53 protein-coding genes and 1 pseudogene (2 of these 54 only partly in view) are annotated in these 56,958 nt (G+C 67.3%); 32 read left to right on the top strand and 22 right to left on the bottom strand.

Going from position 1 to position 56,958, the window contains the following annotated elements; all coding sequences use genetic code 11:
- Positions 1-336: the beginning of a hypothetical protein gene (locus tag AB0H21_RS32040; protein WP_358524172.1), read on the bottom strand. It extends 393 nt beyond the left edge of the window; only the first 336 of its 729 coding nucleotides appear in the window; it begins with the start codon at positions 334-336; its stop codon lies beyond the left edge, outside the window.
- 491 nt (positions 337-827) lie between these two features.
- Here AB0H21_RS32040 and AB0H21_RS32035 point away from each other — a divergent pair, with 491 nt between their 5' ends.
- From AB0H21_RS32035 to AB0H21_RS32015, 5 genes are all read left to right on the top strand, one after another.
- Entirely contained in the window at positions 828-1,790 is a 963-nt protein-coding gene (locus tag AB0H21_RS32035; protein WP_358524170.1) for an NAD-dependent epimerase/dehydratase family protein, read from the top strand.
- A 684-nt stretch (positions 1,791-2,474) separates the two neighbouring features.
- The gene (gene trpS, locus AB0H21_RS32030; protein ID WP_358524168.1) at positions 2,475-3,587 is read left to right on the top strand and encodes a tryptophan--tRNA ligase; all 1,113 of its coding nucleotides are present in this window, start codon (positions 2,475-2,477) and stop codon (positions 3,585-3,587) included.
- 27 nt (positions 3,588-3,614) lie between these two features.
- On the top strand, positions 3,615-3,818 hold the full coding sequence (locus AB0H21_RS32025; protein ID WP_358524166.1) for a hypothetical protein: 204 nt from the start codon (positions 3,615-3,617) through the stop codon (positions 3,816-3,818).
- A gap of 416 nt (positions 3,819-4,234) precedes the next feature.
- Positions 4,235-4,720, top strand: a complete 486-nt coding sequence (locus tag AB0H21_RS32020) for a hypothetical protein (RefSeq protein ID WP_358524163.1) — start codon at positions 4,235-4,237, stop codon at positions 4,718-4,720.
- Positions 4,717-7,713, top strand: coding sequence for a DUF6493 family protein (locus AB0H21_RS32015; protein WP_358524160.1), 2,997 nt, complete (start codon positions 4,717-4,719; stop codon positions 7,711-7,713). Before AB0H21_RS32020 ends, AB0H21_RS32015 begins: the two co-directional genes overlap by 4 nt.
- A 196-nt stretch (positions 7,714-7,909) precedes the next feature.
- Here AB0H21_RS32015 and AB0H21_RS32010 read toward each other — a convergent pair whose 3' ends face one another.
- From AB0H21_RS32010 to AB0H21_RS32000, 3 genes are all read right to left on the bottom strand, one after another.
- A complete protein-coding gene (locus tag AB0H21_RS32010) occupies positions 7,910-9,091 on the bottom strand; it encodes a hypothetical protein (RefSeq protein ID WP_358524158.1) in 1,182 nt (393 codons plus the stop codon).
- A 3-nt stretch (positions 9,092-9,094) separates the two neighbouring features.
- Positions 9,095-9,406: a calcium-binding protein gene (locus tag AB0H21_RS32005; RefSeq protein WP_358524156.1), complete on the bottom strand. Its 312-nt coding sequence runs from the start codon at positions 9,404-9,406 to the stop codon at positions 9,095-9,097.
- Positions 9,407-9,693: 287 nt separating this feature from the next.
- Positions 9,694-9,816, bottom strand: a complete 123-nt coding sequence (locus tag AB0H21_RS32000) for a hypothetical protein (protein ID WP_358524154.1) — start codon at positions 9,814-9,816, stop codon at positions 9,694-9,696.
- Between the two features lie 254 nt (positions 9,817-10,070).
- On the opposite strand from AB0H21_RS32000, the gene AB0H21_RS31995 reads away from it, so the two are divergent.
- Positions 10,071-10,403 carry an SbcC/MukB-like Walker B domain-containing protein gene (locus tag AB0H21_RS31995; protein WP_358524151.1) on the top strand — a complete coding sequence of 111 codons (333 nt, stop codon included), beginning with the start codon at positions 10,071-10,073 and terminating at the stop codon, positions 10,401-10,403.
- Here the strand turns inward: AB0H21_RS31995 and AB0H21_RS31990 are convergent.
- A complete protein-coding gene (locus tag AB0H21_RS31990) occupies positions 10,378-11,052 on the bottom strand; it encodes a response regulator transcription factor (protein ID WP_358524149.1) in 675 nt (224 codons plus the stop codon). The two genes, AB0H21_RS31995 and AB0H21_RS31990, sit on opposite strands and share 26 nt — an antisense overlap.
- Positions 11,049-12,392 carry a HAMP domain-containing sensor histidine kinase gene (locus AB0H21_RS31985; protein WP_358524146.1) on the bottom strand — a complete coding sequence of 448 codons (1,344 nt, stop codon included), beginning with the start codon at positions 12,390-12,392 and terminating at the stop codon, positions 11,049-11,051. The genes AB0H21_RS31990 and AB0H21_RS31985 overlap by 4 nt, the downstream gene beginning before the upstream one ends.
- A 284-nt stretch (positions 12,393-12,676) precedes the next feature.
- On the opposite strand from AB0H21_RS31985, the gene AB0H21_RS31980 reads away from it, so the two are divergent.
- The 6 genes from AB0H21_RS31980 to AB0H21_RS31955 all read left to right on the top strand — a co-directional run bounded on the left by AB0H21_RS31980 (position 12,677) and on the right by AB0H21_RS31955 (position 23,049).
- Complete coding sequence (locus AB0H21_RS31980) at positions 12,677-14,185, top strand: DUF1349 domain-containing protein (protein WP_358524143.1); 1,509 nt, start codon at positions 12,677-12,679, stop codon at positions 14,183-14,185.
- A gap of 430 nt (positions 14,186-14,615) precedes the next feature.
- The gene (locus AB0H21_RS31975; RefSeq protein ID WP_358524140.1) at positions 14,616-16,148 is read left to right on the top strand and encodes a TIGR02677 family protein; all 1,533 of its coding nucleotides are present in this window, start codon (positions 14,616-14,618) and stop codon (positions 16,146-16,148) included.
- Positions 16,145-17,296 (top strand): TIGR02678 family protein, encoded by a 1,152-nt coding sequence (locus AB0H21_RS31970; protein WP_358524138.1) that lies wholly within the window; start codon positions 16,145-16,147, stop codon positions 17,294-17,296. The genes AB0H21_RS31975 and AB0H21_RS31970 overlap by 4 nt, the downstream gene beginning before the upstream one ends.
- The gene (locus AB0H21_RS31965; RefSeq protein ID WP_358524136.1) at positions 17,297-21,391 is read left to right on the top strand and encodes a TIGR02680 family protein; all 4,095 of its coding nucleotides are present in this window, start codon (positions 17,297-17,299) and stop codon (positions 21,389-21,391) included. It begins immediately after the preceding gene.
- A 91-nt stretch (positions 21,392-21,482) separates the two neighbouring features.
- Entirely contained in the window at positions 21,483-21,689 is a 207-nt protein-coding gene (locus tag AB0H21_RS31960) for a hypothetical protein (RefSeq protein ID WP_358524134.1), read from the top strand.
- 121 nt (positions 21,690-21,810) lie between these two features.
- Positions 21,811-23,049 carry a TIGR02679 family protein gene (locus tag AB0H21_RS31955; protein ID WP_358524132.1) on the top strand — a complete coding sequence of 413 codons (1,239 nt, stop codon included), beginning with the start codon at positions 21,811-21,813 and terminating at the stop codon, positions 23,047-23,049.
- A gap of 84 nt (positions 23,050-23,133) precedes the next feature.
- Here the strand turns inward: AB0H21_RS31955 and AB0H21_RS31950 are convergent, their stop codons facing one another.
- The 3 genes and pseudogenes from AB0H21_RS31950 to AB0H21_RS31940 form a co-directional block, all read right to left on the bottom strand.
- The gene (locus tag AB0H21_RS31950) at positions 23,134-23,640 is read right to left on the bottom strand and encodes an NUDIX hydrolase (RefSeq protein WP_358524130.1); all 507 of its coding nucleotides are present in this window, start codon (positions 23,638-23,640) and stop codon (positions 23,134-23,136) included.
- An 84-nt stretch (positions 23,641-23,724) separates the two neighbouring features.
- Positions 23,725-24,222: pseudogene (locus AB0H21_RS31945) on the bottom strand (hypothetical protein); the annotation flags it as partial.
- 12 nt (positions 24,223-24,234) lie between these two features.
- Positions 24,235-24,456, bottom strand: coding sequence for a hypothetical protein (locus tag AB0H21_RS31940; protein ID WP_358524127.1), 222 nt, complete (start codon positions 24,454-24,456; stop codon positions 24,235-24,237).
- An 826-nt stretch (positions 24,457-25,282) separates the two neighbouring features.
- On the opposite strand from AB0H21_RS31940, the gene AB0H21_RS31935 reads away from it, so the two are divergent.
- The 3 genes from AB0H21_RS31935 (at position 25,283) to AB0H21_RS31925 (ending at position 27,131) form a co-directional block, all read left to right on the top strand.
- The gene (locus AB0H21_RS31935) at positions 25,283-25,798 is read left to right on the top strand and encodes a DUF6879 family protein (RefSeq protein WP_358524124.1); all 516 of its coding nucleotides are present in this window, start codon (positions 25,283-25,285) and stop codon (positions 25,796-25,798) included.
- 76 nt (positions 25,799-25,874) lie between these two features.
- Positions 25,875-26,726: a helix-turn-helix transcriptional regulator gene (locus tag AB0H21_RS31930; protein ID WP_358524121.1), complete on the top strand. Its 852-nt coding sequence runs from the start codon at positions 25,875-25,877 to the stop codon at positions 26,724-26,726.
- A gap of 9 nt (positions 26,727-26,735) precedes the next feature.
- A complete protein-coding gene (locus tag AB0H21_RS31925) occupies positions 26,736-27,131 on the top strand; it encodes a hypothetical protein (protein WP_358524118.1) in 396 nt (131 codons plus the stop codon).
- Here AB0H21_RS31925 and AB0H21_RS31920 read toward each other — a convergent pair.
- A complete protein-coding gene (locus AB0H21_RS31920; RefSeq protein WP_358524115.1) occupies positions 27,128-28,654 on the bottom strand; it encodes a hypothetical protein in 1,527 nt (508 codons plus the stop codon). The two genes, AB0H21_RS31925 and AB0H21_RS31920, sit on opposite strands and share 4 nt — an antisense overlap.
- 363 nt (positions 28,655-29,017) lie before the next feature.
- Positions 29,018-30,265 (bottom strand): helix-turn-helix transcriptional regulator, encoded by a 1,248-nt coding sequence (locus AB0H21_RS31915; RefSeq protein ID WP_358524112.1) that lies wholly within the window; start codon positions 30,263-30,265, stop codon positions 29,018-29,020.
- Positions 30,266-30,589: 324 nt separating this feature from the next.
- Here AB0H21_RS31915 and AB0H21_RS31910 point away from each other — a divergent pair, with 324 nt between their 5' ends.
- Entirely contained in the window at positions 30,590-31,069 is a 480-nt protein-coding gene (locus tag AB0H21_RS31910) for an ATP-binding protein (protein ID WP_358524109.1), read from the top strand.
- A gap of 253 nt (positions 31,070-31,322) precedes the next feature.
- Complete coding sequence (locus AB0H21_RS31905) at positions 31,323-31,739, top strand: hypothetical protein (RefSeq protein ID WP_358524106.1); 417 nt, start codon at positions 31,323-31,325, stop codon at positions 31,737-31,739.
- A 327-nt stretch (positions 31,740-32,066) separates the two neighbouring features.
- Here the strand turns inward: AB0H21_RS31905 and AB0H21_RS31900 are convergent, their stop codons facing one another.
- The 9 genes from AB0H21_RS31900 to ubiA all read right to left on the bottom strand — a co-directional run bounded on the left by AB0H21_RS31900 (position 32,067) and on the right by ubiA (position 44,566).
- Complete coding sequence (locus AB0H21_RS31900; protein WP_358524104.1) at positions 32,067-32,366, bottom strand: nucleoside triphosphate pyrophosphohydrolase; 300 nt, start codon at positions 32,364-32,366, stop codon at positions 32,067-32,069.
- 321 nt (positions 32,367-32,687) lie between these two features.
- Positions 32,688-33,992, bottom strand: coding sequence for a DNA sulfur modification protein DndB (locus AB0H21_RS31895; protein WP_358524102.1), 1,305 nt, complete (start codon positions 33,990-33,992; stop codon positions 32,688-32,690).
- 32 nt (positions 33,993-34,024) lie between these two features.
- Positions 34,025-34,627, bottom strand: a complete 603-nt coding sequence (locus AB0H21_RS31890; protein ID WP_358524099.1) for a hypothetical protein — start codon at positions 34,625-34,627, stop codon at positions 34,025-34,027.
- A 154-nt stretch (positions 34,628-34,781) separates the two neighbouring features.
- Positions 34,782-35,624, bottom strand: a complete 843-nt coding sequence (locus AB0H21_RS31885; protein ID WP_358524096.1) for a phosphoadenosine phosphosulfate reductase family protein — start codon at positions 35,622-35,624, stop codon at positions 34,782-34,784.
- A 31-nt stretch (positions 35,625-35,655) separates the two neighbouring features.
- Positions 35,656-39,192, bottom strand: coding sequence for an ATP-binding protein (locus AB0H21_RS31880; protein WP_358524093.1), 3,537 nt, complete (start codon positions 39,190-39,192; stop codon positions 35,656-35,658).
- Positions 39,189-40,262, bottom strand: coding sequence for a DUF4007 family protein (locus tag AB0H21_RS31875; RefSeq protein ID WP_358524090.1), 1,074 nt, complete (start codon positions 40,260-40,262; stop codon positions 39,189-39,191). The genes AB0H21_RS31880 and AB0H21_RS31875 overlap by 4 nt, the downstream gene beginning before the upstream one ends.
- Before the next feature lie 55 nt (positions 40,263-40,317).
- A complete protein-coding gene (locus tag AB0H21_RS31870) occupies positions 40,318-41,502 on the bottom strand; it encodes a cysteine desulfurase family protein (protein ID WP_358524088.1) in 1,185 nt (394 codons plus the stop codon).
- A 774-nt stretch (positions 41,503-42,276) separates the two neighbouring features.
- Positions 42,277-43,323: an ISAs1 family transposase gene (locus AB0H21_RS31865; RefSeq protein WP_358524085.1), complete on the bottom strand. Its 1,047-nt coding sequence runs from the start codon at positions 43,321-43,323 to the stop codon at positions 42,277-42,279.
- Between the two features lie 370 nt (positions 43,324-43,693).
- On the bottom strand, positions 43,694-44,566 hold the full coding sequence (gene ubiA / locus AB0H21_RS31860) for a 4-hydroxybenzoate octaprenyltransferase (protein WP_358524231.1): 873 nt from the start codon (positions 44,564-44,566) through the stop codon (positions 43,694-43,696).
- 61 nt (positions 44,567-44,627) lie between these two features.
- On the opposite strand from ubiA, the gene AB0H21_RS31855 reads away from it, so the two are divergent.
- The 7 genes from AB0H21_RS31855 (at position 44,628) to AB0H21_RS31825 (ending at position 50,360) form a co-directional block, all read left to right on the top strand.
- A complete protein-coding gene (locus AB0H21_RS31855; RefSeq protein WP_358524083.1) occupies positions 44,628-45,476 on the top strand; it encodes an oxygenase MpaB family protein in 849 nt (282 codons plus the stop codon).
- Positions 45,477-46,269: 793 nt separating this feature from the next.
- On the top strand, positions 46,270-46,776 hold the full coding sequence (locus AB0H21_RS31850; RefSeq protein WP_358524081.1) for a hypothetical protein: 507 nt from the start codon (positions 46,270-46,272) through the stop codon (positions 46,774-46,776).
- Positions 46,776-47,714 carry a DUF4097 family beta strand repeat-containing protein gene (locus AB0H21_RS31845; RefSeq protein ID WP_358524078.1) on the top strand — a complete coding sequence of 313 codons (939 nt, stop codon included), beginning with the start codon at positions 46,776-46,778 and terminating at the stop codon, positions 47,712-47,714. Before AB0H21_RS31850 ends, AB0H21_RS31845 begins: the two co-directional genes overlap by 1 nt.
- Positions 47,715-47,732: 18 nt before the next feature.
- Positions 47,733-48,698: an ATP-binding cassette domain-containing protein gene (locus tag AB0H21_RS31840; RefSeq protein ID WP_358524076.1), complete on the top strand. Its 966-nt coding sequence runs from the start codon at positions 47,733-47,735 to the stop codon at positions 48,696-48,698.
- Positions 48,695-49,498 (top strand): ABC transporter permease, encoded by an 804-nt coding sequence (locus AB0H21_RS31835; protein WP_358524073.1) that lies wholly within the window; start codon positions 48,695-48,697, stop codon positions 49,496-49,498. The genes AB0H21_RS31840 and AB0H21_RS31835 overlap by 4 nt, the downstream gene beginning before the upstream one ends.
- The gene (locus AB0H21_RS31830) at positions 49,495-50,007 is read left to right on the top strand and encodes a DUF1707 domain-containing protein (RefSeq protein WP_358524071.1); all 513 of its coding nucleotides are present in this window, start codon (positions 49,495-49,497) and stop codon (positions 50,005-50,007) included. The genes AB0H21_RS31835 and AB0H21_RS31830 overlap by 4 nt, the downstream gene beginning before the upstream one ends.
- Positions 50,008-50,234: 227 nt before the next feature.
- The gene (locus AB0H21_RS31825; RefSeq protein ID WP_358524070.1) at positions 50,235-50,360 is read left to right on the top strand and encodes a hypothetical protein; all 126 of its coding nucleotides are present in this window, start codon (positions 50,235-50,237) and stop codon (positions 50,358-50,360) included.
- Positions 50,361-50,566: 206 nt separating this feature from the next.
- On the opposite strand, the gene AB0H21_RS31820 is transcribed toward AB0H21_RS31825, so the two are convergent.
- A complete protein-coding gene (locus AB0H21_RS31820; RefSeq protein WP_358524067.1) occupies positions 50,567-51,190 on the bottom strand; it encodes a TetR family transcriptional regulator in 624 nt (207 codons plus the stop codon).
- A 102-nt stretch (positions 51,191-51,292) separates the two neighbouring features.
- Here AB0H21_RS31820 and AB0H21_RS31815 point away from each other — a divergent pair, with 102 nt between their 5' ends.
- From AB0H21_RS31815 to AB0H21_RS31800, 4 genes are all read left to right on the top strand, one after another.
- Positions 51,293-52,102 (top strand): nuclear transport factor 2 family protein, encoded by an 810-nt coding sequence (locus tag AB0H21_RS31815; RefSeq protein ID WP_358524065.1) that lies wholly within the window; start codon positions 51,293-51,295, stop codon positions 52,100-52,102.
- Positions 52,103-52,180: 78 nt separating this feature from the next.
- The gene (locus AB0H21_RS31810) at positions 52,181-52,660 is read left to right on the top strand and encodes a DUF5990 family protein (protein ID WP_358524062.1); all 480 of its coding nucleotides are present in this window, start codon (positions 52,181-52,183) and stop codon (positions 52,658-52,660) included.
- A gap of 70 nt (positions 52,661-52,730) precedes the next feature.
- Positions 52,731-53,111: a hypothetical protein gene (locus tag AB0H21_RS31805; RefSeq protein ID WP_358524060.1), complete on the top strand. Its 381-nt coding sequence runs from the start codon at positions 52,731-52,733 to the stop codon at positions 53,109-53,111.
- A gap of 132 nt (positions 53,112-53,243) precedes the next feature.
- Positions 53,244-53,786, top strand: coding sequence for a GNAT family N-acetyltransferase (locus AB0H21_RS31800; protein ID WP_358524057.1), 543 nt, complete (start codon positions 53,244-53,246; stop codon positions 53,784-53,786).
- A 101-nt stretch (positions 53,787-53,887) separates the two neighbouring features.
- Here the strand turns inward: AB0H21_RS31800 and AB0H21_RS31795 are convergent, their stop codons facing one another.
- Complete coding sequence (locus AB0H21_RS31795; RefSeq protein WP_358524054.1) at positions 53,888-55,243, bottom strand: macro domain-containing protein; 1,356 nt, start codon at positions 55,241-55,243, stop codon at positions 53,888-53,890.
- A gap of 110 nt (positions 55,244-55,353) precedes the next feature.
- On the opposite strand from AB0H21_RS31795, the gene AB0H21_RS31790 reads away from it, so the two are divergent.
- From AB0H21_RS31790 to AB0H21_RS31775, 4 genes are all read left to right on the top strand, one after another.
- Positions 55,354-55,722: a hypothetical protein gene (locus AB0H21_RS31790; protein WP_358524051.1), complete on the top strand. Its 369-nt coding sequence runs from the start codon at positions 55,354-55,356 to the stop codon at positions 55,720-55,722.
- A gap of 16 nt (positions 55,723-55,738) precedes the next feature.
- Entirely contained in the window at positions 55,739-56,038 is a 300-nt protein-coding gene (locus AB0H21_RS31785) for a hypothetical protein (RefSeq protein WP_358524050.1), read from the top strand.
- Between the two features lie 12 nt (positions 56,039-56,050).
- Complete coding sequence (locus AB0H21_RS31780) at positions 56,051-56,434, top strand: hypothetical protein (RefSeq protein WP_358524048.1); 384 nt, start codon at positions 56,051-56,053, stop codon at positions 56,432-56,434.
- 100 nt (positions 56,435-56,534) lie between these two features.
- A protein-coding gene (locus AB0H21_RS31775; RefSeq protein WP_358524046.1) for an ATP-binding protein crosses the window boundary here: on the top strand, positions 56,535-56,958 show its 5' end (the start). The gene runs 554 nt beyond the window's last position; 424 of the gene's 978 nt are visible here — the first part of the coding sequence; its start codon is at positions 56,535-56,537; its stop codon lies beyond the right edge, outside the window.

The following is a 56,958-nucleotide window of genomic DNA, read 5'->3' as shown; positions in this document are numbered from 1 at the left end:
CGCGTGCGCCTGCCCGTCGCATCCCCCGGGCGGGATCGTTCTGCCCGACTCCGTACGCTCGGCGGAGCCGCTGAACGCCCCCCTCTCGTCCGCCGTGGCTGCACGGTCAGGGGCCGTGCGAATCCTCGCCATCGGATCCGGGTCGGATTTCCGCCGCGGGTATCCCTCGGCCCTGACCTTCTCCGGGTCCAGATATTCGTAGAAGTCAAACTCCAGAAACGAGTGCTCGTCCCAGTTACGGACCGTGCCGTCCTTCCACCGCGTGAATCCGAGCGCGCGCATGCACGCGCCCGCCTGGGCCAGTTGCGCGAGACCGAGCGTCTTCAACTCGTCCATCGAGTTCATGTAGGGATCCAGCGGTAGCGGGATCCGATCCTCGCTCGTGATCTGGAGAACGGGCCCGATGGCCGGCTCGGGCGGCTGTGGTACGGGCGTGCCCGACACCAAGGGGGTCGGCTCCGGGACGGTGGTGAGCAGCGGGTTCGACGGCAGCGGACCGCTCTGCGGTGGCGGACCGCTCTCCAGTGGCGCGCCGCTCTCCAGTGGCGCGCCGCCCGGCAGGGACGGCTGCCGCGTGGGCTGCCAGGGCGTGGCGTCGACCTGCGCCGACGTTTCGCCCACCTTCTGCTCACCGCACCCGGCGACGAGCACACCGATCAGGAGCGCTCCCGCGGACAGCGCTCCGAATAACCGCGGTTTACTTCTGGCCATCATCGCCTCCACGCCGTCGTCAACGAATATTTGGACGCCCCCGCGCCCGGCTTCGTTCAGCGGTCGCAGGTCTCCGATCTAAAGTCTGGTGTGCCGTCTCCAGATGGGTGTGACAAATGCGTGTGCTCGTTACCGGTGCGTCCGGATTCCTCGGAATCGCCGTCGTCGCCGTCCTGGCGGAGCACGGCCACCACGTCACCGCTCTCACCCGTACTGATCTCACCCGTACCGGCAGGCCGGTCCCCGGCAGCCACCGGACGCTCACCGGCGACGTGCTCGACCTCGCGAGCCTGGACGCCGCCGTGGCCGACGTCGATGGCGTGTGCCATCTGGCCGCACTCGTCCGGGCCCGCGAGTCCCTTGAGGAGCCCGCCCGTTACTGGCGCACGAACGTGGGCGGCACCGTGAACCTTCTCCACGCGCTGGCCAGGACGGCGACCCGCGCGCGTCCCAAGAAGATCGTGCTCGCCTCGACGGCCGCCGTGTACGGGCACTCCGGCAGGCAGCCGGTGGACGAGGAGGCGCCGCTGCGGCCCGGCAGCCCGTACGGCACGAGCAAGCTGGCCGCCGACCAGGCCGCCGCCGATGTCGCCGCCACCGGGCTCGTCGGGGCCGTGAGCCTGCGCGCGTTCAACATCGCGGGCGGCATGCCCGGTCACCACGACCGCGACACGACCCGTCTCATCCCGAAGATCCTCGCCGTCCAGGCCGGTCATGCCAGCGAGCTGGTCGTCAACGGCGACGGCTCGGCCGTCCGCGACTTCGTGCACGTCCTGGACATGGCGGACGCCTTCGCCCGCGCGCTGGACGCCTGCGAGCCGGGGGAGTGGCGCCCGTACAACGTGGGCAGCGGCCGCATGACCTCGATCCGCGACGTACTGGTGGCGGCCGAGCAGGTCACCGGCCGCCCGGTCCCCGTACGCCACGGCCCCGCCGCCCCCGAGCCGCCCGTGTCCCTCGCCGACCCGTCCCGCATCCAGAACGACCTCGACTGGCGACCCAAAAGATCAGACCTCCCCCAGATCCTCACAGACGCCTGGTCGGCCCTCCCGGCGCGCCCGCCGGACGGTCAACGCTGATCTTTGGACGAGATGGTCCTGGCCAGCTCGAGGCGGTTCCTGACGCCGAGTTTTCTGTAGGCGTTGCTCGTGGGGATTGGGGAAGACACCGAGAAACCAGTCCATGATCTGCGCCGCCTGCTCCAGGTGCCCCTGCTCGACATAGATGTCGACGAGGAAGGCGTTGTACGGCCGGATGAGGTGGATGTGCGCCCCTTCCAGGAGCGACCTGGCCTGGAGGGCGTCCTCATGGGCTTCCCGCAGGGCGCCTCGCCACAGCCAGTCCATCGCGCGGACCTCCGACCTCTTCCAGCGCTCCCAGGAGCTCCAGGGGGCGTTGGCGGGCTGACCGAGGCGCTGGCGGGAGTCCGGACCGTCGGCGAGCGAAGCTCTCGCCGACCTCGTCGGTCACTGGGAATGACCCCGGTACCCGCATGTAGCGGTCACCACCCCGCTCCACCCGGCAGCGGTACCGTCATCGAACATCGAGGGTCTCCTGGGGGGCCGAGCCGCGGCCATGGAGGATCCGCCGACGTAGACTTGAGACCATGCATCGTCTTTCGTGTCCGAGCTGGTGGCGCTCCTCGTAGGAGCGGCCACCTCAAGCACACGACCGGGCCGTTCGGATGGACGGCCCTTTTGCGTTCTCCCTGCCCATGGGGGCGCCGTCCGATCGACGGCCGACCTACCGATCAGGAGAACCAGATGATCCCCACGCTCGATACCGCCTCCCCGGCCGACACCTCCGCGTCCTCGGACGCGGGACTCGGAATATCGGCCGCCCGGCACCGCAGCGCCGAGCTGGAAACGACGATCCGACAGCATCCGGAGCGGTTCCGCGTCCTGACCGGGGACCGCCCGACCGGCCGGCTGCACCTGGGCCACTACTTCGGCACCCTCCACAACCGCGTTCGCCTCCAGAACCTGGGGGTGGAACTGCTGGTGGTCATCGCGGACTACCAGGTCCTGACCGATCGCGACGTCGCCGACCGCCTCCCCGAGCACGTGGAGGAATTGGTGCTCGACTACCTGGCCGTGGGCATAGACCCCGGGCGCGCCACGATCTTCACCCACAGCGCGATCCCGGCGCTCAACCAGTTGCTCCTGCCGTTCCTCAGCCTCATCTCGGTCGCGGAGCTCGGCCGCAATCCCACCGTCAAGGACGAGATCGCCCAGTCCGCCCAAGCGTCCGTCAGTGGGCTGATGTTCACCTACCCGGCGCACCAGGCGGCCGACATCCTGTTCTGCAAGGCCAACCTCGTCCCCGTGGGGCAGGACCAGCTCCCACACCTGGAGGCGACACGTACGATCGCCCGCCGCTTCAACAACCGCTACGCGAACGGCGGGGTCCCCGTCTTCCCTGAGCCGGACGCCCTGCTGTCGGCGGCACCCCTGCTGCTGGGCACCGACGGCACGAAGATGAGCAAGAGCCGGGGCAACGCCATCGCCCTGGCCGCGACCGCCGATGAGACCGCCAGGCTGATCCGCGGCGCCAAGACCGACGCGATCCGTCACATCACCTACGAGCCCGCCACCCGCCCCGAGATCGCGAGCCTCCTGCTGCTGACGGCGCTGTGCCTGGACCGCGACCCCCGCGCCGTGGCCGAGGACATCGGCCCCCGAGGCGCCGCGACCCTGAAGGCCGTCGCCACTGAAGCCGTCAACGAACACCTGAAACCCATCCGAGCCCGCCGCGCCCTGTACGCCAAGGACCGCCACCGTGTGCACGAAATCCTTCAGGCCGGCAACGGCCACGCCACCGCCCTGGCCGACTCCACCCTGCGAGAGGTCCGGATCGCGATGAACAGCCTCCTCTGAAGCCCGCTCGGTGGCACACTGCGTCACGTGATCCGACTGATCGCCGCCGACGAAACCGCCGTGCTGACCGAGCGGCAGATACAAAGGCTCCAGTTCTGGATCCTCGAAATTCTGCCTGCCCGGAAGTGCGAGATACGTCCCGGCCCCGGCACCCAGAACATCGTCCCCGAGCATCTCGGTGATCGCGGACGAGAGCGGGTGGCTGATGCACGCCTCAGTCCGGTGAGCTGAGCGTCTGACCTTGGAAGACGAGCGGGACCCCGGACATTTCAGCCCGTAGTCCCGCTCGGTACCGGTCCGGCGCTATGGCAGCCACGCGTCGAGCAAGCCGGGCATGGTGACCGTGGCGTCGGCCGTCCGGTGCTTTTCTGATCAGCGGGTCCGTCATCGCCCGTCCTCCGGTGGAGCTGGTGATCGCGCTGCCGTTGAGCGACACTCTGGTCGAACGCGACGGATCTCGGCAACAGGTAACCACCCGATCAGCCCGCCAACCCCGGCATGTATGGCAGCAGCTCAGGGGAGCGGCGCTGAAACTCCAGAGCCGCGCCGCCTCCGCAGAGGGCCGGTCAAGGCGGTTCCCGTCCTTCACTCTGCCAGGCATGACGATAGGACGGCTTTTGTCGGTGATGATCTCTAGTCTCCCGGGCATGACAAGTGCGACGCAGGCGTACAGTTACGCCTCGCCTTCTACCTTGGTGAACGGACGTCTGGGGTTGTCGACGTCCGGCGGCAGGGCCCTCAGCGGACCCGCTCTCGCGCCCAAGTTCTTCAGCGGGCTGGTGACGCAGGCGGCACCCGCTGCCGCGGCCCTGCTGGGCGTGGCGGACGTGGCCCTTACCCGTCACCACAAACCGCGTCCAGGGTGGACGCGCGACCGGGTCGTGATGTGCGGCGGTGACCGGCTACGGTTCCAGTCGTTCTCCGCCTGCGGCGGTGTTTACGCCCGGCTCGACCTGCTCGGCGGCGCCCTGGACGGCGAGGTGTTCGACAGGGGGACGACCAACGTCGACGTCAACGGGCCGCTGCGTGAGGCGCTGGCCAGGGTAGGGGACCACCGTGGCTCGCGCGGGCCGTGCAAGCACGTGCCGGCCGCCAGGATCGCCGCCCGTGCCGTCGTGGAGGTGGCCCGGTGAGCGCCTGGCAGGAGGTGCGCGACCTCATCACCGAACGCAGGTGCGGAGCGCTGGCCGACCGCGTGGTCGCGTTGACCGAGGGCGAGCGCCGCGAGGTGGCAGATCGGCTGCCGGGGTTCCTCAAGGAAATGCGCGACACGGCCGCCCAGATGGCCCGTGAGGGGTGGACGGCCGGGCACGACGGCCTCGGCGAGGAGGAGGGCGCCCGGCCCGACTGGGAGCGGGCGGAGATCCAGATGGATGTCCGGTGGCAGGTGAGCGACGCGATCGCCGAGTTCGCGGAGCCGCTGCGGATCGCGGGCGCGGGCACGTTCTCGAGCTCGGCCGCCGCCGTCGCCTGGCTGACCCGCCGCGAGTTCAACCCGCGGTGGACGACGACCCCGGACCCGGCCGATCTGGTTCGCGTGCTGGCCGTCCGACCTGACGACTGGCAGGCCGACGTGGCGGTCCGGCTCTCCGAGAAGATCCGTACGGCGGGCGACCGCATCGCCCCACTGGTGCTCGCCCTGTTGCGGGCCTCCGGTTGCGAGCCGCCCAAGCACGACCCGCTCGTGGTCGCCTGGCTCTCCACCGAGGTGGTACGCGACGACCCGCTGGTCGGGCCGCTGCTTTCCAGGATCTTCGAGGCGGAGGGAGCGGGCCGCGCTCTGCGCGACGAACGGCTGACCCCCGCGCCCACGCCCTGGCTCGCTCTGTTCCGGCTGCTCCTGGGGGCCGGCCGGGTGTCGCGCGAGGAAGTCCTCGACGGCTGCATAAGCCGCTTCCTGCGTGGAGGCGACGCCATCGACCTGCGCTTCTTCGTACGGCTGCACGACCTGATCGATCCCACACCGCAGGAGGCGGCAGCGCGGGCGCGTGACTATCTGCGGCTGCTCCCCGCCGCCCCCGGCACGGTCGCGGAGCTGGCGCTCGCCCAGGTGCGCCGTACCGGCCCTCACGATGCCGCCGACGTCGCCGAGGCGATCGGCGCGCTGACCTTCCGCGCCGAAGCCAAACCGGCCCGGGCGGGCCTGAGCTGGCTGGACGAGGAGGTGCGGCGCTCGCCCGCGGGCGCATGCGAGCTGGCACCCGCGCTGGTCACGGCGTTCGCGCACACGTCCTACGAGGTTCAACGGCGCGCGGCCAAGCTCGCTGTCAAACACGCCACCGCGTTCGACACGGGTTCCGCATTGATCGCCGACGCCGTACCGATGCTTCCCGCCGACCTCGGCGCGCAGGTGGCCGCGACGTTCGGGGGCGAGGTGGCGGTGGAGGAGGCGCCGGAGCCGTTCACTCCTGTGGCGTTGCCCGAACTCGCGGAGCCCGGCCTGTTCCCCGCACACACCCTGAACCTCGGCACGCGGGATCTCCACGGCTGGGCGGCGTGCGAGTGGTGGCTCGCCGACTTCGTCCGGCAGGCGTGGAGCGACCGTGAGGCTTTGCGGGAGACGCTGATGCCCACCTTCCGCGACTCCTTCTCCTATCTCTACGAGACCGAGCCCTGGCACAACCCCGATGCCTGGATCGCCGCCCTGGCCAAGGAGATCATCGGTCCGGGCACCGATCCCGGCGTGCCGGATCCGGAGCCGGTCGATCCCTGGGCGGGAGCGAGCTTCTCGGTGCACGTCACCGCCGCAACGGCTGAAGAGCTGGAAGAGGATCAGGGGGAAGAGCCGGAAGACGATTCCGAGCCCGGGCGGGCGTTCGGCGACCTACCCGAGCATGTTCGGGAGGAGATCTTCCGCCAGATCGCGGAGATCGGAGTCTCCGCCGACCGGGTGGCGGCGATGCGCGACGGGCTGCCCGTGCCCCCGCTCGTCCCCGGCGAACCGGGGTTCCGCGTGGGGATCTCCTACATGGGCTACCGGCCACTGTTCGAAAAGCCTGCAGAGCCCGATCCCGCGGTGGAGTTCCGTAGGCGACGCCGGTTGCCGGAGCCGCAGCGAGTCTCGCCGCCGCACATGTTCCTGCTGCACCGGCTCAGCGAGCTGTACGTGGCGCTGCGGGAGCGGACGCTGCCACCCGTCCTCCTGGCGACGCCCACGGTGATGACCGGGCACCTGGACCCTGACGTGCTGGTGGACCGACTGGAGACGTGCGCGGCCGCGGGTGTCGAACCGCCGGCCGCGGACCTGCAGCAGGCACTGCTGCGGCTGCCGAGAGGAACCCATCCCGACGCCGCAGAACGCGCCACGCGTATAGGCTCACGGGCGGCGTCGGCGGCCGCCGTCTGGCTGGCCGGTGGTGGCCTGCCCGACCCGGTGACAGGCCTGAAGTGGGGCTACGTCGAGGACGCCAGCGCGTACCTCTTCGACGAACGCGCACCGCGACACGTCGGCGAGGTCCATCTGGTGCCGGTGCTGCGAGCGGAGCCGACCGGACACCGTCTCATCGACGAACTGCTGCACGAGCCATTGAAATGGCGATGGGAGGATCACGGCCACGCCATGGGGTGGTGGTCGGCGGTTCTGCCGTCACACCGCGAGGTCGTCTCCGTCAACTACCTGCCCCACCTGCTTTACCAGTGGAACGCGCCGGGGGTCTACCCGTCTTATCTCGCGGCCCTGTCCGAGACGGACGGCCCACTCGGGGACGCGACCGCGCTCATCCTGGCCTACTTCCTGGCCGGACGGCATCCAGAGGCGGTGCCGCTGCTGCTGCGGATGGCGGCCAGGGGAGATCTGCCCACCGAAGCGGTCGGCCACCAGCTCGCACTCCTGATCCGCCGAACCTGGTTCGAGACCCGTCCGGTCCTCGCCTCCCTGACCGAGGCCGCCCACCAAGGGGGACACCGGCAGGTCTGGGAAATCCTCCGGAGCATGCTGCCGGTCCTGCTGCCCGCTGAGGGTGAGCGGCCGACCGCCACCCACTCCGAGGCGGTGGCGCTCGCCGTCGACGTGGCAGCCTGGGTGAAGGCCCGCGGCGAGATCCCAGGCGTGTCAGCCTTCGCGGACAGCGGCCGCGCCACCCGCTTCGCCCGAGAGTGCGCCCGACTACGCGACCAACTCCACTGACCGCGGCCCGGCCGTTCACATCCATGCCCTGGCCACCGACCATCGCCGCCGGGAGCGTCGTCCAGCACGCCACGGAACGGGCGGAAGGCACCCCGCCCGTCCAATGCCCGGAACAGCCGCTCCCGCAGTCGCTCCTCCGGCAGGTCGGCGGCGACCTTAAGCATGTCCCTGCCCTCGCCGCTTCGCGGGCGGAACATCAGCCGGTAGATGGGGCGTCGAGTCCAGCGCGGTTGAAACGGTCGATGAGGGAGGGCTTGCGCAGGTGCTCCTGGCGTAGGGCTGCGAAGCGCCGTGCGAACCCGTCGAGACGGTCGGCGCGCTGAGCCACCGCCCGCAGATCCGTGAGCAGTTCTACGGCCGCGTCGTACCCATCTGGCCTCTTGGCGGCGATCAACGCGCTCACTCTCGACCAGGCCGCATCTTCGTCGCGGGCGAGCGCGTCCAGCCTCTTTTCACGGGCCAGCGCCCGCTCCCGCTCGCGGTGAGCCTCTTCCTGGGCACGCTTGGCCGCCGCGCGGCGTTCGCGTTCTTGACGGTGTTCCGCCGCGGCGTCCAGCAGTTCGGCCACGGTACGCCTGGGAACTTCACCAGCGTCGATTTTGGGTTCGCCGCGGAACCGGCGCATCAGTTCCATCCGTACCTGGGCCGCCTGGTCCTGGACGACGACCCGCATTAGCGACTCGTCCTTCTCGTCCTGGGGGAGTTTCGTGAGCCATACGGCCAGCTCTCGCGGATCGTCCTGGACGATGGCCTGGAGCGGACTCCCCTCGGCCGCGACCGCGAGCAGATCGGGGTCGAGACGCAGGAAGTCGGCCAGGGCCCGCTGTGGCGCGCTCAGCGTGCCGAGCCCCGGCGGCACCTGCGGTTCGAGCGCGTCCTCTTCTTCGTCGTCGAAGGCGTCCTCGTCGCGTTCCCACGCGCCGTAGGCCGACAGCCAGGCCAGGTAGAGTGGCCGCAGATCCCCTGCGGCGAGTTCGGCGCGGACGCCGACGATGGCCGACAGTGCGTCCTCGGCGTCCTCTACCCACTCGCCCTCCTCGTCCTCGCTGGTCAGGTCAAGGATGAGGTGTTCGCCGGAGGTCCAAGCCGTCACCTGGTCTCCTGCGCAGTACCGCTCGGAGACGTCCAGGTCGAGGAGCGTTCGGGGCAGACGGAGCATCACCCGATGGGTGCCCCAGTTGGCCAGGTACAGGTGGGCGTCGTAGTAGCGCTCCATCATCCGGTTCGGGTCGCCGCGGAAATCACCCCAGTGGTACTCGTTGGTGAAGCTGATGGCGGTGATCCGGGCACGGGTGGACAGCGCCCGGACCTCCGCCTGCTGACCGGCGTCCAGCGGACGGTCGACCGCGAGGAACTCGTAGTACTGGTACTCACTCATCGGTCACGGCCCCCAGTGCCGGTAGGCGTCAATCCATTCAGAGCCTTCGGGTGGTGGCGTGGGCAGCGGAAGGTCGAGGATGCCGATCGCCTGCCGGTGCGGCCCGCGGGTGCAGATCGCGACGATCCCGCTGCCCGGGAGCAAGTCGATCTTCTTGACCGTCACCTCGACGCCGAGGACCGTCGTCTCGAACGGCACGGCCAAGTGCTCCTCCAGCATCGCGTGAAAGCCGGAGACCTGCTCGTTCTCGTCATAGGCGTCGACGATGGCCTGCTCGGCCAGCGCATCCAGTTCGGCCTTGCTCAGTCCAGCCATGGCGAGCAAGCGTAACCAAGATCGAGCGTGCCGTAATCATCTTCCGCGGACACGGCTGGCTCGCTTGGCTAGGCTGAGGCGGCCGGCCCGGAACCGAAACGGTCAACGGCGCACGAGAAGAGCCGTACGGCGGGCGACCGCCGCCCCACTGGGTGGCCATGGCGCTGGGCCGGTCGCCGACACCGCCGGATTTGTTCCGCTCGACTGTGTGGACACGGCTGGTGGTCCCTTCGCCCAGCGGGAATTGCTAGACGTCCGAAGTGCCCGCCCGGTCTGGCCTGGCCCGCTCAGGAGGCCGACTGGTCGGGCTCCATGCCCGGCGAGTGGGAGCTGCCGCCGGAGGTGACCGCGGTCCACGAGGCGATCCTCACCGTGACGCGCGACCTGACCCCGACCGAGATCTCGCTCAAGCAGTCCACCTCCCGGCTGACCAAGGCGCTGGACGACCTCCAGGCGCAGCTCACGGCCGCCGGTCAGGACTACCGGCCGGAGTGGGACGGAGCGGACGGGGTGATCGTGGTCCGCGTGGCGGACGAGGATGGGCCGCTGCCTGTGGGCGCGTTCGCCACGAAGATGACCTCCAGCCGCAAGGACCAGCAGCAGCTGCTCAGCGAGTCTGGAGGACGCGCTGCTCACCCGGCTCGGCCCAGACGAGCTGAGCCGGATGCGCCACCACTTCGCCACCCAGATCAAGAACGCCCGGGCCAGCGAACGGGAGCTGCCCTACCGGGAGCTGCTCACGAAGGTGCTCGACTACCGCCGGTGGCGGCAGTTCACCTTCCAGCTCGTCCGGCCCGGCGGTGCCGAGGAACGCCTCACCCGCGCCAAGCACAGCCGGCTGTCCGGCGGCGAGCAATCGGTGTCGCTGCACCTGCCGCTGTTCGCCGCCGCGCACGCCATGCTCAACTCGGCGCGGCCCGACGCGCCACGGCTGCTCGCGCTGGGTGACGGTCTGACATACGGGCGCGGTACTACGCCTCGTCGGTGGGGTCGGTGATGCGGTAGCCCACGCCGGGGGTCGTGGTGATGATCGACGGGGTTCCCAGCTTGCGGCGGAGTCGTCCGACGGTCACGGTGACGGTGTTGGTGAACGGGTCGGCGTTCTCGTCCCAGACCTGTTCGAGGAGGTCCTCGGTGCTGAGGAAGGCGGGGCTGGCGCGCAGGAGGGCCTCGAGGACCGCGAACTCCTTGACCGACAGCTCCAGTCGCCGGCCGTCGCGGGTGGCCGTGCGACGGACCGGGTCCAGCTCGATCCCGGCCGCGCGCAGCGTCCGTGCGCGGGCGGACGGACGCCGGCGCGCCAGGGCGCGGACGCGTAGGACCAGTTCCGGGAAGTGGAACGGCTTGGCGAGGTAGTCGTCGGCTCCCAGTGTGAGGCCGCTGACCCGGTCTCCCGGCGAGCCCGCCGCGGTCAGCATGAGGACCATCGCGCGGTCGTCGCGCTCGGTGATCATCTGGCAGAGGGTGTCGCCGTGGATGCCGGGCAGGTCACGGTCGAGGACGACGACGTCGTAGGGGTTGAGGTCGAGTTTGACGGTGGCGGCCAGGCCGTCGTGGGCGATGTCGACGGCCATGCCCTGGTCGCGCAGGCCCTCGGCCAGCACCTCGGCGAGCGACCGCGCGTCCTCCACCACCAGAACCCTCATTCCGCGCCACCCTCCGCCTCGACCGCCCGCGGCGCGACGCCATCCGCCGCACCGGCCCGCGGCGACTTGAGACCTTCCTCCCCAACCGTCCGCGGCGACGTGACACCTTCCACCTCGACCGCCCGCGGTAGCGTGACGCCGTCCGCCGCGCCGGTTCGCGGCGCCGTGACACCTTCCGCACCCGCCCGCGGTAGCGTGACGCCGTCCGCCGCACCGGTTCGCGGCGCCGTGACGCCTTCCGCACTCGCCCGCGGCGCGCCCGCTCGCGGTAGTGCGATGGTGACGCGGAGGCCGCCTTCGGGCCGGGCGTGTAGGTCGAGGCGGCCGCCGTGCGCGCCGGCGATGGCCGCGACGATCGACAGGCCGAGGCCGGAGCCGGTCTCGGAACCGGTCCGGTCGGCGGCGAGTCGCTGGAAGGGCTCGGTGAGCCGGGCGACCTGCGCCGGATCGAGAACCGGCCCGCCCGTCTCCACGACCAGCCGCGCCGAGCCGTCCTCCGTCCCGGTCGCGACTCGGATCCAGCCGCCGTGCCGGTTGTGGACGACCGCGTTGTCGATCACGTTGCTCACCATGCGGGACAGCAGGGCCGGGCCGCCCTCGGTCCGTGCCGCGTCCTGGGTGTCGGCCTCGATGGTCAGGTCCTTCTCCGCGATCTCGGTGGCGTGGGCGGCCAGTATTTCGGACGCCAGGTCGCCGAGTGAGACGGGCACGCGCCCGCGGAGCGCGCCGTGCTGCGCGCGGGCGAGGTCGAGGAAGCCTTCGAGAAGGCTGTCGACCCGGTCGAGTTCGGTGCGCAGCCGGTCGGCGAGCGCGAGCGTCTGCGGCGGCGCCGGCTGCGGCTTGGCCACGGCCACGTCCAGCGACGCGCGCATGGTCGTCAGCGGTGTCCGCAGCTCGTGGGAGGCGTTGGCGACGAACCGGCGCTGGGCGGCGAAGGACGCCTCCAGGCGTTCCAGCAGCCCGTCGATGGTGTCGGCGAGGTCCTTGACCTCGTCCGCGGGTCCCGGCACGGCCAGCCGTTCGTGCAGGTTCTCGGCCGAGATCCGCCGTGTCGCCGCGGTGATCGTCCGCAGAGGGCGCAGCACCCGGCCCGCCACGACCTTGCCCAGCACGACCGAGATCGCCGCCATCACGACCAGCGCGATCACCGACCCAATCAGGAGCTGTCGCGACTGACCCGCATGGATGTCCGCGAGCTGGGCCTGGAGCTGGTGGATGCGCTCCTGGGCCTGGGCGAGACTGGGCTGCTCGGCGGGAGGGTTCTGACCGGGCACGGCCCGGGAGACGCTCGTACCGGCCAGCACATTGGTCAGGGCCAGGAGCACTAAGCCGGATGCCAAGAACAGAGCGGCGTACAAGGTGGTGAAACGCTGCCGAATCGTCCAACTCGGTAGCGCGGGGCGTCGCGGCTTGGCCATCGGTCCTCTCCCGTTCGCGTGCAGACCTCCAGGATGCGGTGCTCGACCTAACAGGGATGTGACAGCAGTGGTTCGAGCGGTGTTATGGCGTGATCCGTAGAACCGACCCCATGCCGAAGACCAGCGAAACCACCACTCGGCCCCCCTTCGCCGCCCTTGTGCGCCAGGAATGGATCGGCTTCCGAAGCCGTGGCCGGATGATCGCCATGACCGCCGTTCCGGTGGTCACCATCCTGCTCGGACTGCTCCTCGCCTTCGGGCTCGGTGGCGGCTCCTCTTGCAGCGAGGGCCCCGTGGAGGTCCCCTGCCCCACCGATCCGGTAGGGCCGGACGGACAGCCGGTGCGCGACACGTTCTACTTCGTCCACCGGCCCATGGGCGAGAACGGCAGCATCACCGTCCGCGTGACCTCCATGAACGGGATCATCACCTACCCGCCGCCCGACCACGACGAGATCGTCCCCGGCCTCGTGCCCTGGGCGAAGGCCGGCATCATCGTCAAGAACGGCACCGACCAGGGATCCTCCTACGCGGCGCTCATGCTCACGGGCACGCACGGCGTTCGGATGCAGTACGACTTCACCCACGACACGGCCGGCCGCCCGGGTGGCGTCTCGGCGAAGGCGCCGCGCTGGCTGCGCCTGACCCGCTCCGGCGACACCATCACCGGCCACGAGTCGGCCGACGGCACGCGGTGGACGGAGGTCGGCGTCGCCCACCTCACCGGGCTTCCCAAGACGGTGCAGGTCGGACTCTTCGCCGCTTCCCCTGGGGACCTGACACTCAGGCCTGTCGCCCTCGGCGCGAGCCTCCCGGAGATGCGCTTCACCCAGACCACCGCCACCTTCGACCACATCAGCCTGGACGGCGCTCCGGCCGGCGAGTGGAGCCGCGGCAGCGTCGGCGAAATGGGCCGTACCGACTGGGAGAAGTACCACCGGGCCCCCGGCCTCGTCGAGTCGAACGGCGCGTTCACCGTCACCGGCACCGGCGACATCAGCCCGATGGGCGTAGAGGCCGGCCTCACGGTGGAAAGCAACCTCCTCGGCCTCCCCATCAGCCTGATCATCCTGGTCGCCGTGGCAGCACGCTTTCCAATGGCCCCGCGCCCCACCGCCCCCGAAACAGCGCCGTCCTCTCACCGCACGCCGGCGAAGGCCGTCGAAACAGTGCCGTCCGCCCGCCGGACGCTGGCGGCGAAGGCCGTGGTGGTCGGCGCGGTGGCCTTCCTCGCCGGACTGGTCTCCGCGGCGATCGTGGTCCCGGCCGGCACGATGATGCTGCGCGCGAACGGGACCAACGTCGTTCCGGTGCCGGTCCTCACCGAGTTGCGGGTCGTCGTCGGTGTCGCGGCCGTGCTCGCCGTGGCCGCCGTCTTCACGCTCGCCCTCCGCGCCCTGCTACGGCGGACCTGGGCGGCGATCCTCGTCGCGATCGCGACCCTCGTCCTCCCGTACCTCCTGGCGGTCGTACCACTCCTGCCCGACGACGTGTCGAAGTGGCTGCTACGCCTCACCCCGGCCGCCGGCTTCGCCGTCGAGCAGACCCTCCCCGAATACCCGCAGGTGCTCGCCCACTACGCCCCCTCGGAGGGCTACTTCCCCCTCCCATGGTGGGCCGCCCTCACCGTCCTCTGCACCTACACCGCGACCACCCTCACCCTGGCCCTCCGGCGACAGCGGCGAGTTGCGGCCCCACAATCACGGTGGAGGTAGCCCTTGCGGAAGCGCGGCCCGAAACGGAAGGACCTCACCTCGCCGACACCCCCGTCACCGGCAGGACCTCCAGGTCGCGGCGACTCCGACGAGGTAGCGCATTCGGCCTTACCGCCGAAGGCAGCGGCACCGGGCCCCCGGTGCCGCTGCACCAGCCGGCGCTGCGGCGACCGTCAGGGCTGGCCGACGAAGTTGACCGTCACCGCGGCCGGGCGGGCGGTGGGGCTTGTGGGCGTGGGCACGAATTCCAGGACGCCGCTGCCGTAACAGGGCAGGTTGAGCGTGGTGGGGATCTCCGCGGTGACCCCGTAGTACCGCAGGACGATGGGCGGTGTGGCGCTGTGGCCACGTGGCGAGAGTCTATGTTCCGTGGCGGCGTGGCCTGGGACGTTTGGACGCGGCAGGTGCTCTGGTCCGGGAGACTAGGGGTATGGCCTTTCCGTCTCAGGAGCATCAGCCCTTCGCGCACCTGAGCGCGCCGAACGCCGCCCACTATCGCGAGATCCTGCGGGTGTTCGCCCGGGCGAAGGAACGGTTCATCGTGCATCTGCGGCCCGAGGATGTGGCGGCGGAGTTGCGGCGGGAGAGTGACGACGCGCTTGGGCAGGCGCTGGAGAAGCTGCGGGAGTGGGGCAATCTGCGGGCCGACGCCGACACCGGCAGGGTCACCTCCGTGGAGGACTTCCACCGCAAGCGTTTCCTGTTCCAGCTCACTCCGGCCGGTCAGGCCGCCGAGCAGGCGATCGCGTTCTACGAGGAGGCGATCGGGCGGCGCGGCGCGCTGCAGTCGGTGGCGCTGGGCGACATCGCCGAGCAGTTGCAGTCGCTGGCCGTCCTGGCCCGCGAGCGGGACCCCGACCCGGCCCGGGTCCATCTGCTCCTGCTGTCGCTGGCCGAGCGGTTCTCCTCCCTGGCCGACAACGCGCAGGCGTTCATGGCGTCGCTGCGCCGCGCGATCGATTTCTCCGACGGCGACGTCGCGGGGTTCATCGCCTACAAGGAACGGCTGATCGACTACATCAACCGTTTCATCGCCGACCTGGCCAACTCCGGCGCGCGCATCGCCACATTGCTCATCCAACTGGAGGCGCGCGACCACGAGAGGCTGCTGCGGCTGGCCGCGCGGCGGGAGGCAGCCGACGCCGTCCCCGACTCCGAGGAGGGCTCGGACGCCTACGGCAGAGCCGAAGAGGCGGCGTTCGCCTCCTGGCTGAACCGCTGGCGGGGCCTTCGCGACTGGTTCGTCTCCACCGACGCGACCAGGCAGTCGCAGGCCCGGCTGCTGCGCCAGTCGGCGATCACGGCGATCAAGCAGCTCATCGACGCCGTGGGTCTGCTCAACGAGCGTCGCTCCGGCCGTTCCGACCGGTCGGCCGACTTCCGCGCCCTGGCCCGCTGGTTCGCCGAGGCACCGGACGAGGCGGCTGCGCACCGGCTGTGGCGGGCGGCGTTCGGGCTGACCCCCGCCCGCCATCTCACGGTGACGCTCGCCACCCTGGACGAATGGCGGGAGGTCGGCTCCGGCACCTCCTGGGAGGCGGCCCCGCCGATCAGGATCTCCCCCCAGCTCCGACGCACTGGCTCCTACGAACGCCGCGGCAAGCCGAACAAGGTCGCCGACCGCACCCAGGCCCGCAGGCTGCTGCTGGAGCAGGCCGAACGCGAGGCCACCGAGACCGCCGCCGCCCGCGCCGCCCTGCGCACCGACGGCCCGGTGCTGCTGTCGGAGCTGGACGTGCTCGACCCGCGCGCGTTCCGGCTGTTCCTCGGCCTGCTGGGCGACGCCCTGGCGGCCCGCAGCCCGGGTGAGACCGAGATCAAAACGGTGACGGGCGACGGCTCCATGGAGGTACGGCTCACCCTCGTCCCGGACGGCGATACCGTCCACGTCCGCACCGAGGACGGGGTGTTGACCGGCCCGGAGCACCTGATCGAGATCACCGACCTGATGGCGGCCCGGTGACGCCGGAGGAGGAGCAGGCCCAGTGTCGCACCGCGCTGCGCGCCCTGCTCGCCAAGCCGCTGCTGACCGCAGAGAACGACGCCGCGGCGCTGGTGCTGGTCCGCCGCCACCTGACCGAGCTGCGCGAGTGGCTCACCCGAGAGACCGGCTGGCGGCTCACGGTCGACTCCGGCTCGGCGCGGCTGTTCAAGACCGCGTCCGACACCCGCGACGCCACCCACCCGGCGCGCGGCAAGGCAGGCGAGCCGTACGGCAGGCGCCGGTACGTCCTGCTGTGCCTGGCGCTGGCCGTGCTCGAACGCGCCGACGCGCAGACCACGCTCGGACGCCTGGCGGAGGAGGTGCTGGCGGCCGCCGCCGAGCCCGAGCTGGACTTCGCCTTCACCCTCGACACCCGCCCCGAGCGCGCCGACCTGGTCGCCGTGGTGCGCACGCTGCTCGACTGGGGCGTGCTGCGCCGGGTCGCCGGCGACGAGGACGCCTACCTGTCCGCGACCGGCGACGTCCTGTACGACGTGCGCAGGCCGGTGCTGGCCGCGCTGCTCACCGGCACCCGCGGCCCGTCCACGATCACCGCGACCTCGTTCGAGGACCGGCTGGCCGAACTGACCGCCGAACCGGTCGCCGACACCGACGACCTGCGCAACCAGGCGCTGCGCCGCAGGCTGACCCGCAGGCTGCTGGACGACCCGGTGGTCTACTTCGCCGACCTCGACGACGCCGAACGGGCCTACCTGGTCTCCCAGCGGCACGCCATCGTCCGCCGTATCGAGGAGGCCACCGGCCTGGTGGCCGAGGTCCGCGCCGAGGGCATCGCCATGGTCGACCCCGACGACGAGCTGACCGACGTACGCATGCCCGAGCAGCGCACCGACGGCCACGTCACCCTGCTGGTCGCCGAGCACCTGGCCACCCGCGGCGAGACCAGCATGGCCGAGCTTCGGGCGTTCGTCCGGCAGGCCGCCCGTGACCACGCCTCGTTCTGGCGCAAGGGCGTGACCGACCCGGGCGCCGAGGACGGCCTGCTGGCCACCGCCCTGGCCAAGCTCGCGGCGCTGCGGCTGGTCCGCGTCACCGGCGACACGGCCGCCGGACTCCCCGCCATCGCGCGTTACGCAGTCGACGCACCCGTCATCAAAGGAAAGTAGATGCTGCCGTCTCCGACCTCCGAGCGCTGGAAGCCGCTGCGCGCCGGGCTCGTCGACATGTTCTACTACGACGTCGAGGAGTTCCACTTCCACGACGGCCGGCTGCTGCTGCGCGGCAACAACGGCACCGGCAAGTCCAAGGTGCTGGCCCTGACCCTGCCGTTCCTGCTCGACGGCGAACTGGCCCCGCACCGGGTCGAACCCGACGGCGACCGGCAGAAGCGCATGGAGTGGAACCTGCTGCTGGGCGGCAAGCACCCGCACCCCGAACGGCTCGGCTACGCGTGGCTGGAGTTCGGCCGCCGCGCGGCCGACGGCGCCGAGGAGTTCCGCACCATCGGCTGCGGCCTGAAGGCGGTCAAGGACCGCGGCATCGTCCGGCACTGGTTCTTCGTCACCCCCCAGCGCCCCGGCGCCGAGTTGCGCCTGCTGTCCGGCACCGGAGTGGTGCTCACCAGGGAGAAGCTGCGCGAAGCCGTCGAGGGCCACGGCATGGTGTACGACCGGGCCGCCGACTACCGCAGGGCGGTGGACGAGGCGCTGTTCGGCCTGGGGGAGCACCGCTACGAGGCGCTGGTGAACCTGCTCATCCAACTGCGCCAGCCGCAACTGTCCAAGAAACCGGACGAGAAGCTGCTGTCGCGCGCCCTCACCGAGGCGCTGCCGCCGCTCAGCCCTGCGCTGACCGCCACCGTCGCCGACGCGTTCCGCGGCCTGGATGAGGAACGCGACGCGCTACGCGGCCTGGAGGAGGCCCGCAAGGCCGCGACCGACTTCCTGCACCATTACCGCCGGTACGCCGCGATCGCGGCCAAGCGCAAGGCCGCTGTCCCGCGCCTGGCGCACAGCCGGTACGAGCACCTCGGCCGCGACCTGGGGGAGGCCGAGGCCCGCCACGCGGCGGCCGAGGAAGAACTGGCCGCGGCCCGGCAACTGCTGGAGGAGTTGGCCGCCCAGCGCAACGTCCTGGAGGCGCGCAGGGAGGCGCTGCGGCAGAGCCCCGAGATGCGCGACGCGGAACGGCTCAAGCAGACGGGCGAGGAGGCCGGCCGGCTGGCCGGCCACGCGCAACGCTGCGAACAGGAACGCGACCGCCTCGCAGCCGAAACCCAGCGCCACGAGCAGCGCGCCCGCACCGCCTTGGACAAGGCCGACCAGGCCGCCCGCGAACTCGACCAGGCCCGCCACCAGGTGCTCGACTCCGCGCGCGCGGCGGCGTTCGAACCCGCCCACCTGGCCATCGCCGACTGGCACGCCCCGGAGGACCCGGTCAGGGCCCGCCGGGAGGCCGAGGCGCTGGCCACCCGGCACGAGCAGGCGATCGGCGAACTGCAACGGCTCATCGACGCCCTCGGCCACGCCCGGTCCCGGCTTGAGGCGGCCCGCGCGGAGGTCGACCGGCTGACCGGCGAGCTGCAGGCCGCCGCCGAACGCATCGCCACCGCCGAGCAGGCCACCGGCGCCGCCACCGCCGCCCTGGTCAACGCCTACGCCCTCTACCTGGCCGACCTGACCGAGCTGCGGCTGGACGACCCCGACGAGGTCCTCGCCGCACTGGAGAGCTGGGCCGTCTCCGCTGACGGCCCCAACCCCGCCGCGATCGCCGTCGACGACGCCGCCAGGAACGCCACCGACACGCTCGGCCGGCTGGGCGCCGAACTGGAGGCCGAGTTGCGCGCGGCGCGGCAGACCGCCGCGTCCCTGACCGACGAGATGGCCCGGCTCGAAGCCGGCGGCCACGACGCCCCGCCCGCCCCGCACACCCGCGCCGCCGACACCCGGGTCGGCCGCCCCGGGGCTCCGCTGTGGAAGGTCGTGGACTTCGCCGCGGCCGTGCCGCCCGACCACCGGGCCGGCCTGGAGGCCGCGCTGGAGGCGGCGGGCATCCTCGACGCCTGGATCACCCCCGCGGGCACGCTGCTCGCCGAGGACGACACCGCCATCGTGGCCGGCGAGCCGCTGCCGGGGCCGTCGTGCGCCACTGTCCTGCGCCCCGCCGTCGACCGCGCCGACCCCCAGGCCGCCGCCCTGTCCGACGCGGCCGTCCAAGCCGTCCTCGCCGGCATCGGCCTCGGCTCCGGCGGTGCCACGTGGGTGGCCGTGGACGGCCGGTGGGCCAACGGCGTGCTCGCCGGATCATGGCGCAAGGACGCCGCCCACCACATCGGCGAAGGGGCACGCGAGGCCGCCCGCCGCGCCCGGCTGGCCGCGCTCCGCGCGGAACTCGACCAGGTCAGCCAGCGCATCGACCGCCTCGGCGCCGACCTCGACGCCCTCGCCGAACGACGTCGGCAGCTCGCCGCCGAACACCGCGCCCTGCCCGCGGACGCGCCGCTGCGCGAGGCGCACGTCAAACTGGCCACCGAGCACGAGCGCCGCCGCGAGATCGACGCCCAGCACACCCGCGCCGGCCGCGTGGTGCTCGAACGCCAGGGCGACCTGGAGGCCGCCGACGCCCGGGTCGCCGAGTTCGCCGGCGACGTCGGCCTGCCCGCCGACCCCGCCGCCCTGGCCGAGGTCAAGAACGCGGTGGCCGGCTACCGGCTGGCCCTCGCCCGGTTCTGGCCCGCCGAGCAGGCCCAGCGAACCGCGCGCGAGGCGGCCGGCGAGGCCGCCGACGACCTCGACCGCACCCGCGCCCGGCTCGGCGACGCCGCCGAACTCGCGGGCACTGCACGGGCGGAGGCCGACGCCGCCGCCGAGACGTACCGCGCCCTGGCCGAGACCGCGGGCGCCGCCGTCGAGGAACTGTTCCGCCGCCTCGACCAGGTGGACCTCGAGCTACGTGAACGCGCCTCCGCCGAGGGCACGGCCCGCCGCGACGAGCAGACCGCCCTGGAGAAACGCGGCAAGGCCGAGGGCAAACGCGACACGCTGCGCGAGCAGATCAAGGACGCCACCACCGACCGCGAAGTCGCCGTACGCGAATTCCAGGCGTTCGCCGCCACCGGCCTGCTCCGCGTCGCCCTCCCTGACCTGGAGGTGCCCGACACCGACGGCGAGTGGGCGGCCACCCCAACGGTGCTCCTGGCCCGGACGGTCAACGCCGAGCTGGAAAGCGTGGACGACGCCGACGGCCCCTGGGACCGGGTACAGAAGAAGGTCGCGGAAGAGCACAAACTCCTGTCCGACGCCATGGCCCGGCACGGCCACAGCGTCGGCCTCACCCTGCGCGACGGCATCATGATCGTCGACGTGGTCTTCCAGGGCCACAGCAGAGACGTCCCCGGCCTCGCCGCGGCCCTCGCCGAAGAGACCGAACAGCGCGCCGCGCTCCTGTCGGCCCGCGAACGCGAAATCCTGGAAAACCACCTGCTCAACGAGGTCGCCGGCACCCTGCACGAGCTCATCGCCCGAGCCGAGTCCGAGGTACGGGAGATGAACTCCGAGCTGGAGTCCCGCCCCACCTCCACCGGCATGCGGCTGCGCCTCGTCTGGAAGACCGCCAAGAACGCCCCAGAAGGGCTCGAACGCGTCCGCGACAAGCTCCGGCAGACCGTCGACGCCTGGTCCCTCGACGACCGATCCGCCGTCGGCGCGTTCCTTCAGGACCGGATCGCCCGCGAACACGCCGACAACCCCGCCGCCGGCTGGACCGAGGCGCTCACCAAGGCCCTGGACTACCGGGCCTGGCACGAGTTCGCCATCCAACGCCTGCAGGACGGGCAATGGCGCGCCGCCACCGGCCCGGCCTCCGGCGGCGAACGCGTGCTCGCCGCCTCGGTGCCGCTGTTCGCCGCCGCCTCGGCCCACTACAAGTCCGCGGGCAACCCGCACGCGCCCCGGTTGGTCGCCCTGGACGAGGCGTTCGCGGGCGTCGACGACGACTCCCGCGCCAAGTGCCTCGGCCTGCTGGCCACGTTCGACATGGACGTGGTGATGACCAGCGAACGCGAATGGGGCTGCTACCCGCAGGTACCCGGCCTGGCGATCTGCCAGCTCTCCCGCCGCGACGGCATCGACGCCGTCCTGGTCACCCCCTGGCGCTGGGACGGCCACGAACGCCACCGCACCCCCCGCCCCATCACCACCCCACCCGCCTCCGACCCGCCCGCTCCCGACGCCCCCATCCGCCAGGACGGTTTGTTCGCATGAGCACACCCCCGGACGAGCGACTGCGTCGACCGCCCGCCGTCTCGGACGCGCCCGCTCCCGACGCCCCCGTCCGCCAGGACGGTTTGTTCGCATGAGCACACCCCCCGACGAGCGACTGCGTCGACTGCCCGCCCCGCCCACGTGCGACGTGCTGCTCGGCCACGGAATAGGCACCTTCGACGAGCGGTTGGCGGGCGGCGACCGGACCGCCTCCTTTGGCTGGCACGTGCACTTCAGCACTCTCGGCGAGCGGTCGCCGGCCCCGCCCACGTCTCATGCAGTCTTGGCGTTCGCATGAGCGCTCTTGAGGAGCGGTTGCGGCGGTTGCTGGGTGGCGACGAGACCGCTGGCGGGCACTTGAGCACTCTCGGCGAGCGGTTGCCGGTCCCACCCGCGTCTCATGCAGTCTTGGCGTTCGCATGAGCGCTCTTGAGGAGCGGTTGCGGCGGCTGCTGGGTGGCGACGAGACCGCCTGGCTCGTCGAGCGGGCGCGGCGGCGCCTGGAACAGGGCAGGCCGCTGGCCGGCACCGTCACACTCGCCGCCGCCACCCCGGCCCAGCGCCGCGCCGTCGAAACCCTGCTCGGCCGCCGCGCCGGCACCGGCACCTCGCTGTCGGTCTCCCTCACGGACCTGGACCAGGTGCTGCGCACCAGCGGCGTCGCCCCCGACGGGCTGCGCGAGGCCGTCATCCGCCTGGGCGGCCCGATCCGCGACCTCGCCGCGGAGCGAACGGCCCTGGAGACGGCCTGGCAACAGGCGTTCGCCCGCCTCGACTCCCTCCTCGCCGAGCGGCCGGAGCTGTCCGGCTGGCGTTCCTGGCTGGAGCGCACCGGGGTGGTCAGAAGGCTCGCATCCACCGCCGAGGAGGCACGCCGGCTGCTGGACCCGCTCACCGAGGTCATCACCCGGCTACCGTCACCCGGCCTGCCGCTCGGCCGCCTGGCCGCCGAGACCTGCGGGGATGCCCACGCCCTCGACGAGGGACGCCCGCTGGCGACGCTTGCCCTGTCCGCGGCCCGCGCCCTCGCCGGCCTGCCGTACGCGAGCGAGGGCGGCGCGGACGCCCGCCGCGCGGCCTGGGCCGGGGTCGGCGTCCACCTCGACGACGTGTCCTCCCTCGTCCTCTGCCTGGGACTGCCCGGCGACGACCACACCCCCACCGGACGCGTCCTGAAGGCCGCCACCTCCGCTGGCGAGCCGTCCGTCCTCACCCTGCGCCAGCTGCGCCGCCACGAGACGCCGATCGCCGCCGGCCTGGTCAGGATCTGCGAGAACCCTGTGGTGATCGCCGCCGCGGCCGACGACCTCGGCCCCGCCTGCCCGCCACTGATCTGCGTCGGCGGCCGGCCCTCGGCGGCGGCCTGGCGGCTGCTGGACCTCCTCGCCGCCGGGGGAGCGACGTTCGCCTACCACGGCGACTTCGACTGGGGCGGCATCGCCATCGCCGCCGCCATCCACGCCCGCCACGGCTTCCAACCATGGCGCTTCGACACCCAAGCCTACGAAGCCGCGGCATCCTGCGCGCCGCTCACCGGCCGGCCCTGCGCCACCCCTTGGGATCCGGAACTGGCCCAGGGGATGGAACGGCGCGCCGTACGGGTAGAGGAGGAACTCGTCCTCTCCCACCTCCTCACCGACCTGGCCACGAACACGTAGCGCGTCAAGGGCTGCTGCCCCTGCGCTCGACGAGGGCGCCTGCTCAGGACAGCACGGCAGATCAGACACAACGCCTGCGCGGGCCTACTCCTCGGCTATGGTGGGCAGGTAGATCGTGGTGCCCGATGCTCGTGCGGCCAGCGCGGCCGGAACGCGGGCTGCGACCGTGGAGGAGAGCCGGGCCGCTGCTTCTACGGGGGCGACGAAGGCGTAGTCGTCGAGTTCGTCGTGTTGCAGCGTGAGGTGCAGAGTGTGCGGGGTGCCGCCGTCGAACAGGAAGTAGATGATGGGGCGGCTGCGCGAGCCGTAGGCCGGTGCCCAGTCCACGACCAGGAGCCGGCCGATCTGGAGGTCGAGGCCGAGTTCTTCCTTCAGTTCCCGGGCGCAGGCGACGTCGGGACGTTCCCCGTCATCGACCATCCCGCCGGGCACGAGCCAGTGCGGCCGGTAGTTGGGCTTGACGATGAGGACACGACCTGCCGGGTCGGTGATGAGCGCACCCGTGGCCGCATGCACGGTGGCGAGCCGGGAGTAGTAGATCTCCGGCTCGACGAACGTGGTACGGCGACTGGCCTCAGGTTGATCCGTCATCAACTCGTCAGTAGAAGGTGTGCCTCCTCAGTGTAGTCGCGGACACATGGCGCGTCCCGGTGCGCTTGCAGGCGGCGGCTGAAGTCACGCAGCCGTGGCGCACGACAGCAAGGGCGTGGCGCGGTTCCGCTCGACGAGGACGCCAGCTCGGGTGAGCAGATGGCGATGCGGTGTCGGCTCAGGAGGCCGGCGATCGGCCAGGTACGGCGCATTTGGGCGCGGCGAACTGAGCGCGCCCGCCCTGACGCGCCTTGCGGTGAGAGGTTGTGGGGTTAGGTGCCCGTGCCCGGGCCGGTGACCGGCCAGGTTGCGGGATCGATGAGCGGAAGCTGCTCGGCGCTGCTGGGGGACGGCGGTGACGCGGGACTGCCCTCGCGGATGCCGAACGGGTCGCTGCGGTTGCGGCGCCGCCGGCCGAGCAGCCACCCGCCGATGGCGTCGGCCTGGGCGGCGATAGTGGGGCATGTCGTCAGGGTTGATCCGGAAAAATCCCGTGGCGAGAAGTTTAGCCAGGTCGAACGCCGGAGGCGCATGCATGACCTTGTCGAAGTCGATGAAGCCGAATCCGCCGTTACTGCCCGCGACGACGTTGTCTCAGTGCAGGTCGCCGTGGATGGGCTGAGGATGTAGGAGCTCCTCCTGCCGGCTGGCGAACGTCGGGTAGGTCCGGTCACGCCACAGGTGGCGGGCGACGTACCAGGCGGGCAGCTGCTTGGCCGGGGCCTGCTGCTGCCCTAGCCCGCCGCACTGATCGCGCGCAAGGTGAGTCCGTAAAGCCAGCCAGAACGGGAGCCCCTCGATGGGCCAGGACGTCATCGTGGCGAGCATCCGTCTGCGCGACGATGGTGCCGATGACGCGCGTGCGCCCTTACGCCCTTACGCCGTGGTGGGATGATCCGGAATTGTGGGACCGCTTGCGTCTCTGAGAGGCTGTGCCGGGACTTTACGAGCACGGAGAATATGTATGCCTAACAGGAGTCTTGTGATGGCCACACATGGATTGTGTGTGGGGCTGAAGGGTAACCGCTTGCGATCTTCGAGCCAAATGCCTACGCGCATCAGCATCAGGATGGATGATGTGCTGCCGGCACAGAAGACTGTGACGTAAGAAATAATCGAGGTGTGACTTGCCAAATAGCTTCCTATCGAAGCCCCTGTCGTGAGCATGAGTACTGTCCAATTCCCTCTGCGGATGAGCGTGCGCAAGAGCATGATCGCCACTTCCTCCCGGTTCTGACTGGTTTGAATCCTTTCTCACGCTAGGTCGACCTCTTGGCCTGCGCCAAGCTCTTTGCTCGTCGTTGCTCATGCATCCCACCGGACATACGACCGCAGCATCCTTCTGAGAAAACTTGAGCAAACCTCTTGAAGTGCTCCTCGCCGCGAATCACACTCAGTTCATCACGCCATCCTTCAGGGAGGGACTACATGACACTTAGGTTCATCGGTAAAGATCCGAGCAGCCCTAACGGTGATTCCCCAACCGTCTGGGAAGATACAGAAGCTCAGGAGTACATACTGCAGGGGTATATCGTCACGTCCAGCGCAGCTCTGTACGAGATCGGTGAGGTCCCCGCAGGGGAGTGTGTCATCCGGTTTCCTAAGCGGATGATGCAATTCTTCCCGGAAGTGAATGGGGCAAGTGAAGCTGACAATTGAGCAGTATCTGCAGACCTGTACGGTGTCTGCGGTACATCTCGAGATGCGCGACGGATACATGCAGAACGACCCGGACTACGACGCGTGGAAGAATGGATATCACATCGACCCAGGGGACCGTCGTTCATGGTGGCGTCCGTGGCTTCAGAACATAGTGGACGCAACTTCCCGCGGTGTCAAAGTTCGGCGAGTCAGAATTGTTTCCGAGCCGCTCAGTCAATACATTAGATACGAGTATGACGTCACATTTCCCAATATTCGGGCGGGCGAAGAAATCAGGTGGCTGTCGCGTCGTAAAACCTCGGACCTGGCGTTGCCTGGAAACGACTTCTGGCTCTTCGATGAAAGGTTGCTCCTTATCACGCACTTCAGCGGCGAGGGAGACGTAGTCGACCGAGAGTTGAGCACAGATGTTGGGCTGATCAAGCACGCATCTGATGCCTTCGAGAGCGTCTGGAGACGTGCGGTGCCACACGAGAAGTACAGGCCGGCCCAGTAATTAGTCTTTATGGCGCAGCCTCAATCGTCGGTTATAATGGTCGGGGCTGCGCCATTTTTACTTAAGAGGTCTACCTGTGCCGTCGTCGTCATCTAGTGCAAGGCAGGCGTTAGACACGCTCGCCTTCCGGTTACGTGGGCTTCGTCTTGACGCCGGTCTCACCGGAAGAGACCTGGCAACGCTAGCCAACTGGCACTCGTCGAAGGTTAGCAAAATTGAGCATTCTCGACAGACTCCCTCTGCCGAAGATATACGTCTATGGTGTTTATCGTGTAATGCGGTTGACCAGATCGATGAGCTGGTTCATGCCTTACAGACTGCTGAAGGCATGTTTGTTCAATGGCAGCAACTGGAACGCGACGGCCTTCGACGAGCACAGGAAAGCGTGCTGCCTATATGGGAGAGGACTATGCATTTCAGGATATACTCGTCATGGCTCATACCGGGCCCCCTGCAAACGCAATCATACATCAGGGCCATATTGGGCAGGGTAAAGCATATGCGACATCTTGATGATGATATCGAAGATGCCATACGGGTGCGCTTGGACAAGCAGGCGGTTATTCACCAAAAGCAACGACGCTTTGCGATTATTCTTGAAGAGAGTGTATTGCAATACCCGATAGGTGGCAGTCGGGTCATGGTGGACCAATTGGGCTATTTGCTTTCGGTTGCAACATTGCCTGCGGTCTCCCTTGGAATAATACCTCTGGGGGCGGATCGGTCTCTTGTTGGTCCAGCCGAAGGGTTTTGGATGTTCGACGACAAAGAGGTCACTGTGGAGTTGGTTTCAGGGCATCTCACTGTTACGCAGTCCAGAGAAGTGGCAGCGTATGGTCATCGATTTTCTGCCCTAGCTTCGCTGGCAGTATACGGAAATAAGGCTCGACCACTCATTGCGAGAGCCCTCAGTCTTCTGGAAAGTTAGTCTAGAGCGTTGATGGTCAGCTACGGAGGTTGGAAGTTCAGGCCGGTCTTGGCGGAGAAGCCGTTGCCGGGCGATCTCAGCCCAGAACGCCTCTCCAGCCCGGTAGCCGCTTCCAGAGAACCGCCACTCTCCCACCATCACCGTCGGCCCCTCGCCTGGATCGGGCAGGCCCCGCCGATGCCGAGACTGCTCAGCCTGGTGGTCGGCGCGAACCTGGCAAAGCGCGCCGAGGGTTGTCGAGACCACCGCCACTACACCAGCGAAATGCCGCCGATCCATCTTCATTTCAGGATTGGTGACCGCGAAATCATCGACCGCCACGGACTTACCCGTGATCAACGGCAGCAGGGCATGGCGCGGCATTCCGATGGCATCGGCGAACCAGCACAGCGCGTCGAGCCTTAGTCGCGTGCTGGGGGCAGGCTGTAGCGGCTGACGGCCAGGTACGTCTCCGGCGTCGCCGCTTCAAGGAGCCCCTCGTCGCCTTCCAGGTCGAGTTCTGGCTCCTGGGGACGGCGCAGCAGATCACTCCAGTCGCTTGTCGCTCCCCGCTCGTAGGCGTCGCGGAGCAGGGGACGCAGCCGGGGGCGGGCTTCCTCCTGCAGCTCGCGGAAGATCCGCCGCTGGGTGAGTCGCTGTTCTTCCTGAGCGACGTCGCTGAGTTCCTGGTCATCGGCCGACTGGTCCTGGGCGCGCAACCCCGGGGTGCGCTGGGCGATGGCGAGGTCTTCCTCGTGGAGGCGCTCGCAGGCGGCGAACAGCTTCCGGGACATGCCGAGGTGAACCTCGGTTCCGGGGATGCGGCAGGTGAGGAAATCGTCGAGGCCCATGGAACGGATCCTGGCGCGCAAGGTGTGCCGCTCGGTGTAGGTCGTTGCTCCGCGGGCTTCGGCCCGCATGGCGAGGGTGAGGTCGTCGCCTTCCAGGGGCGTGGTCAGCCCGGAGCGCCGATGACGGGATGCGCGGTGGGCGGGAACGGGCACGGTGCGCAGTTGCGAGGCGGGAGCGGAGCGCAGCGCCAGGTAGGCGAGCATTTGGGCGCGGGCCGCGCCGATGAGCGCGTCGTCGCTGTCGCCGAGACGGTCTTCGAGGTTGCCTGGGCCGACCGCTGACTCCTCGTCGATGTCGAATCCGGCTGGGGTGAGCGGCGGCTGTCCGGGGTGCAGGTCGTGGTCGATGGTGAGGAAGAGGTCGTCTCCGGGTCGCACGGACGCTCCGACCAGGACGGTGCGGTGGGCGTACGAGCTGAGGATCTTGCTGCCGGCGGCCAGTTGCGCCCACCCCTTGCGGAGCGTGCTGAGGCCCACGTCGCCCCCCTTGGCCTCGATCAGCCAGTACAGGCCCTCTGCCTGGTGCTGCCCCCATAGGTCGGGCAGCTTCTCCTTCGGATCCTTGAACGTGTTGAGCAGGGCGGGGATCGGGCCACCAAGTTCGAGGTGCTCGGTCTGACCGAGGCCCAGCAGTGAGCGGCAGGCCCACTCGGTCATCGTCATACCCAGCCGGTAGGCGGCTGCGTTCTTCGCGCTGCGCTCGGTGCCGTGCGCGTACACCGGGTTCAGGGTCAGGCGCCGGCCCTTGGTGCCTCGTACGGGGTGCTGAGGCTTGACGGAGTGCGTGCCGAGATAGGCGTACAGCGGGGAAACCCGGGCGACGAGTTCCCCGTGCGCATACCGCGGCTGATTCTGCAAGTGCGGGGTGACGTCGCGGCCGACCTCAATGGCGGCCTTGATGATCTCCCGCCAGGTGGTGGTCGAGACGTACCAGCCGTCGGTCGCCGGGAACCCGCCCGACCCCGCCCACGGCTTGTGCTTGGCCGTCCGCCACTGCCTCCTGGGCTTCTTCGCAGGCCCGTTACGGAAAAGGACCGGTACGTCGAAGCTGTCGGCGTAGGTGAGCGGTGGCTCATCGGGGACGTGTGCGGGGATCATGCGGATCACTCTGGCACGATTGGATCGCTTCTGGCACGGGATATGGAGTTGCTGGCCGGTTCCCAGGAGGAGCCATTCGGTTGGCCTCGGGAGCGGGTGTGGGGTACTTCAAGCGCAGACCCCTTCGTCCGGTGGGAGGAAGGGCTCTGGGGCACCGAATGGCTGGTCCGGGTCACCTGGGATCACCATCGCATTCCTCGCGGGAAAGCGCGTTGGGCGGTGTCGGACGCGCCACCTCAGACCGCTTTTCTTCCGGCGCCATCCTTCCTCCGCATGACCAGCGTTCACCATCCCCACCCGTGGCGATCTGGGGGAGAGCGACGCCCGATCGCGATGACGGGGGAGTGACCCTCCGTGTGCCGGTTATGCGGCCAGCTTGTGGTCGTATAGTTCGGCGAACTCCGAGGAGTCTCCGGCGGCGCGGCGGAGTGGAGCCAGCTCCTCCAGCGTCCTGCGCGAGCCGCTCACCCTCGCCAGCAACTCCATCCCCTCCGCCAGGGCATCGGCGGTCTCTCCCGAGGCGAGCAGCGCGTTCGCCAGGCATGACCGGTAGTAGAGACGGTTCCGTTCCCCGAGCGACGGATCGGCGAGCAGACGTTGGAAGCGGTCGACGGCGACCAGCGGTCTGCCGAGGACCATCGTGGTCACCCCCTCGAAGTAGGTCAGCACGTTGGGCGTCAGGAACCCGGTCCACTCCGGGTCGTCGTCGTGGCCGCTGCGCTCGATCTCCCGCCAGGCCGTCGCGATCGCCCTGCGGCACGGCAGATGCTCGCCCAGCGCCGCCTGGGCGGTGGCCTCCCGTATCGCCAACAGCGCGTACACCCGAGGCGTCGCCCAGCCGCGCGCCGCGTCCCTTCCCACCGCGACCATCCGCAACGCCTCACGCGCCCGGCCGGGATGACGCCGTGCGTCCCGCACGGCCTGCATGGCCAGATAGGACGCGACGTTCACCCGAAGCTGCTCATCACCCGCCTGGCCCGAATACAGATAAGCCTCGCCGTACAACTGCCGGGCAGCGTCCGGATGTCCGGAGTCGTAGGCGAGCCATCCCGCGCAGAGACACAGCTCCCCGGCCATGGACAACAGCCGGTGCCCGACCGATTCGGTGTAGTCGGCTTCGTCGAGCATGCGCCGTACGCGTGCGAGCCGGCGAAGCGCGGGACCGAGCAGAACGCCACCGCCGATCTGCTGGTCCTGGACCCAGAGACGCCGAATCGTCGCCTCCAGGAATTTGAGATGCGCCACGTCGACCCTGGGTGGAATCTCTGCCGAGCCCCAGCCCATCCCTACGACGAGACCACCGGCCAACACGCCGGCGAAATGCCGCCGATCCATCTCCATATCAGGATTGGTGCCCGCAAAGTCATCGATAGCCACGGGCTTGCCCATGATCAACGGCAGCAGGGCATGGCGGGGCATGTCGATGGCATCGGCGAACCGCACCAGTTCCCGGACGTCGTACAACGTGCCGCGCTCGCCGCGTTCGATGCGGTTGACGGTGCTCTGCGACCAGCCGACCAGGCTCGCCAGCTCCAGCTGGCTCAGCCCCATGGCCGCGCGGACCAGCGCGACGAACGCCGGCAGGTCGCCGCGGGCCAGCACCTCGCGCATCGGGGCCGAGTCCCACAGCCACGCCGGGTTGGCCGGACGGACGCCCCGGCTCGCCCGTAGGCACGGCGCGCACACCGGGTCACGGCTGTACCGGCTCAACCTGGTCCCCCGGCACCCTGGACACAGCCGCACGCTCATCGGCCACCCCTCCACCACCGTCCCAGGCAGGTCACCGTACGGCGGACCAGCCACCACCACCATGCCAACCTGGCATAACCCTGTGTGTTGTGTCGATGACTTTCCGAGGTTGGGTTTCGGCTCCTGCTCCCCGACGCTGGCAGCCGCCCGCGACAGCGGCTCCACAGCCCGGCAGAGGGGATCGGCATGCAGCAACGCATCACCCACGTCTTCACCGTCGTCTCGACCGTGGACCAGGTACCGGTGGCCAGACACGAGACGGTCAAGACGCTCGCCACCTGGGGGATTGACGAGGAGAACGCGTACACCGCGAGCCTGATCGTCACCGAACTGGTCGCCAACGTCGCCGAGCACGCCGCGGCCCACTCGCCCACCGCCACCGTGCTGCTCGCCGCCGACGCCTACTGGCTCACCATCGCCGTGCACGACACCCACCCGCGACTGCCCCGCATACCAGCGGCCCCACACGACGACGGCGGCCGCGGGCTGCTCATGGTCATGCTGCTGACCGAGGAGGCCGGCGGTCGGCACACCATCGAACCGACACCCGAGGGCGGCAAACACATCGTCGTCCACCTGCCGCGCCCTATCGTTCGAGCAGACCTGCGCGAACCTGGTGGCGTGGCGGCAGATGGCCGGGTCGAAACGCACAATGCTGGGCGGTAAGCCGACCCTGCACCCCGGTACGAGAACACCATCTGCCTGGCCGAGGCGATGGAACAGCGTGCCGTACGAGTAGAGGAGGGACTCGTCCTCTCCACCCTCCTCACCGACGTGGCCACGAACACGTAGCGCGTCAAGGACTGCTACCGCTGCGCTCGACGAGAGGGCGCGGCTCAGGACGACACGGAAGATCAGGTGGTGTCGCCTCAGGAGGCGAGCTCGCCGGGCCGGCACCGTCAGCCTCGCCGGGAAGGTCGTGCTGGCCGCGGAGATGCTCAACGGCCGGCGGGTCACCGACCGCATCGAGGAACGCACCCTGATGTTCTTCGACCCGGTCACCCGCCAGCTGCTGCGCACCCGGCCCAACCCGATCCCCTGGGACCGGGTCCGCTATCTGCGTGACGCCCGTCCGGCCGGGCCGCCGCCGCGCCCGTCCCGTGAGCCGATCACCGTGCAGCGGGTCGCGAGCAACAGCGGCGTGATCATGGTGGCGGGGCAGAAGGTGGCCCTGGGCCGGATCCACGCCCGCCGGATCGTCACCGTTCACGTCAGCGACACCACCCTGGCCATCGAACTGCCCGACGACGTCCGCATCGTCCGGCGCACCACCACCCAGGCCGTCCGCAACATCAAAGCCGCAGCCCGGCTCAGGAAGGTCACCTATGTTTTCTAGGCCACCTGTCAAGCATGTGCTGGGACAGAACCGTCAAGCATCTCGTGGGACTCGACATTGGGCTCGATATTGGATCCGACGCGCTGGGCCCGGTACAGATGGGGCCCGACACTCGGATTTCCCCTCGCGTTCGACATCAGCTTTGACGACAAGAGTCGGATAGCGGACGCGCAGGAAGCGTTTAGGCCATGATCTAACTTTGGCTCCGGGATGACTCGCTGGGCGGCGGCTTCGGAACTGGCATCACGCCGGGGCAGGAGAGCTGCACCTGGTGCTGCCGCCGAGCCGCACGCCGCAGGCCAGCTCGACTGCAGCCTTTGCCTGATTTCAATGCAGGTAGAGCCGATCAGCGAAGGCTCCACGCTGAGCGCGTTTTGCCTCCCCAACCTGCTCGACGTCCTGCCATGAGTGTCCATGGACGTCCGCGATAGCGCGAAGCACCTCGAGGACATCGGCGAGCTCTTCGAGGTGCTTCGCGCCGGTAGCCTCAGCGAGTTCGGCAGCTTCCTCCGCCAGCTTGGCCTGAAGAGCTTTGAGGTAGGCATCTTCGCCGAGAACTGAGACCTTCGGCTCTCTGCCATCTCGAGGGATGTTGTCAGGAATCCTGTCACGTACTAACTTGCCCACGGTCAATCCCTCCCGCGTGGATCCGGCCGACGGCACCTAAGCTCGACGGAGGCGGTTGGACCCAGGGCCGCTCGTACTGATCGACTCATCAGCTGTCGGCTGAGACACCGATGCCCCAGCGGGGCGATCGGCCCTATCCCACTGCCGACGCGTGAACGCGTGTATCCACAGACCCGGCCAACCTACGGCCCGTGGACAGTGTCGACCAGCTACGCGACCAGTAACCCGCGAGGCGGGTCAGATGCGTTGGGGCGCGGGTGTAGCCGTCCTGTCCGCACCTACTACCTGACACCTACACCGAGTCGCGGACACGAAGACCAGTTAGCGTAATTCGACGCTAGGCAGGCGCTGGGCAAGGTCGTCGGGAGTGACGGGGTAGCGGCTATTCTTGAGTTGGCGATAGGACCTTATAGCGCGCTCAATCTGCGCGCGGGAGCTTGGAGCCAAGTGAACCAAGAGTAGTTCATATAGCAGTTGGGCGTTCTCTTTTGCCGTGATCATCTTGCCCTTGCGAGCTCCGTCGGGCGTTTCGAGCCAAACAGATGAGAAAGGCGCAGCTATTATGCGCCAATCTAACCGCTCGAGGCGATCCAGCAGAGTAGGCCAATTGATTAGATTTTGCTCGATAATGTGGCGAGCGGCCTTAACGACCTGCATCTGTACGACCGGGCGCATGAAGGCATGACCCTCACCATCGCGTCCTTTAGGCGCGCGAAGTTCGCGCGGCGCAGAGCTTGCCAGATAACGGTTACGCAAGTCGCCGCATACAGCTAGGAGCTCATCGACGCGTTGAACGATGATGTCGTAACTTTCGTCGAGTACTTCATCTGTTGCGCGTTGGGAGATATGATTCATGCTCGAATCCAGACCGAAGCCGAGCTCGGTGAGAAAATCATATAGCACGCCAATTGTCGTCCACGCAGTGCCATTGACACCCACCGAGCGGCCGGCTAGGCGTAGCTCACCATCGCTGCCCTGCTTGCTGAAGACTTGCACGACATCATCACGCTTGAGGAACGCATGTTCATCTAGCAGGCGCCGAGTAAGTATCGCGAAGCCGTCATCCTCGTCCAGAGCGATGTTCTCTCCTGCAGTCGTCTTGACGGCATTGCGATTAATATTGGTGAAGAGTCGCCGTGTGCGGCGCCGCCCTTCTGCATCGTCGAAGTGCGGAACGACAATTACGTTGATATCCTCCCGGCCAAGCTCGGGATCACGCTTTACGGCATCTTTGATGGCGCGGAGCCGATGCTGGCCGTCGAGTGCGAAAAATTGGTGCGTTCCATCGAATGTTAGAACTCCAAAATTTCTGTCCATGCCATCAAGGACTCCGAGATTCTCAACGCTCTTCTCTATTTCAACGGGTATATAGTTTGGTTCACCGCCCCATACCGCCACGATAATTGCACCAAGAAAACGGTTTTTGTTCGTAAGAAGATAGTTAGTGATCTCCGTTGTGCGAACGCCGACGCCCCGCTGGATCATGGTTCCGAGGTCTTTGTTCCCTCCGAGCTCATGGGCGAAGTTGATTTCGCGAGCAACTGCGGCATAGCTCATGAGGCATGAGTAGTAGGTCCAGTTGCCCACTCGCGCCTGAAATGCCGGGACTACAGTCTTGGACGGCATGGCTGCTTCCTTTTTCTGACGTGCCGAGTTGGTCAGGATGCCCAGGCTGAGCGAGCGGAACCCATGCGTGCTCGGATCTTCGGGCGCCCGCGGTCATTGAGCGGAGGGTTGAACAAACGGATGAGCCGCTTTTCCAGGTGTTCAATCTTGTCGCGGTTATCGACTATTGCACACCAGAACTCCAGCGGTCGGAGAGACAGATAACGACTCAAACGTTCTGGCCGCGTGACTGGTTCAGGTCTAGTCCAGAGCTCTTCAGGGTTACCGCGCATATGCGGGCGGTAGTCCTTGTAACGCTGACGGATAGTGTTACTTCGGCTATTGGCGCCGCCGGCCTGCCCGATATAGAGGACTTGAGGGAGATTTCCTTGCCCGGGGCGATCGGCAACGTCGAACTTGAACGATGGCTGCCATACAAACATGTACAGCCCGGGCATGGGCGGCAAGGCGTCAGCGAGGCCATCTGTCGCGGTGAAAACTTCCCAAGGCTTAGCGTATTGCCGAAGGTCCTCCTGAAGGACCTTGCACGCTTCTCCGTCGAGCATGCGCAGCAGTCCCCACTCCAGTTGCAGTGCCGGACTGTCCTCCTCGCGGTATCGCTGGACGATCTTGTTGAAGGCAGCCAGAGACGTCATGCGTCGGTCCCCATGCGCAGGCTATGGCGCGTGGAGACCGTGTCGCAGGCATTGCCGACGGAGAGTTTTCCCATGGTCACAAAATGCCCGATCCGCAGCACTTTGTCCATCCGATTCAAGCATCTTGGCCGAGGACGTTTTGTCTATAAGATGCTCAAAGGTGACATACCACGCAGGCGGCAGAGTCCTCATCCTCATCGAGAGCGTCTGAGAGGACCTCTATGAGAGGCAAGTTAGGCCTGGAGCGCTTGGCCGCACGTTCCAAGGCGGCCTCGTGCTTGGCCTCGATCTCCCCTCTGCGAGCCAGTAGCTCGTGAAGCGATTCGCCCTGGGACCATGTGTAGTCGCGGCCCTGCATCGCCGTGTGCTGATAGCGCACTTTCTCCTCGTACTCGACGGCGCGTTGGAACAGGTCGGGGTGGCGGTCCGCTAGACCTACCCATTCGTGCTTGCGCTGGAAGAAGCAGAAGTAACAACCGGATCGGGTTCGCCATTCATAGTACGCCGGAAGACCAGTGCCAGCTTCGTCCAGAATTCGATTGACGCCTTCTCGGTCGATTCCGTCCTCACGGAAAGGGAAAACCGCTTTGATGTTGGGCTTGGTGCTCACGTAACCGAGTCGATTCTCGTCGGACCGAATTGCGACGTAAGATATAGCCGGCTCTTCGCCCAGCCATTCTTCTAACGGTTTGATCTTTAGGTTCTTAGTACACCAGCGCATCTGTGGGCTCGGCAGCGTGCCTTGGTATACCTCCATCCAGTGATCAAAGTCGCGGCTCGCGTTGAGGCGAACGATCCCCTTGCCGAGGGCGGCTTCGAGAAGGTTTAGGTAGTCGTATGTCTCGGGCAGCTCGGCGCCCGTGTCGCAGAAGAAGTACTCCATTTCCGGAACTCGATCACGCATGTAAATGGCCAAGGCGGAGGAATCTTTTCCGCCGGAGAGACCCAGAACGTGTCGGGCACCGCCGGATATGTTGGAGGGTGCTGTGGCTGTCACGAAATTACCTTCAGGTTAGGGGTAGCCTGGCTCAGTTGTCGATAACGGAATCTTGCGCCCCAGAGTGAACTAGGCTTTGGGCTAGTGCGGCGAGCAGAACCCGCCCGCCATCGGGGCCTAGCTCGGAATTAGCCTGTCTCAAAATTGCGTCGGTGAAGGATCTGACCGTCTCCTGAAGGCCATCTGGTATGTAGGCTAAGACCCTATTCTCGTATCCCTCTGGGGTTGTTACGGTAACAAGTTGCGTTTGTGCTGTTCCGGTGTCATCGCCAAGGTGAGCTGCTTGATACAGATGACTGACGCGATCGAGTGAACGTGCCGTCTCTAGAGCTTGACGCTTAAATGCATCAGCTTGCGCGTCTGTCCAATTATTCAGAGCGGTCCCCGAAATGCGGATAACTAGAGGGTCTAGCCAGTCTTCGTCCGTCAGTACGTCATTGAGGGCAATCGAAACTAGTCCCTTAAGCTGAGATTCCAGCATAGTGTCTGCGAAGCCGCGGGCGCGGGCGGCCAGGTCCTTCCGTAACGTAGGCAGATCGGCCGAAAGGCGAAAGGACTCAGCCAGGTTCGCGATGACCCCTGCTCGCAAATCATTCGTGATGGCGGACAGCTCCGTCAGGCTTGAACTGAGGCGTTGTACGTAATCCTTGGCGCGCGTCTCATCACGCGGTTCGTTCAGGGTGATGGGACTCAGACCGACGGCTTTCGGCAAGGCAGAGAAGACCATGTCGTCGGGATCACGCGTGCGAATGAGCGCGTCGCGTACGGCTGCTGCTTGTTGACTAATGTTCCTTGTTTGCCGCCCATACGGCGTCAGGATTCTTGCGTAATCCAAGAGGCCTCGAGCCAGCGACAGAAGTGCGATGTTTCGACGACTGCCGCGAGAGGGGGATTTAGGGCTCGGGATGGAAAGTGCCTCTGCGAGTTCGCTGAGCACGAGCTGGCGCTGACCTGTTGTGCTCGGGGTCGCCTTGACGGAGAAGCGGCTGGGTGCCTTGATAAGTCGCTCGACGATATCTGCCGTGAGCCGAGGGCGGTAAGTACCTTCCTCGAAGACGGCGATGTCTTGAGAGCGAAGTAGGAGAGCTGTAGTAACCACGAGGGGAACTACGCCTGCCTTGATGCCATAGGGCGGCGCCATCAAGATTCGCAAGACCTCGTCTAGGGATGTCTCATTCGACGCTATGGAAAGGCTTTCGTTTAGGGCATCCCAAGCCGGCGCTAAAGGGTCCTCGGAGCTGGGTTGGATGAAGCCGAATTGAACCAGTTCCGTCTCGCTGGTGCTGGTGTAGGGACCGTGCAGTCCCATATAGGCAAGGGCGCCGCTGTACATCGCCCGTTCAGGGCCGTAGCCCTCGATGCCGAGGAATTCCTCACCTGGGTGCGCGACCATAGCAAGGAGCAGCTCTCGGCGTGCTTTGGCGCCCTGGCTGGTCAACTGATGGCGACCGAGCATCTCATTGCGGACATGGGGGGTGTGGTCGTAGACCGACTCGCACACCAAAGAGACCACTCCGGCAAGGCTACGCGCGGTTAAGGGCACGTCCTCGCGTATCAAGTATGGGTGCCCGGCTTGTGGCCGCATCAGGTGCCAAGTGGTGCCGGCGCGAGTGGGAGTGAACGCTTCGGAGATAGTGGAGGCAAGGTGGGCGGCTGCCTGTCCGGTGCGTTCGATGACTTCTCGGCGAGCGACGGCGTCGAGGGTCCGATTGCCAAGGAGCTCCTCCAGAGCGAGTAGCTCCTTCCCAGCCTCCAGGACGGCCTCAGCCTGGTCGGTCATACCGATGGCTGCTGGTAAGGACGATTTGATGGAGGGAACGCTGGAAGCCTCGCCGAGGTGGAACAGAAGCAAGCCGTCTGCCGGATCTTCGATCTGCGGGCCACTCACATCCTTAGAATTGGCTGTGGAGACAGTAGTGACGAAGTGGCGTAGCATGCCTGTTTGCTGACTATGCCGACCCGCAACTACCGCTCCAGGAATTCGGCGGGTGAGGAGTTGGATAACTGCATTATCAGTGCACTGGTCCCGAATCTCATCGAGTCGCGTCTTGAGATCAATATCTGTGCCCTGCCAGATGCGATATTCATCGCTGAAGTCTCGATAAACTAGAAAGCCTTTATCGACGAGTTCATCTATGCGTTCTAATAACGGCAGCCGCTTGTTGGTGTCCTGAGTGTCGGCAGGGTCGGTGAGCGCGAAGAGCACCATGTCGGCGCTGGCGCGTAGCGCGCCGGATGAATCAATCAGATTAAGGAGGCCCACGGTCTTTAGGACCTGCTTATCCTCATTGGAAAGGCCGTGGGCTTCGCTGATTCGAAGATCTATTTCGATCCACCGGCTGGCATTGGCTGAGGCGAGGACTGTTGTTCGACCAGATGCCAGGAAGTAATCGTATAGATGAAATAGTCGAACAGTGGACGCTTTAGTTGCGACGTGCGCGCTATGGGTCGTTAGGAACCGGCGAACTGTGTGAGGTTCGTCGCCCGCGAGGAAGCCGGAGAGGCTGCGATCGTTCTGTCCGACCTGGGCGGCCAGCAAAGGTGCAGCAAGCGCAGTCAACGGATGCAATGGGTAGAGACTCGCGAATAGTTGCGAGTCGCCTGGCAGGACCCCTTGAAGCCCACGATCCGGCCATAATGAATGAGCGGCTGCTGCCTGCTTTTCAATCAAGCCCATTCCACTGGCGGACACGTCGCTCTGGATGAGACTTTGTGTAATGAGATGGACAGCATCGCCGAGGTGGGTGTTGAAAGTAATATCCTCGAATCGGCCTTGGATCTTAGCCCATTCGCGACTTTGTAAGGTAGTCGACCGTGATGCGTAATCTAGAAACGACAGATGCTGTAGTGTAACAATGTGCAGCGGTAGACCTGACGTGCCAGCTCCAAGCTCTGCGAGCTCCTGAAGCAGGAACAGATCATCGTTGGCGTTGGCGAAGTCTCTGTGACTAGCCAAATGTTCTAAGGTTTTGCCGAATTCATCAATTATTATTAGGAGCGGCTGCTTTGCTGAGCAGAGCGCTTTGACGACATCGAGCAGTTCTGCGCTGCTGCTACCTGGCGTGCTCAAAGCGTCCATCGCGGTGGACACGCGTGCGGGTATCTTGCGCGAAGGCCAGCGCCGGTCAATCCCTGCGCGTAGTGCACGTGTCAACGTGGTAACCAATGCCTCGCGCCGGGCGGTTGCTACCGCACCGATGAATCCTTGAGGAGCGCGGTCTTCTCTAGCTTTCTCTAACCGGCGAGCCAATGATGGATTCGCGGACTCTACGAGGTTGACCGCTTGCTCTCGCCTTTTCGTGTTTACGCCGAGGAGAGCGTCGAGGAGGAGCGCTAGGGTAGATTTACCCGAGCCGTATGGTCCCGTTAGTGACCAAGCGCGTGTGCGCCTTGTGTCTTCAAGAGCTGCGAGTATCCGTTCAAGGGTGTCTGTCGCCCTAGCGCCAACGTATAGGTCGGGCAGTTGCGGTTCTTCCAGGTCGCGCTCAAGATTGGTAGAGCGCAATGGTGGAATGGCAAGCCGAATGCCAGTGGGTACCTGCACTTCGGCTACGCCTTGGCTGGTCACGCGATCTCCTCCGTGAGAACAAGCTGGTCAGACGGCCGGCGTCCCTTATTTAGGACCTTGGCCAACGCGGGGTACTGGGTGCGCCACTCTGACGGCGTAGGGAAATCGCCTCTAACGCGGATCCCGCCGTAGTGTGCGTCAAGGATGTCCCACGCCAGGTTGCTCGGGTCGGAGGAGAAGACAAGGCTGCGTTGCCCGACCGCGTTGGTAATTTTAAGTTGTGGATTTAGTGCGCAGGCCTCTTCGAGCACCGAAGTGAGGGCGGGTTCCCCCATTCGGAACGCCCGTCCTGGGCCGCCTGGTTCGTTGGCGAGGCGAGCGAGAGACACCGTGCGTGCGGTTGGATCATAGCGAGCGGCGTAGTCCAGGCATGCATAAGCAGCTACACGAGCTGGCAACGACGTGCGGGCATTGCTGGTGAATCTCCATGTACGAGGAGAACCCGGTGATGATTCCACCGACTCCAGCAGCCCGAGTTCCCGAAACGGGCAATCCAGCAAGTCTTCGAAGCTTCCGGGCGACCCGGATGCGGCTTTGCGGGGAGCGTACATTTTGGTGAGGCAGTCGACGTCCTTAGCGATGGAGGCAAGAGCCGGCACCTCCCAGCCAGCGTTGCGCACCAAGCCCACGACGAGGTCTGTTAGTTCTGCTTCAGTGAACCGTGAGTTCGGTAGAGCATGGAAGGCCACCCACCAAGTAGGAGCCAGACAATCAGGAGACAGAAGCCACCAGTGGAGGAGCCATAGGCTACCCGGATCTTCAAGGTAGGGGTCAGCTCCGTCCTCATCCAGCAGCCAACGAGCCTCCCACGTCGGTGAGGCTGCGTTGGCTCGTGAAGTCCCTCCTGCGGCATGCTCCGCGGTAAGTTTGAAGGCCTGCGCCCAGTATCGAATTGCGTTGACCATATTCTTGCCCACGCCGAGTGTCACGGGCGCTTCCTTATGCAAGAAGACTCTCGAATCATTGCTTACTTGGCTGTAAGCCTTGTGAAGCCAGCCGAACCGCGGGGCAAAGGTTTCGTGTCTTGCGAACGAGAACACTGCTGCATCCGCAAGCTTGGTCTCTGACATTGTTATTAACCCTTCGGCACCAGGCTTCGACTGTGCATGCTACGTGGATGTGCTGTCATGCTGGAGCTGAGGGAACGTGTAACGCAGTCTGAACACGCTGCACGGCACCGACGGTAGCTGCAATGGCGTAGTCGATATGCTCGTTAGTAGTCGCGTAACCCAGCGAGAATCGTAAGGTGCTTTCGGCGTCGGCGTAGCTGAGCCCCATGGCCAGTAAGACGTGGCTTGGCCCCGGAGCTCCAGAGGAACAGGCGCTGCCATCAGAAACGGCTACATCCGGCATGGAGGATATCAATGCGTCAGCAGGGGCGCCCGGAAAGGTGATACTAGTGACGCCGGGAAGCCGATGCTTCCTGTCGCCGTTAACCCGGCTGCCAGGGATTTTCGCGAGTAAGCTAGCTTCAAGTCGATTTCGAAGCGCTGCAGTTCGCGCTACTTCGGCAGTAAGTTCAGTTGCTGCAGAGGCAGCCGCCGCGCCCATACCGACTACTCCAGCGACATTTAGAGTACCTGCTCGCCACCCTTTTTCTTGGCCTCCGCCAATTAATAGGGGTGTGTACGGCAGCGAGATCCCTCGTCGGATAAAGAGTGCGCCGACACCTTGAGGTCCGCCAAATTTATGTGCGGACAGGGATAGTAAGTCCACGCCTAGATCTGATAGATCGATTGATAATCGGCCCACCATCTGCGTGGCGTCAGTGTGGACCAACGCTCCCGCCTGGTGAGCGAGCTCGATAACTTCTGATAGATCAGATAGGACCCCAGTCTCGTTGTTGGCGGCCATGACCGACACCACTGAGACTGGCCCTCGCCGAAGGGCTGAGCTTAGTGTGGGCAAGTCAATCCGACCCGCGCTGTCCACCGGCAGGATCGTCAAGCCCGCCCCGGATGAGGCAGAGACCGCCCGTGCAGCCTCAAGTACTGCCGGGTGTTCGGTTGCGCCGGTGACCATCTGACCACCACGTCCGGCCGTTGCTCCGAGCGCAAGGTTGTTGGCCTCGGTTGCACCAGACGTGAAAATGATTTCCCCTGGCGAGCAGCCGATCAAATCAGCAAGCTGACGCCTAGCTATGTCGACGGCCCGCGCTGCTCGCTGCCCGAGTGCATGCGGGCTTGAGGAGTTGCCTACTCCTTGCAAGATTGGCAGCATGGCGGCAAGAGCTTCTGGGCGGAGAGGCGCCGTGGCGTTGTAGTCAAGATAGACCACAGACGTGCTAGCCTCTGCCTCTCGCGTCTCCATCGCCCCTCCTATGATAGCTGAGCTGATCATAGTGCTACTCCTGGCGGAATGAGGGCAATTCGCGTATCGCCCTCCAGGAGCAGGCTCCGCTTCTGTACTCGAACATGTGCGCCCATAGAAGGATTGCTGGTCACAGCCTTCTCCGGCGCCATCGGCATCCCGGTGAGGGTGGTGGAAGCGGTCAACCTCTTGCCTGACTCCTCCAAGGCGCTTACGAGCTGCTGTAGGCGCCCGGGCTGCGCGCGCCCAGACCTGCCGAAGAGCCGCAGCAGGCGCGCCAGCCGACTGGTGCGCATGGCGGGCCACCGTAGGCGGCAGATCTGTGGATAGTTCCTTGACGGCTGTTTCTGAGGGCTTCAAAGCGGGATCGGGCGATGGCCCCTTGGAGGATGCGGTGATGTTCCCGTGTACGTCGGTGATGTTGGGCGGTAACTTCGCTGTGTGGCTACCGGTGGATCGTGCATGGTGAGCGGCTGGTCTATGACAACCGGCACGGCCCCGGCGTATTGAGGATGTGTTCGCCGGTGGGCGATTCGGGGTTCATAGGTGGAACAGGGTGAGCAGGCGTCGGGCGTCGTTTCGGTAGTGTCGTCGGGCGTGGGCCATGTTGGCGTGTCCGGCATGTCGAAACGCGCCGATCGCGAGGTTTCTGCACGTCGCCATCACCTGGGGGGAGCGCGCCGGTGCGGATCTGGGAGGCGTCTTCGCGGAAGGTGACATCCCGGATGTAATGCTCGCGGGTCTCTATGCCCCAGTGCTGACGAACGTAGGCGTTCAGCTGGGCGGGTCCGGCCAGGCTGGGGGCAGGCTGGTGATTGCGTAGGCGACCTCTTTACTGATGGCGGCCCCGTTCAGGTCCCCGGCGTGGCGGACGATCCGCAGGATTTGGGCGGCCCGGGGGAAGTCGATGCCGTCGGCGGGGGCGGTGCGGATGGCGCGTCGTTCGGTGCGGCTATGGCCCCGGTCGGTCTCAGTGTGCCCGGTACCGGCGCGCTCGTGGTCCAGGTCGGTCCCGGCGAGCAGGTGGCGCATCACCGGCGCCGCGATCGCGGGTTGGTTGCCCTTGAGCACCAGGACGTAATGCGCGCCCGCGTCTTCGACCAGATGCCGTGCGGTTTCGCGGACCGTGTGAAGCGCATCCGCAGTGATCACCATCCCCGTCGCGTCCATCTGCCCGATCAGCGCCTTCAACGCGGGAACCTCGCTGGTCTTGGCGTCGACCGCACGCTGGGCCAGGGTGCGATGCCGGCGTTGGCAGATCAACGACAGCAGGTGGGGACGGGTGCCGTCATCGCGGCGGGCTCCGCGGATCGTCTTGCCGTCCGCCCCGGCGGCGGGCAGCAACCCCGGCACGGCCGGGCGTTCGCGTTCACGTTGACGAACACGACGAGCCTGGCGTTCCCGCGGCAAAGCCACAACGCTTTCCTGCGCCCGGTCATCGCCGAGGTGGTGAGCGCCCTGCGCCGGCACCGCGCCGGACGATGCACCCTGCTCGGACAGATACACGCACACCTGATGGTCCAGCGCGTCACCGTCCAACTCGGCCAGGACCCGGCGAAAGGTCCGTTCACTGGGCGGCACATGCCGTCCTGTGAACGGATCACGCCACACCCCGAGTTCGGCCAGTACCTCCTGGGGACAGCCATCAGCGGCCCAATGCCAGACCGCGGCGATCGAATCACCACCGGCCACCGCCACCCCACACGCCGCCAGCGCCAGAATCGAGGACAGCGAATGCCGGAAGGCTCCTGGCCGACCGGTGATCGCAAATCCGGCCGAACCTGGCCGGCAGTCCCTCACGTGCAAACCGATCAGGGACACATCCCCTCGTCTGCCCGTCCTCCGCGGGACTGATCAGCGATGATAGAGGCACGGGCACGGCTTCCTCCGAGGATCGTACGGCGTCAGATACCGCCGATCCTCAGAAGCCGTGCCCTTCCTCGTGCCCGATTTTGGCGAGCAATTACCGACCTTGAACTGTAATCCTGACCGCGCGCTCAACACCCAGAGAAACCAAACCCCATCAAATCCTCAACATGCCGGGGCCGTGGGGCCGCTGGCCTCGCGGCAAGACCTTTGATGACGCTACCGCCGCATATGTCTCGGCTCTCGACGATGGCGAGTAAGCGACACGCCACATCCTCCGCGAGTAGATCGACGGCGCCACCGGCCGATGACGATGCTCCCGCCATCAGCTCCGGAAGAGGTACTCGAGCGCGATACCGGCGAAGATCACCATGCCGACGTAGTTGTTGTTCGTAAACGCTTTCAAACATTCCGTACGGCCTCGGCGGCGAATGAGGAACTGCTGGTGCAACGCGAACAGGGCGGCGGCTGTCACGCCACCCGCATACCACGCTCCGAGGTGCAGTTCCCGGCCGGCCAGCCAGATGGTGATCAGCATCGCCGCCTGCATGATGCCGACGACGAGGCGATCAGCGTCGCCGAACAGGATCGCGGTCGAACGGATGCCGAGGGCGCGGTCGTCGTCGCGGTCGACCATCGCATACATGGTGTCGTACGCCACCGTCCACAGCAGCCCGGCGGCGAACAGGAGCCAGGCCGCCCGTGGCATTCCGCCGTTGTGCGCCGCGAAGGCCATGGGAACCGACCAGGTGAAGGCAGCGCCGAGGTACAGTTGCGGCGCCGGGAAGAAGCGCTTCATGAGCGGATAGGTCAGCAGCAGCACACCGCCGGCCAGCGCCAGCACCTGCGTCTGCCGATTCAGCGTGGATACGAGTCCGAGCGCTGCGACGCCCAGGACGCAACACAGCCCGACCGCCTCGGCCGGCCTCACCTCGCCGGTGACCAGGGGACGGCCCTTGGTGCGCGCCACGTGCCCGTCGTACTGACGATCCGCGAAGTCGTTGATCGCACAGCCCGCCGAACGTGTCAGCACCGTCCCGGCAACGAACACGAGGAATACGCGCTCGTCCGGGTCGCCGTTGGACGACAGCCATAGCGCCCACAGCGTCGGCCACATCAACAGCCAGATGCCGATGGGCCTGTCCAGCCGGACCAAGCGCGCGTAGGCGCCGAGCCGGGCGATCGCTCGATGTATCATCGCCACCAAATGATGATCCCGTTGCCCACCATGGCGCCTCGGCAAGGATTGCCTATTTGTCATGAACCGTGACATTGGTGTGTTCGGGCCCGACTCGGTGAGCTGGAAGGTTTTCGGCGAGCCGATCGTCGCGCTGGGCGGCTTGCGCAGCCTGTACCTGCAGGCGCTGCATCCGCGTGCGGTCGCGGGGGTCGCGCAGAACTCCTCGTATCGGACCGACCCGTGGCGCCGGCTCATTCGCACCTGGGTCTACCTGCGAACCATCCTGTACGGCACGACCGCCGAGGCGGAGGCCGCCGCGAGCCGGGTCCGGCGCCTGCACGCCGGGATGCGGGCAACGGACCCGCGTACCGGCGAGGTGTTCCATATCGACGAGCCCGACCTGCTGCGCTGGGTCCACGTGACCGAGGTCGAGTCGTTCGTGACCACGGTTCGCCGCGCCGGCCTCCGACTGACCGACGCCGAGGTCGACCGTTACTACACCGAACAGCGCCGGAGCGCCGCGCTGATCGGCCTCGACCCCGCCTCGGTCCCTGGCACCGCGGCGGATGTGGCGGCCTACTATGAGGCCGTTCGTTCGCAACTGAGCCTGACGACGGAAGCGGCCGACATCGCGGCCTTCCTGGCCACCTGCCCGCCCGTGCCCGCGGAATGGAACAGACCGGCTCTTCGGCGCGCGCTCGCCAGCGGTCCATCGCGCGGGCTCTACCGGGTCCTGGCCGCGACCGCTGCCGGCCTCCTACCGCCGTGGGCCCGCCGACTCTACGGCGGTCGGGGCGGTCCGGCGACCGACGTCATCGCCGGACTGTCGGCCCGGGGAACCCGGCTTCTGGTCCGGGCGGCTCTACCGCCGAAATATCGCGTCCCACCCATGCGTCGAGCGGCGCTGGAACGAGCCGGCCGCAGCTGACGGCCGCGGACACAGCACCGACTCCACGACCTCCGCCACGGCGCCGCCTCGCTGAGCATCCGGCCCCGCCCTCGCCGCCTTCTTGCAGCGAGGGGGCGGGGCCGCCGCTCTTCATAGGTACCGAATGGATCTTGGTGTGTGCGGGGTCGGTGCACGCGAGCACGCACGGAGCACGAAACCGCCAGAAGAAAATTCTAGAACGCATCCGATCCCGCATCACCGCAGGTCAGAGTCATGGTCGAAGCGCGCCCTGCAGGATTCGAACCTGCGACCGTCGGATTAGAAGCCAGATCCTTTAGTGCCGCGCAGTCCCGATTGATGGTAGCTCGTGCCGCCTCCGCCTACATCGCGTGTCAGGCGGTGCCGGGCCCTGACGACACGTGAGGGGGCGTACGGGCACGCACCTGTCAACGCTTCCCGGGGCGTGACCGCAGACAGGATATGCGTCGCGACTCCGGGCTGAGAGAGTCGCCGACCTGCCGGGGCGCTGTCGCGTGCTGGGGAACCACCCTCGCTTCGGCAAAGGCCCCGCGTCGGCGTAGAGCGCGATGTCGCGACGCGGGTCGTAGGGCTCGAAGGAGCGGAACGGGTCACTTCGCGTGCTCCGTCCGCCAGGCTCCGCCTCCACCGGCACATCCTCGAAGAGGCGTCCAGCGGGATCCCGAACGTGTGGACGACTCCTGCGGATCGACGAGCACCGCCGCCAGGCAAAAGGCGCGTGGCACCTAAGTGACGTCAAGGATACGGCCGATTTCCTCTTGTTGTGACGCCATCATGATGTCATATTGGCGTCATGGACCTTGCGCCGTATGTCGATCACCTTCGCCGCGAGCTCGCGATCGCCGCGGGCGCAGGCGGCGAAGAAGCTCGCGCGCTGGCGGAGCGGCTTGCCGCGACTCTGGAGTCGGCCACCCGGCTCGCGCTGCTCGAAGCCCTGTCGGCCGCCGCCGACGAGATCACCCAGGACCTCGCACCGGGCTCGGTCGAGGTGCGCCTGCGCGGCCGCGACCCCGCCTTCGTCGTGACCCCGCCACCGACCGCCCAGACGTACGAGGAGGAAAGGCCGTCCGCGCCGCCGCCCCCGGACGTCGACGACGGAGGCACGTCCCGTATCTCCCTGCGAGTTCCCGAGCACCTCAAGCCGCGCATCGACGAGGCGGCCGCCCGCGACGGGCTGTCGGTCAACGCCTGGCTGGTGCGCGCCGTCTCCGCCGCGCTCGACCCCGGCGACGCCGCCCGCCGCTCCGGCAGGCGTCCACCTCAGCAGACCGGCAACCGTTACAGCGGCTGGGTGCGCTGATGTCCACGCCAACCCACGACAAGGGAAGCGGAATGCCGACCTTCGACACTCCCGAACCGATCTCCGCCATTTTCGCCATGGCGCACGCCACCATCCGGGTCGAGGCGAGCGCCCGCGCCGACACCGTCGTCGAGATCCGTCCGACCGACGAGCACAACGACGCCGACGTGCGGACCGCCGAGCGCACCGAGGTCGAGTACGCCGACGGCAGGCTCGTGGTGCGGGGCGAGAACGAGCAGCCCGGTTCGACCGCCGGCTGGGGGCTGTCGCTTGGCAGGCTCGTGGAGTCGCCCGCGAGCTGGGCGCGTTCGCTGCTGCTCGGCCCGGGCTCGGTCGAGGTGACGGTCGGCCTCCCGGCGGGTTCCCGCGTCGACGTCACGTCGGCGGGGAGCCTGCGCTGCCGGGGTCCGCTCGGCGAGGTGGCGTGTACCACGTCCTACGGCGCCATTCGCGTCGAGCAGGCCGGCATGCTGCGGCTGAAGAGCACCCACGGCGACATCTCGGTCACCCGCGCGTCCGGTCACGCCGAGGTGACCACGACGCACGGCGGCATCCTCATCGGCCGGATCGACGGCACCGCCGCCGTCAAGACCGCCCACGGGAGCGTCCGCATCCGCGAGGTGACCGGCGAGCTGCGGCTGAACAGCGCGCACGGCGACCTCACCGTGGACCGCGCCCTGGCCGGCGTCACCGCCAAGACCGCGTACGCAAGCCTGCAGATCGGTGAGGTGACCTGCGGCTCGGTCGTCCTGGAGACCAACGGCGGCGGGCTGGACGTCGGCATCCGCGAAGGCACCGCCGCCTGGCTGGACGTGAGCTCCACGTACGGCACCGTGGATGTCTCCCTCGACCCCAGCGACGTCCCCGGTGGAAGAGATCGGACCGTCGAGGTGCGGGCCCACACCACTCACGGCGACATCCTCGTCCACCGTTCCTGACCACCAAGGAGATTTCTCATGCCAGATGCGATCGTGGCCGAGGGCCTGGTCAAGAAGTACGGCGCCGTCACCGCCCTCGACGGCTTGGAGTTACGCGTCCCCGAGGGGACGGTGCTGGGGCTGCTCGGCCCGAACGGCGCCGGCAAGACAACCACCGTGCGCATCCTCACCACGCTGCTCGTACCGGACGCCGGGCACGCCAGCGTCGCTGGGTTCGACGTCGTCCGGGACGCGAGCCGGCTGCGCGCGCACATCGGCGCCTCCGGCCAGTACGCCGCCGTCGACGACCACCTCACCGGCGCCGAGAACCTGGAGATGGTCGGCCGCCTCTACCACCTCGGCGCCAAGCGCAGCCGGCAGCGCGCCCGCGAGCTGCTGGAGCGCTTCGACCTCACCGACGCGGCCGACCGCCCCGTGCAGGGCTACTCCGGAGGCATGCGGCGCCGGCTCGACCTGGCCGGCGCGCTAGTCGCCGACCCGCCCGTGCTGTTCCTCGACGAGCCCACCACCGGCCTGGACCCCCGGGCCCGCATCGGCCTGTGGGAGGTCATCTCCGAGCTCGTCGCGGCGGGCACGACCGTGCTGCTCACCACCCAGTACCTGGAGGAGGCCGACCGCCTCGCCGACCGCATCGCCGTGGTCGACCACGGGCGCGTGATCGCGCTCGGCACCGCCGACGAGCTGAAAGGCCAGGTCGGCGGCGACCGCATCGAGCTGTCGGTCGCCACCGCGGCGAACCTGGAGACCGCCGCGCGGACGCTGGCGCCGCTGGCCGCCGGTGACCTGCGGGTCGACGCCGCCGCGCTGCGGGTGACGATCCCCGTGTCCGACGGCGCGGCCACGCTGACCAGCGCCCTCGGCCGGCTGGCCGCCGAGCGGATCACCGTACGCGACGTCGGCCTGCGCCGGCCGACCCTGGACGACGTGTTCCTGACCCTCACCGGACACCAGGCCGACGACAAGACCAAGGAGCCCAGCCGATGAACGCCGTGCAGCTGGCCGTCGCCGACGGCCTGACGATCGCCAAGCGCAACGCCCTGAAGATCCGTAGAGCGCCCGACCTGCTGGGCGGCGTGGTGATGCTCCCGATCGTGTTCGTCCTGCTGTTCACCTACGTCTTCGGCAGCATGATCAGCCTGCCCGGCATGTCGTACGGCGAGTACATGCTCCCGGGGATCTTCGTCCTGACCATCGTCACCAGCGCGCAGATCACCGGCTACACGCTCACGCAGGACCTGCAGAAGGGCATCTTCGACCGGTTCCGCACGCTGCCGATGTCCCCCTCGGCGGTGCTGACCGGCCAGACCATCAGCGACGTGATCATGAACCTGGCCAGTGTCGTCACGATGGCGCTCGTCGGCCTGCTCGTCGGCTGGCACATCCGCAGCTCGCCGCTGGAGGCCCTGCTCGGGTTCGCGATGCTGCTGCTGTTCGCCTACGCCTTCTCCTGGGTGACGGCGACCGTGGCGCTGGCGCTGCGCACGCCCGAGGTCTTCAACAACATCGTCACCATCGTGTCGTTCCCGCTGGTCTTCCTGTCCAACGCCTTCGTCGACAGCACCCGCTTGCCCGGCCCGCTGGGGCCGATCGCCGAATGGAACCCGGTCTCCACGCTGGTCCAGGCCGCGCGCGAGCTGTTCGGCAACACCACCCCGGCCATGCCCGCGCCCAGCGCCTGGCCGCTGCGGCACGCGGTGCCGGTGTCGCTGCTGTGGTCGGTCGTGCTCCTGGTCGTGTTCGTGCCGCTGGCCACCCGGCTATACAAGAAGGCGGTGAGCCGATGAACCAGGCACCCGTCTGCGACCGCGATCGGGACAGGGCGGTGGAACTGGTCCAGCAGGCCTACGCGGACGGCCGGCTCAGCTCCACCGAGCTGGAACTTCGGCTCGAACGGGCGCTCACCGCCACCTCCGCGCACGAACTGCAGCCGGTCGTCGCCGACCTGCCGGACGAGACGGTCCGGCTGTGGTCCATCGGCGGGCGCCTCACCCGGACGGGCGACTGGCAGGTCCCGCGCCGGCTGCGGGTCGACTCCGAGTACGGCAGGGTGCGCCTCGACCTGTCCCGCGCCCACATCCCGCACCCGCGCGTCGACATCGAACTCCGCCTCACCTACGGCCACGCCACGATCATCCTGCCGGTCGGCGCCGGCGCGAACATCGACGGAGTCCAGGCGGCCTGGGGCCGCGTAACCTGCAAGTCCCCAGCTCGCCCCCATCCGGGCGGCCTCCACGTCCACATCACCGGCAACCTCCCCTACGGCCACCTGACCATCCGCACCTCACGTAAGTGACATGGCGGATCTCGGCCGGGGCCGCGGGCGCCGGCCGAAGAGGCCGTGGTTCGCATGGCGATACGGTCACGGCGATGGCGCTGAGCTCGATTTATGCAGCTCCGGGCCGCATACTGGCACAGATGAGACGTAACCCAGCCGCAATCCGGCGAGCCCTGCCCGGAAGCCCCTTCAATGTTCCGGTGACCCCTCCACCCCCTCTTGAGCGCTTCGCCGTACAGGATCTGGTGAGCCACGACAGATACGGCCTCGGCCGGGTCGTCGGAGTCGACGACGATGTCGCTGTCCTCGTCGACTTCGGGACGGAGACGTACCGCATCCACGCTCCCTACCCCAAGCTCGTCAAGCTCTGAACCCGCTGCACGGGCCCCGCAGGGCTGTACGGGATGGGGTGATCGTCCGACCCTCCGTCCTCGGCCCTGACAACCGGATGGCAGGGCTGGGCACCCGTTGCAGGAGCCGATGCCCGGCCAGCTGCCGAAGCGTTCCCATGCAGGTCGGAGGGCAGTTGGGCTGGTGGTCGGCGTTCCACTTCCGACGCGACGGTCACAGGTTCGGGTCAATCGCCGGTCTGCTGCGGGAGTCCGCCGTTGCGGAGGCCGTTCATGAGGAGGGTGAGCAGGCGGTTGGCTTGAGCTGAGGGGTTCAGGGCGTCTTGGGCGGCCCAGGCGATGGCGCCGGTCATCTTCAGCACGTCCGTGTCGTCCGCATCGGCGATGATCGACCCTGATTGCCGGGCCCGCGCCAGCAAGGCGCCCCCTGCCTCGAATATCTCTGTGTGCCAGGTCGATACCAGGTCCTTCTCGCGGTCGAGCGCCGAGTTCATCACCGCGGCGGCCAGGCCTCGATAGGTCAGGGCATGGGTGACCACGGCACGCAACCAGGTGGACAAAGCGTCGAGTTCGTCCTCGGCCGTCAGTAGCGTGCGGCCGAGGTCGACCAGCCCGGCTATCTGCTCGGCGAGCACCGCCTCTATGAGGTCAAGCCGGGTGGGGAAATGCCGGTACAGCGTTCCGCTCGCCACCCCTGCCCGTCGGGCGATGTCGTCCAGGGAGGCGTCCACGCCGAACTCGGCGAACGCGAGTTTGGCCTGCTCGACCAGCTGCTCGTAGTTACGTCGAGCGTCCGCGCGCATCGGACGCCCGGCGCGCGAGCGCGTCTCGTGACCTGGCAGTGCGATCACACATCCTTGCTAACCGGGGACACAGTCCGTTACGGTGCCCATCTAACCGGACCATGCCTCACGTTAGTGGCATGGGCGCCCAACTCGTGGAGGGCCGTCCCTATGGTGCTGTCGGAACAGGACCGGATCGACATCAACGACCTGATCAATCTCCACGGCCACCTCGTCGACGCCGGCGAGCTGGATCGAGCGTTTGAGCTGCTCACCCCGGATGTCACGTACGACATGGAAGACTTCGGCCGCGACTCGTTGCACGGGATCGCCGCCATCCGTGAGGCCGCGCTCGCGTTGGGCGACGCCAACCCGGTCGGCCATCACGTCACCAATATCGTGATCACTGGGATCGACGATCAGTCGGCGAGGGTCCGATCCAAGGGAATCGGCATCATGGCCAACGGAACGGCCGGCAGCGTCGTCTACGACGACATCGTCGTGCGGCTGCCCGACGGCTGGAGGCTCGGCTACCGCAAGGTGAGCGCCAGGCGAGCGGCACTCGGCAAGCGAGAAGACGGTCCACGTGAGGTTCTGCAGCGTCTCCGGCAAGCCGCTATCGACCAGTCCGCCGAGGACATGAGCCGCGTGTACGCAGTCGACGCGGTTCATGAGTTCCCGTTCACGCTCCCAGGCGTGCCGTCACGGCTCGAAGGCCGGGACGAGATCGTGAACTGGATAGCCGCAGGGTGGAAGGCTCAGTCGCTGAAGTACGAGCGGTACCGGACCCTTGCCCTCCACGACACCAAGGACCCTGGAACGATCATCGTCGAGCAGGAAGCCATCGGGACCAGCGCGTCCACCGGCGAGTTCGCGCTGCCCAGCATCGTTGTGCTCACCGTCCGCAACGGGCAGATCGCCCATCTGCGTGACTACGTCAACGTCCTGGCCGCCGCAGCCGCCATGGGACGCGACACGTGAACGCGCCGGACCGCTTCCTGGAGAGATCGCCTTCGAGGGCCGCCTGTCCGTCTCCCGCAAGTAGAACCCACAAAAATCATGCCGGGGCATGATGGGGGCGTGCTGATTCGTATCGAAGGGCGTGACCTGCCGGGGCGGGATTGCCCGCAGGCGCCGAACTTTCCTGGGTACCGCAATATCCATGTGGGTGTGCAGCGGAGGGATCGCCCTGGCGAGCTGCTCGGTCTTCACCCGGGAGACGCGCCGGACGTGGTCTGGGAGCTGGAGGTGACCGCGACCCGCACGGAGTCCGGCTGGGACTTTCGCGGCCCGTATGTGCAGGGTCGGCCGGGCGGCCGGTTCGTGTACCTGTCGTGGGGGACGGTCGATGACGCCGGAGCATTCTCGACCTTCCGGCGAGCGAAGCTGTGCTTCGACGGCATCCCCGAGGCCGTACTGAACGCCAGGACGAACGGCGCCCGGCTCGTAGCGCGACTCCGCCTGACCGACTCCCACGGTCAGCCCCTGTGCGCAGCCGTACGCCCACCTCTCATCGAATGGTCGGCCACCTCCGCCTGACCGGAAACTCCGCGAGCATCACGGAGCCGAAGGCCCGCACCGTAGGGGCGTCCTTCCGTACGATCCGAGGGTGATGGATCAAGAAGCCGGGGGAGTTTCGGCGGCGAAGCGAGTGGTGACCGTCAGCGCGGTTGTGGTCGGAGACCTGCTTCTTCTGTTGCTGGCGACGTCACTTGCAGGCAACGTTCACCTGCTAGGGGAACAGGTCTGTGATGGCGCCACCGTGTGGTGTGACGGACGAGGAGACCTGACCCACGCGGAATGGCTGGCGATAATGAATTTCCGCGCCGGTGTTGTCTACACGTTATCGGCGGTCGTGGCGTTGATTCTGCTGGTGGTCGCCGCCGTGGCGTGGAGGCACCGCCGAAGGGACATTGCCTGGATGCAGGTATTTCCGCTCCTGCTGGTCGCCGTGTTCGCCGCCACCTGGACGCCGTACGTGCATGTTTGACAGTTCCCCGATTGAAGCCGAAGGCCGGGCTTTCTCCGGAGACCGCGGTGACCTGCGAGGGCATCGACGACGTCAGGCTCTGGCAGGGGAGCGCTTGCCACGGCTGTCGGAGGAGGCTGTCAGACTGCGGCCATGACGCGTCAGGGTGTTCCAGTGTTCCTCCAGGTCACGGATGCACGTGAGCTGTCCCCCGAAATGTGGCGGGAGCTGATCGAGTGCTGGGCCGCGGTGAGCAACGCTGGGGGAGCGGTCGGCTTCCCGTTTCCTCCTGTCGGCTTTGACGAGGTGGCTGTGGTGGCCGACCGGCTCATCACCGGCCTCGACCCCGAACGCAGCAGGCTCCTGCTGGCCCTGGTCGACGGGACGCTCGCCGGCTGGCTGAACGTCCGCAAGAACGCCGACCCGCTGATCGCGCACTGGGGGACGGTCCATCACGTTCAGACCCATACCGGCTTCCGTGGCAGGGCCATCGGAGTCGCGCTGATGCACGAGCTGTGCCGCCTCGCGCGCGAAGAGATGGCGCTGGAACAACTCCGCCTCGCCGCCCGAGGCGGAGCAGGACTCGAAGCCTTCTACGAGCGACTGGGCTGGAAAGAGATCGGCCGCTGGCCCGGCGCACTCCGCTTCGGCCCCGGCGACGATCGCGACGACATCCTGATGATGATCGAACTCTGACTACGTCTGGCGTCGGCGCGGCGTACGGCGGGCGTGGCGACCCGGTTCACATGGCTGCGCGACAATCCCGCCTCGCCGACGCCCGCCTGCCGGTCTCACTCCTAGAGGCTGACCTGTCGCTCTGAGTGGCGGGCGATGATGGCCGCGATCGTGCTGTCGACGGCAGGTAGATCTAAGGCGGGCGTGTTGGTCGGGTGGACCATGATGCGTAGTTCGTCGGTTATGCGGCCGGAGGACTGGGCGGACATGAAGGTCTCGGTGATGAGCATGATGAGCGACATGTGATCGACGTCCCTGATGCGGGCCAGGCCTGAGCCGACGACGGCGATGGACACCGGGCGGTGCTGGGCCTTCTCGCGGACCTCTGTCCAAAGGCGGTTCAGGGCCTCGCGAAGCAGCGGGAGGGTCGACGTCGCGTGCACGCCATGCTCGTTGACCCTGCTGTAGGCCACGGCGAAGAGGCGGCGGCCGGAGTGCGGGATGACGGCGACGGTGCCGATCGGGTACCGGCGGAGCTTGCCGTAGCGCTTCGTCGCGCGGGTCTCGGCCGTGTACGGCCTGCCGTTGAGGGCGGTGCGGAGACCGCGGTCCAGCGCCCGGTGATCGCCGGAATAGAGGCGCTGGACGAGCTGCCCCTGAATGCTGCGGCGGGCGACCAGGAAATCGTCCTTGGTGTTGGTCTCGAAGGTGTCGCTGAAACCGATGACGAGGTGGGTGTCGTCCTGGTCGTAGAGGTCGCCGATGCGGACGGTGAGCCGGCCTCCCGACCAGCCGGTCGGATGAGAGATCGCGGGGGCCTCGCGGATCTGGGTGGCGAGGCTGTCGACGCGCTCGCGTAGCGCGGTGTCGCCGGGGTGGTCGGTGACCAGGGCACGGCCGATCTTCAACGCCTCAGCCGGATGGCCCAGCACCCCGTACAGGTCGAGGAGCCGCCGACGGGCGTCGTGCCATGCCTTGGTGAGCGCGACGATGCGCGGCTGCGCCCACGCGAGATGCTCGACGTCGATGAGCGGCCGGCCCTGCCACAGGTCCAGAGCCTGCCGGAGCAGGAGGGTCGTACGCAGCGGCGAGTCGTCTGCTCCTTCCGAGACGAGCCTTTCGAAGCGGACCAGATCGATGGACTCGGGTGGGAGTTCCAGCCGATATCCGGAGTTGCGGCCCGGGTCACGAACCAGGAGGACCGAAGCATCGCCCGGACGATCCGGGTCGAGGGCCGTCCGCAGCGTCGAGATGCACTGGTAGACGGCCACTCGGCTTTCCCGTGGCACCTTCGCTCGCCACGCCCCTGCGCCGGGTGCGTCGATCATCGCCTCCCTGGTCAGGTCCTCGAGGCGGACGCTGCGGCCGAGGTTCAGGGCGAGACGGATGAGAACGGCCATGACCCGCGGTTCCAGCTTGACCGGAGTCCCATCACGCAGCAGCGTGGCTCGGCCCATCAGCGTCAATGTGATCGCCATGCACCTCATTGAAGGGAAGCCGCGACGCGGTTAACAAGCGAGCTTCTGCATCAAACCTGAATCATTTCGGTGCTCTTATCTTCAGCCCCACCCCTGCTGTTCTGGGTTACATGACCGATTCATCCGAGAAACCGCCCCCGGGTTACGGCCTGGCGCTCTGGAAATGGCTGCGTGCCCAGCTGGTCTCCCTCTTCCGGGCGGCCTTTGGACGCCTGATGGCCAAGGACGTCCTCACGTTCGAGGAGGTCGCGACCTATCTCAGGGAGAACGCGAAGCGGGCGCAGGCGGCGCGTGCCGCATTGCTGCGCCGTCCCCGCCCCGGCGGCTGGACGTTCCGGATCGTCTTCCTGGACGACACCAACGAACCTGTGGTGGACCCCGCGACCGGCCGGCCTCTGGGCCGGGTCGTTCTGGCCGACGACTGTGACGACGAACTACGCCGGCTGTTCGCCGGCAAGGAAATGATCCTCTTCGACTGACCGAAAGGAACGCCCAATGCTGGAGATCATCTTGCTCAGCCTCGCGGTAATCGTGTTCGAGGCGATCGTGACGTTCGTCGTGCTGGCGATGGCGGAAATCCTCGACTGGTTTCTGAAGTTCGAGCAGGAGCTCGACGAGACGACGTTGCCCTTCACCATTCGCAACCAGCTGGAGAACGGCGAGTACACCGTCTACCAGGGGCTGTTCGACGCGACCAGGAACGAAGTGCGGAAAGCCCGCAAGATCGGTGCCAAGCGCCTGGACGACCGACTTCGCGAGCTGCACAGCCGCGACGAGCTCGCCATCTACGAGTAGAGAGAACGTTTCATGGAATTCCTCATCGGCGCGGTCGTCCTCGCCGTGATCCTCTTCTTTCTCGTTCCCACCGATCGGCCGAAGCGCCGGACCCCTTCGGCCGGAAGTCTGATCGTGGGAGGGATCGTCGCCGGAGCCGCCATCGCGGCCGTATTCGCGGTGATCGCTTGGCGGGACGTCCTGGCCTGGTTCCAGCCAAGGATGAACGAGGGCGACATCGGCGAGCTGATCCGAAACAAGCTCGATAGCGGCGACTACGCGAAGGCCTCGCTCAAGGGCGAGATCCGCGACGCCCGCGACGGCACCCTCAAGTACTCGAAGACCTGGGAAGGCACGCTCGACGACGACCTGAAGCGGAGGTTCGGTAACAGTGACAAGATCACCATCGCCGGGTAGGTACCGTTTGTGGGTTGACGGCCTTCCCAGCGGGCCGGCGGCTGAACGGTTCCGGGTTCGGCTGGGCGGCGCCGCCCGGGAGCTGTTCGACGAGACCGGTATGCACAACCTCGACCTGGTGGTACGCCGCGATGGTCCTGCCGGATCCTCCGAGCAGCGGGCGGCGGACACGGCGGGCGGCGGAGAACTTGATCTCGAAGGCCGGATGTCGTTCTTCGTTCCCGTCAAGCCGCTGTACGACATGTCCCAGCTGGTCCTCCCGGCCGCGACGATCGAGGAACTGCACATCGCCGTCGACACCGTCCGGCTGCGCGGCCTGGTGTTCGACACATGGGGGCTGCGTGCGATCGAGCCGCACCCACGTTCGGCGATCAGTCTGCACGGCGGGCCGGGCACGGGGAAGACGATGACGGCGCACGCACTCGCCCATCTGCTCGGACGTCCGATCCTGCTCGCGCGGACGTCCCAACTGGAGAGCAAGTACCACGGGGAGGGCGGCAAGTACCTGGCCGCTCTGTTCGAGG

The sequence above is a fragment of the Sphaerisporangium sp. NPDC051011 genome (assembly GCF_040653595.1).
GTDB lineage: Bacteria > Actinomycetota > Actinomycetes > Streptosporangiales > Streptosporangiaceae > Sphaerisporangium.
This window is presented reverse-complemented; position numbering and strand designations above follow the sequence as displayed.

Excerpts from the sequence above, each read along its gene's own strand:
- AB0H21_RS32035 (WP_358524170.1), top strand. The coding sequence starts at position 828 with ATGCGTGTGCTCGTTACCGGTGCGTCCGGATTCCTCGGAATCGCCGTC.
- trpS (WP_358524168.1), top strand. The coding sequence starts at position 2,475 with ATGATCCCCACGCTCGATACCGCCTCCCCGGCCGACACCTCCGCGTCC.
- AB0H21_RS32020 (WP_358524163.1), top strand. The coding sequence starts at position 4,235 with ATGACAAGTGCGACGCAGGCGTACAGTTACGCCTCGCCTTCTACCTTG.
- AB0H21_RS32010 (WP_358524158.1), bottom strand. The coding sequence starts at position 9,091 with ATGAGTGAGTACCAGTACTACGAGTTCCTCGCGGTCGACCGTCCGCTG.
- AB0H21_RS32005 (WP_358524156.1), bottom strand. The coding sequence starts at position 9,406 with ATGGCTGGACTGAGCAAGGCCGAACTGGATGCGCTGGCCGAGCAGGCC.
- AB0H21_RS31995 (WP_358524151.1), top strand. The coding sequence starts at position 10,071 with ATGCGCCACCACTTCGCCACCCAGATCAAGAACGCCCGGGCCAGCGAA.
- AB0H21_RS31990 (WP_358524149.1), bottom strand. The coding sequence starts at position 11,052 with ATGAGGGTTCTGGTGGTGGAGGACGCGCGGTCGCTCGCCGAGGTGCTG.
- AB0H21_RS31980 (WP_358524143.1), top strand. The coding sequence starts at position 12,677 with ATGACCGCCGTTCCGGTGGTCACCATCCTGCTCGGACTGCTCCTCGCC.
- AB0H21_RS31975 (WP_358524140.1), top strand. The coding sequence starts at position 14,616 with ATGGCCTTTCCGTCTCAGGAGCATCAGCCCTTCGCGCACCTGAGCGCG.
- AB0H21_RS31965 (WP_358524136.1), top strand. The coding sequence starts at position 17,297 with ATGCTGCCGTCTCCGACCTCCGAGCGCTGGAAGCCGCTGCGCGCCGGG.
- AB0H21_RS31960 (WP_358524134.1), top strand. The coding sequence starts at position 21,483 with ATGAGCACACCCCCCGACGAGCGACTGCGTCGACTGCCCGCCCCGCCC.
- AB0H21_RS31955 (WP_358524132.1), top strand. The coding sequence starts at position 21,811 with ATGAGCGCTCTTGAGGAGCGGTTGCGGCGGCTGCTGGGTGGCGACGAG.
- AB0H21_RS31950 (WP_358524130.1), bottom strand. The coding sequence starts at position 23,640 with ATGACGGATCAACCTGAGGCCAGTCGCCGTACCACGTTCGTCGAGCCG.
- AB0H21_RS31940 (WP_358524127.1), bottom strand. The coding sequence starts at position 24,456 with ATGACGTCCTGGCCCATCGAGGGGCTCCCGTTCTGGCTGGCTTTACGG.
- AB0H21_RS31920 (WP_358524115.1), bottom strand. The coding sequence starts at position 28,654 with ATGATCCCCGCACACGTCCCCGATGAGCCACCGCTCACCTACGCCGAC.
- AB0H21_RS31915 (WP_358524112.1), bottom strand. The coding sequence starts at position 30,265 with ATGCGCGAGGTGCTGGCCCGCGGCGACCTGCCGGCGTTCGTCGCGCTG.
- AB0H21_RS31910 (WP_358524109.1), top strand. The coding sequence starts at position 30,590 with ATGCAGCAACGCATCACCCACGTCTTCACCGTCGTCTCGACCGTGGAC.
- AB0H21_RS31895 (WP_358524102.1), bottom strand. The coding sequence starts at position 33,992 with ATGCCGTCCAAGACTGTAGTCCCGGCATTTCAGGCGCGAGTGGGCAAC.
- AB0H21_RS31890 (WP_358524099.1), bottom strand. The coding sequence starts at position 34,627 with ATGACGTCTCTGGCTGCCTTCAACAAGATCGTCCAGCGATACCGCGAG.
- AB0H21_RS31875 (WP_358524090.1), bottom strand. The coding sequence starts at position 40,262 with ATGTCAGAGACCAAGCTTGCGGATGCAGCAGTGTTCTCGTTCGCAAGA.
- AB0H21_RS31870 (WP_358524088.1), bottom strand. The coding sequence starts at position 41,502 with ATGGAGACGCGAGAGGCAGAGGCTAGCACGTCTGTGGTCTATCTTGAC.
- ubiA (WP_358524231.1), bottom strand. The coding sequence starts at position 44,566 with ATGATACATCGAGCGATCGCCCGGCTCGGCGCCTACGCGCGCTTGGTC.
- AB0H21_RS31855 (WP_358524083.1), top strand. The coding sequence starts at position 44,628 with ATGAACCGTGACATTGGTGTGTTCGGGCCCGACTCGGTGAGCTGGAAG.
- AB0H21_RS31850 (WP_358524081.1), top strand. The coding sequence starts at position 46,270 with ATGGACCTTGCGCCGTATGTCGATCACCTTCGCCGCGAGCTCGCGATC.
- AB0H21_RS31845 (WP_358524078.1), top strand. The coding sequence starts at position 46,776 with ATGTCCACGCCAACCCACGACAAGGGAAGCGGAATGCCGACCTTCGAC.
- AB0H21_RS31840 (WP_358524076.1), top strand. The coding sequence starts at position 47,733 with ATGCCAGATGCGATCGTGGCCGAGGGCCTGGTCAAGAAGTACGGCGCC.
- AB0H21_RS31835 (WP_358524073.1), top strand. The coding sequence starts at position 48,695 with ATGAACGCCGTGCAGCTGGCCGTCGCCGACGGCCTGACGATCGCCAAG.
- AB0H21_RS31830 (WP_358524071.1), top strand. The coding sequence starts at position 49,495 with ATGAACCAGGCACCCGTCTGCGACCGCGATCGGGACAGGGCGGTGGAA.
- AB0H21_RS31815 (WP_358524065.1), top strand. The coding sequence starts at position 51,293 with ATGGTGCTGTCGGAACAGGACCGGATCGACATCAACGACCTGATCAAT.
- AB0H21_RS31810 (WP_358524062.1), top strand. The coding sequence starts at position 52,181 with ATGCCGGGGCATGATGGGGGCGTGCTGATTCGTATCGAAGGGCGTGAC.
- AB0H21_RS31800 (WP_358524057.1), top strand. The coding sequence starts at position 53,244 with ATGACGCGTCAGGGTGTTCCAGTGTTCCTCCAGGTCACGGATGCACGT.
- AB0H21_RS31795 (WP_358524054.1), bottom strand. The coding sequence starts at position 55,243 with ATGGCGATCACATTGACGCTGATGGGCCGAGCCACGCTGCTGCGTGAT.
- AB0H21_RS31790 (WP_358524051.1), top strand. The coding sequence starts at position 55,354 with ATGACCGATTCATCCGAGAAACCGCCCCCGGGTTACGGCCTGGCGCTC.
- AB0H21_RS31785 (WP_358524050.1), top strand. The coding sequence starts at position 55,739 with ATGCTGGAGATCATCTTGCTCAGCCTCGCGGTAATCGTGTTCGAGGCG.
- AB0H21_RS31780 (WP_358524048.1), top strand. The coding sequence starts at position 56,051 with ATGGAATTCCTCATCGGCGCGGTCGTCCTCGCCGTGATCCTCTTCTTT.